General features: G+C 69.4%; 50 protein-coding genes (1 of these 50 running past the window's edge). 25 read left to right on the top strand and 25 right to left on the bottom strand.

The window, feature by feature from the left end; translation table 11 throughout:
- Window positions 1-1,504: GMC family oxidoreductase (locus RUR49_RS01000; RefSeq protein WP_409144467.1), on the top strand; the 1,504-nt coding region annotated here is incomplete at its 5' end.
- Between the two features lie 238 nt (window positions 1,505-1,742).
- Here RUR49_RS01000 and RUR49_RS01005 read toward each other — a convergent pair.
- On the bottom strand, window positions 1,743-3,239 hold the full coding sequence (locus RUR49_RS01005; RefSeq protein ID WP_409144468.1) for a CoA-acylating methylmalonate-semialdehyde dehydrogenase: 1,497 nt from the start codon (window positions 3,237-3,239) through the stop codon (window positions 1,743-1,745).
- 161 nt (window positions 3,240-3,400) lie between these two features.
- Here RUR49_RS01005 and RUR49_RS01010 point away from each other — a divergent pair, with 161 nt between their 5' ends.
- The 6 genes from RUR49_RS01010 to RUR49_RS01035 all read left to right on the top strand — a co-directional run bounded on the left by RUR49_RS01010 (window position 3,401) and on the right by RUR49_RS01035 (window position 8,522).
- Window positions 3,401-4,297, top strand: a complete 897-nt coding sequence (locus tag RUR49_RS01010; protein WP_409144469.1) for a LysR family transcriptional regulator — start codon at window positions 3,401-3,403, stop codon at window positions 4,295-4,297.
- A 187-nt stretch (window positions 4,298-4,484) separates the two neighbouring features.
- Window positions 4,485-4,919, top strand: coding sequence for a c-type cytochrome (locus tag RUR49_RS01015; protein ID WP_409144470.1), 435 nt, complete (start codon window positions 4,485-4,487; stop codon window positions 4,917-4,919).
- A complete protein-coding gene (locus tag RUR49_RS01020; protein ID WP_409144631.1) occupies window positions 4,916-5,836 on the top strand; it encodes a c-type cytochrome in 921 nt (306 codons plus the stop codon). The genes RUR49_RS01015 and RUR49_RS01020 overlap by 4 nt, the downstream gene beginning before the upstream one ends.
- A 47-nt stretch (window positions 5,837-5,883) precedes the next feature.
- Window positions 5,884-6,402, top strand: a complete 519-nt coding sequence (locus tag RUR49_RS01025; protein ID WP_409144471.1) for a CAP domain-containing protein — start codon at window positions 5,884-5,886, stop codon at window positions 6,400-6,402.
- A 33-nt stretch (window positions 6,403-6,435) separates the two neighbouring features.
- Window positions 6,436-8,079 (top strand): AMP-binding protein, encoded by a 1,644-nt coding sequence (locus tag RUR49_RS01030; RefSeq protein WP_409144472.1) that lies wholly within the window; start codon window positions 6,436-6,438, stop codon window positions 8,077-8,079.
- Window positions 8,076-8,522, top strand: coding sequence for a hypothetical protein (locus tag RUR49_RS01035; RefSeq protein ID WP_409144473.1), 447 nt, complete (start codon window positions 8,076-8,078; stop codon window positions 8,520-8,522). The genes RUR49_RS01030 and RUR49_RS01035 overlap by 4 nt, the downstream gene beginning before the upstream one ends.
- Before the next feature lie 3 nt (window positions 8,523-8,525).
- Here the strand turns inward: RUR49_RS01035 and RUR49_RS01040 are convergent, their stop codons facing one another.
- From RUR49_RS01040 to RUR49_RS01075, 8 genes are all read right to left on the bottom strand, one after another.
- Window positions 8,526-9,374 (bottom strand): hypothetical protein, encoded by an 849-nt coding sequence (locus RUR49_RS01040; protein ID WP_409144474.1) that lies wholly within the window; start codon window positions 9,372-9,374, stop codon window positions 8,526-8,528.
- Window positions 9,375-9,476: 102 nt separating this feature from the next.
- A complete protein-coding gene (locus tag RUR49_RS01045) occupies window positions 9,477-10,721 on the bottom strand; it encodes a phenylacetate--CoA ligase family protein (protein WP_409144475.1) in 1,245 nt (414 codons plus the stop codon).
- Complete coding sequence (locus RUR49_RS01050; RefSeq protein WP_409144632.1) at window positions 10,718-11,542, bottom strand: ABC transporter ATP-binding protein; 825 nt, start codon at window positions 11,540-11,542, stop codon at window positions 10,718-10,720. The genes RUR49_RS01045 and RUR49_RS01050 overlap by 4 nt, the downstream gene beginning before the upstream one ends.
- A gap of 50 nt (window positions 11,543-11,592) precedes the next feature.
- Window positions 11,593-12,909, bottom strand: a complete 1,317-nt coding sequence (locus RUR49_RS01055; protein WP_409144476.1) for an ABC transporter substrate-binding protein — start codon at window positions 12,907-12,909, stop codon at window positions 11,593-11,595.
- A 91-nt stretch (window positions 12,910-13,000) separates the two neighbouring features.
- Window positions 13,001-14,077, bottom strand: coding sequence for a branched-chain amino acid ABC transporter permease (locus RUR49_RS01060; protein WP_409144477.1), 1,077 nt, complete (start codon window positions 14,075-14,077; stop codon window positions 13,001-13,003).
- Between the two features lie 13 nt (window positions 14,078-14,090).
- Window positions 14,091-15,047 (bottom strand): branched-chain amino acid ABC transporter permease, encoded by a 957-nt coding sequence (locus tag RUR49_RS01065; RefSeq protein WP_409144478.1) that lies wholly within the window; start codon window positions 15,045-15,047, stop codon window positions 14,091-14,093.
- A gap of 22 nt (window positions 15,048-15,069) precedes the next feature.
- On the bottom strand, window positions 15,070-15,885 hold the full coding sequence (locus RUR49_RS01070) for an ABC transporter ATP-binding protein (RefSeq protein WP_409144479.1): 816 nt from the start codon (window positions 15,883-15,885) through the stop codon (window positions 15,070-15,072).
- Window positions 15,882-17,870: an AMP-dependent synthetase/ligase gene (locus RUR49_RS01075; protein WP_409144480.1), complete on the bottom strand. Its 1,989-nt coding sequence runs from the start codon at window positions 17,868-17,870 to the stop codon at window positions 15,882-15,884. The genes RUR49_RS01070 and RUR49_RS01075 overlap by 4 nt, the downstream gene beginning before the upstream one ends.
- 271 nt (window positions 17,871-18,141) lie before the next feature.
- On the opposite strand from RUR49_RS01075, the gene RUR49_RS01080 reads away from it, so the two are divergent.
- The 10 genes from RUR49_RS01080 (at window position 18,142) to RUR49_RS01125 (ending at window position 30,169) form a co-directional block, all read left to right on the top strand.
- Window positions 18,142-19,317 carry a DUF3734 domain-containing protein gene (locus RUR49_RS01080; RefSeq protein WP_409144481.1) on the top strand — a complete coding sequence of 392 codons (1,176 nt, stop codon included), beginning with the start codon at window positions 18,142-18,144 and terminating at the stop codon, window positions 19,315-19,317.
- A 49-nt stretch (window positions 19,318-19,366) separates the two neighbouring features.
- On the top strand, window positions 19,367-20,104 hold the full coding sequence (locus RUR49_RS01085; protein ID WP_409144633.1) for an acetoacetate decarboxylase: 738 nt from the start codon (window positions 19,367-19,369) through the stop codon (window positions 20,102-20,104).
- A 72-nt stretch (window positions 20,105-20,176) separates the two neighbouring features.
- Complete coding sequence (gene ruvC, locus RUR49_RS01090; RefSeq protein WP_409144482.1) at window positions 20,177-20,701, top strand: crossover junction endodeoxyribonuclease RuvC; 525 nt, start codon at window positions 20,177-20,179, stop codon at window positions 20,699-20,701.
- A gap of 10 nt (window positions 20,702-20,711) precedes the next feature.
- A complete protein-coding gene (gene ruvA / locus RUR49_RS01095; protein WP_409144483.1) occupies window positions 20,712-21,329 on the top strand; it encodes a Holliday junction branch migration protein RuvA in 618 nt (205 codons plus the stop codon).
- Window positions 21,330-21,638: 309 nt separating this feature from the next.
- On the top strand, window positions 21,639-23,414 hold the full coding sequence (locus RUR49_RS01100; protein WP_409144484.1) for an N-acetylglutaminylglutamine amidotransferase: 1,776 nt from the start codon (window positions 21,639-21,641) through the stop codon (window positions 23,412-23,414).
- Between the two features lie 65 nt (window positions 23,415-23,479).
- A complete protein-coding gene (ngg, locus tag RUR49_RS01105) occupies window positions 23,480-25,255 on the top strand; it encodes an N-acetylglutaminylglutamine synthetase (RefSeq protein ID WP_409144485.1) in 1,776 nt (591 codons plus the stop codon).
- 7 nt (window positions 25,256-25,262) lie between these two features.
- Window positions 25,263-26,426 carry an osmoprotectant NAGGN system M42 family peptidase gene (locus tag RUR49_RS01110; RefSeq protein WP_409144486.1) on the top strand — a complete coding sequence of 388 codons (1,164 nt, stop codon included), beginning with the start codon at window positions 25,263-25,265 and terminating at the stop codon, window positions 26,424-26,426.
- 101 nt (window positions 26,427-26,527) lie between these two features.
- Complete coding sequence (locus RUR49_RS01115; RefSeq protein WP_409144634.1) at window positions 26,528-27,679, top strand: PspA/IM30 family protein; 1,152 nt, start codon at window positions 26,528-26,530, stop codon at window positions 27,677-27,679.
- An 88-nt stretch (window positions 27,680-27,767) separates the two neighbouring features.
- On the top strand, window positions 27,768-28,412 hold the full coding sequence (locus tag RUR49_RS01120) for an OB-fold-containig protein (protein ID WP_409144487.1): 645 nt from the start codon (window positions 27,768-27,770) through the stop codon (window positions 28,410-28,412).
- 71 nt (window positions 28,413-28,483) lie between these two features.
- Window positions 28,484-30,169, top strand: coding sequence for a flotillin family protein (locus tag RUR49_RS01125; RefSeq protein WP_409144488.1), 1,686 nt, complete (start codon window positions 28,484-28,486; stop codon window positions 30,167-30,169).
- A 71-nt stretch (window positions 30,170-30,240) separates the two neighbouring features.
- Here the strand turns inward: RUR49_RS01125 and RUR49_RS01130 are convergent, their stop codons facing one another.
- The 4 genes from RUR49_RS01130 to RUR49_RS01145 all read right to left on the bottom strand — a co-directional run bounded on the left by RUR49_RS01130 (window position 30,241) and on the right by RUR49_RS01145 (window position 36,579).
- On the bottom strand, window positions 30,241-31,647 hold the full coding sequence (locus tag RUR49_RS01130; protein WP_409144635.1) for a PepSY-associated TM helix domain-containing protein: 1,407 nt from the start codon (window positions 31,645-31,647) through the stop codon (window positions 30,241-30,243).
- 234 nt (window positions 31,648-31,881) lie between these two features.
- Window positions 31,882-32,277 carry a DUF2946 family protein gene (locus tag RUR49_RS01135; RefSeq protein ID WP_409144489.1) on the bottom strand — a complete coding sequence of 132 codons (396 nt, stop codon included), beginning with the start codon at window positions 32,275-32,277 and terminating at the stop codon, window positions 31,882-31,884.
- 22 nt (window positions 32,278-32,299) lie between these two features.
- The gene (gene gyrB / locus RUR49_RS01140; RefSeq protein ID WP_409144490.1) at window positions 32,300-34,729 is read right to left on the bottom strand and encodes a DNA topoisomerase (ATP-hydrolyzing) subunit B; all 2,430 of its coding nucleotides are present in this window, start codon (window positions 34,727-34,729) and stop codon (window positions 32,300-32,302) included.
- 260 nt (window positions 34,730-34,989) lie between these two features.
- Window positions 34,990-36,579: a hypothetical protein gene (locus RUR49_RS01145; RefSeq protein ID WP_409144491.1), complete on the bottom strand. Its 1,590-nt coding sequence runs from the start codon at window positions 36,577-36,579 to the stop codon at window positions 34,990-34,992.
- Window positions 36,580-36,787: 208 nt separating this feature from the next.
- Here RUR49_RS01145 and RUR49_RS01150 point away from each other — a divergent pair, with 208 nt between their 5' ends.
- Window positions 36,788-38,596 (top strand): SRPBCC family protein, encoded by a 1,809-nt coding sequence (locus RUR49_RS01150; RefSeq protein ID WP_409144492.1) that lies wholly within the window; start codon window positions 36,788-36,790, stop codon window positions 38,594-38,596.
- A 23-nt stretch (window positions 38,597-38,619) separates the two neighbouring features.
- On the opposite strand, the gene RUR49_RS01155 is transcribed toward RUR49_RS01150, so the two are convergent.
- From RUR49_RS01155 to RUR49_RS01210, 12 genes are all read right to left on the bottom strand, one after another.
- On the bottom strand, window positions 38,620-39,570 hold the full coding sequence (locus tag RUR49_RS01155) for a hypothetical protein (RefSeq protein WP_409144493.1): 951 nt from the start codon (window positions 39,568-39,570) through the stop codon (window positions 38,620-38,622).
- Between the two features lie 163 nt (window positions 39,571-39,733).
- Entirely contained in the window at window positions 39,734-40,513 is a 780-nt protein-coding gene (locus RUR49_RS01160) for a hypothetical protein (protein WP_409144494.1), read from the bottom strand.
- Window positions 40,514-40,699: 186 nt separating this feature from the next.
- A complete protein-coding gene (locus tag RUR49_RS01165; RefSeq protein WP_409144495.1) occupies window positions 40,700-40,930 on the bottom strand; it encodes a hypothetical protein in 231 nt (76 codons plus the stop codon).
- Window positions 40,931-40,991: 61 nt separating this feature from the next.
- Entirely contained in the window at window positions 40,992-41,444 is a 453-nt protein-coding gene (locus RUR49_RS01170) for a periplasmic heavy metal sensor (protein ID WP_409144496.1), read from the bottom strand.
- Window positions 41,441-41,878 (bottom strand): hypothetical protein, encoded by a 438-nt coding sequence (locus RUR49_RS01175; protein WP_409144497.1) that lies wholly within the window; start codon window positions 41,876-41,878, stop codon window positions 41,441-41,443. Before RUR49_RS01175 ends, RUR49_RS01170 begins: the two co-directional genes overlap by 4 nt.
- The gene (locus RUR49_RS01180; RefSeq protein WP_409144498.1) at window positions 41,875-42,438 is read right to left on the bottom strand and encodes a sigma-70 family RNA polymerase sigma factor; all 564 of its coding nucleotides are present in this window, start codon (window positions 42,436-42,438) and stop codon (window positions 41,875-41,877) included. The genes RUR49_RS01175 and RUR49_RS01180 overlap by 4 nt, the downstream gene beginning before the upstream one ends.
- Window positions 42,439-42,563: 125 nt before the next feature.
- Complete coding sequence (locus RUR49_RS01185) at window positions 42,564-43,394, bottom strand: ABC transporter permease subunit (protein WP_409144499.1); 831 nt, start codon at window positions 43,392-43,394, stop codon at window positions 42,564-42,566.
- Complete coding sequence (locus RUR49_RS01190; RefSeq protein ID WP_409144500.1) at window positions 43,391-44,353, bottom strand: ABC transporter permease subunit; 963 nt, start codon at window positions 44,351-44,353, stop codon at window positions 43,391-43,393. The genes RUR49_RS01185 and RUR49_RS01190 overlap by 4 nt, the downstream gene beginning before the upstream one ends.
- Window positions 44,350-45,519: an ABC transporter ATP-binding protein gene (locus RUR49_RS01195; RefSeq protein ID WP_409144501.1), complete on the bottom strand. Its 1,170-nt coding sequence runs from the start codon at window positions 45,517-45,519 to the stop codon at window positions 44,350-44,352. The genes RUR49_RS01190 and RUR49_RS01195 overlap by 4 nt, the downstream gene beginning before the upstream one ends.
- Before the next feature lie 234 nt (window positions 45,520-45,753).
- Entirely contained in the window at window positions 45,754-46,884 is a 1,131-nt protein-coding gene (locus RUR49_RS01200) for a polyamine ABC transporter substrate-binding protein (protein ID WP_409144502.1), read from the bottom strand.
- Between the two features lie 135 nt (window positions 46,885-47,019).
- Entirely contained in the window at window positions 47,020-48,207 is a 1,188-nt protein-coding gene (locus tag RUR49_RS01205) for an acyl-CoA dehydrogenase family protein (protein ID WP_409144503.1), read from the bottom strand.
- Window positions 48,204-48,854, bottom strand: coding sequence for a TetR family transcriptional regulator C-terminal domain-containing protein (locus RUR49_RS01210; protein WP_409144504.1), 651 nt, complete (start codon window positions 48,852-48,854; stop codon window positions 48,204-48,206). Before RUR49_RS01210 ends, RUR49_RS01205 begins: the two co-directional genes overlap by 4 nt.
- 506 nt (window positions 48,855-49,360) lie before the next feature.
- Between RUR49_RS01210 and RUR49_RS01215 the strand changes: the two genes are divergently transcribed.
- The 7 genes from RUR49_RS01215 to RUR49_RS01245 form a co-directional block, all read left to right on the top strand.
- On the top strand, window positions 49,361-50,704 hold the full coding sequence (locus tag RUR49_RS01215) for an aspartate aminotransferase family protein (protein ID WP_409144505.1): 1,344 nt from the start codon (window positions 49,361-49,363) through the stop codon (window positions 50,702-50,704).
- 364 nt (window positions 50,705-51,068) lie between these two features.
- The gene (locus tag RUR49_RS01220) at window positions 51,069-52,712 is read left to right on the top strand and encodes a phytoene desaturase family protein (RefSeq protein ID WP_409144506.1); all 1,644 of its coding nucleotides are present in this window, start codon (window positions 51,069-51,071) and stop codon (window positions 52,710-52,712) included.
- Entirely contained in the window at window positions 52,693-54,288 is a 1,596-nt protein-coding gene (locus RUR49_RS01225) for a phytoene desaturase family protein (protein ID WP_409144507.1), read from the top strand. Before RUR49_RS01220 ends, RUR49_RS01225 begins: the two co-directional genes overlap by 20 nt.
- 5 nt (window positions 54,289-54,293) lie before the next feature.
- Entirely contained in the window at window positions 54,294-55,502 is a 1,209-nt protein-coding gene (locus RUR49_RS01230) for an aminomethyltransferase family protein (RefSeq protein ID WP_409144508.1), read from the top strand.
- Between the two features lie 14 nt (window positions 55,503-55,516).
- Window positions 55,517-55,828, top strand: a complete 312-nt coding sequence (locus tag RUR49_RS01235) for a YciI family protein (RefSeq protein ID WP_409144509.1) — start codon at window positions 55,517-55,519, stop codon at window positions 55,826-55,828.
- Between the two features lie 48 nt (window positions 55,829-55,876).
- Window positions 55,877-56,509 (top strand): LysE family translocator, encoded by a 633-nt coding sequence (locus tag RUR49_RS01240; protein WP_409144510.1) that lies wholly within the window; start codon window positions 55,877-55,879, stop codon window positions 56,507-56,509.
- A 24-nt stretch (window positions 56,510-56,533) separates the two neighbouring features.
- Window positions 56,534-57,671: the 5' portion of an acetate--CoA ligase family protein gene (locus RUR49_RS01245; RefSeq protein WP_409144511.1), read on the top strand. It continues 1,262 nt past the right edge of the window; the window shows 1,138 of its 2,400 coding nt (coding positions 1-1,138); the start codon lies at window positions 56,534-56,536; its stop codon lies beyond the right edge, outside the window.

Raw genomic sequence — 57,671 nt, forward strand, 5'->3', positions numbered from 1 at the left:
GCGCTTCTGGATTCGCACGCCGATCGGCTACGGCCGCATCTTCTACGACCCCTCGGTCAACTGGATGTACGTCGCCGAGGCGGACCCCGGCCTCGCCGGCCGGGAAAGCTACTGGCCGCGCGGCAAGGTGCTGGGCGGCTCGAGCTCGATCAACGCGATGGTGTTCATCCGCGGCGAGCCGGCCGACTTCGACGACTGGGCGGGCGCCGGCAACCCCGGCTGGGACTGGGCGAGCGTGCTGCCCTACTTCCGCAAGATGGAGCGGAGCGCGTTCCCGGGCCCGCTGCACGGCACCGACGGGCCGCTGTCGGTGTCGGACGCCTCCCGCCACATGCACCCGCTCTGCCAGGTCTATCTGGAGGCCTGCCGGCAGCTCGGCTTCCCCACCGTCGCCGACCTCAACGGCGAACCCGGCGACCGCGCCGGGCTCTATCCGCTGTCGACCCGCGACGGCCGGCGGGAATCGACCGCCACCGCCTACCTGAAGCCCGCCCGCCATCGGCCGAACCTGACCGTGGTCACCGGGGCCCACGCCACCCGCATCCTGTTCGAGGGCCGGCGCGCCGTCGGCGTCGCCTACCGCCGCGGCGGCGGGCCGGAGGAGACGGTGCTGGCGGCGGGCGAGGTGATCCTCTCGGCCGGCTCGGTGAACTCGCCGCAATTGCTGCAGCTCTCCGGCGTCGGCCCGGCCCGCCTGCTCGAGCGCCACGGCATCGCCGTGGTGGCCGGCAACGACGCCGTCGGCGCCAACCTGCAGGACCACCTCGGCGTCGACTTTCTCTACCGCTCGAAGCTGCCGACGCTGAACCAGCAGCTCAATCCCTGGTGGGGCAAGCTTCTCGCCGGCATGCGCTACGTCACGACGCGCGGCGGGCCGCTGGGGCTGTCGGTCAACCAGGGCGGCGGCTTCGTGCGCGGGCGGGCCGATCGCACGCGCACCAACCTGCAGCTCTATTTCTCGCCCGTCAGCTACATCAAGGCGCCGCCGCGCACGCGGCCGCTCTTGAACCCCGACCCCTATCCGGGCTTCCTGCTCGGCTATTCCGCCTGCCGCCCGACGAGCCGCGGCGAGATCATGATCCGGAGCGCCGACCCGTTCGAGGCCCCGGCGATCCGCCCGGGCTACCTCTCGACCAACCACGACATCGAGGAGATGGTCGAGGGTTCGCGCCTGATGCGCCGCCTCGCCGCGACGCCGGCGCTGTCGGCGCTCATCGCCGAGGAGCTGCAGCCGGGCGCGGCCATCGCTTCCGAGGCCGACTTCGCCGACGACGCCCGCAAGCGCGCCGGCACCGTCTTCCACCCCTGCGGCACCTGCATCATGGGCCCCGACCCGGCCCGGTCGGTCGTCGATCCGCGGCTCAGGGTACACGGCCTCGAGGGCCTGCGCGTCATCGACGCCTCGATCTTCCCGAACGTCACGTCGGGCAATACGAACGCGCCGGCGATCATGGTGGGGGAGAAGGGGGCGGATCTGGTGCTCGAGGACGCGCCGGGGCGGTAGGGGGGGCAATTCGGGAAGCGACACGCGCGACGCGTCCTCCCCCTGCCAGGGGGGAGGACAGCCGGCGCAGCCGGCAGGTGGGGGCCCGTCAATCCGGGATGCGACGACTGAGAGGGCGAGCCCGTGATTTCACGGGCCCCACCCTGACCGCTTCGCGGTCTGTCCCTCCCCCTGGCAGGGGAGGGACGGTCAACCGCCGCCGCGCCTTCCCGACTGCCGACTGCCGACTGCCGACTGCCTACTTCATCGTCGGGATCGAGAACTCCGCGCCGTCCTTGATGCCGGACGGCCAGCGCGAGGTGACCGTCTTCGTCTTCGTGTAGAAGCGGATCGCGTCCGGGCCGTGCTGGTTCAGGTCGCCGAAGCCCGAGCGCTTCCAGCCGCCGAAGGTGTAGTAGGCGAGCGGCACCGGGATCGGCACGTTGACGCCGACCATGCCGACGTCGACGCGGGCCGCGAAGTCGCGCGCGGCGTCGCCGTCGCGGGTGAAGATCGCGACGCCGTTGCCGTACTCGTGCTTGGAGGGCAGCGACAGCGCCTCTTCATAGTCCTTGGCGCGCACCACCGACAGCACCGGCCCAAAGATCTCCTCCTGGTAGATGCGCATGTCGGCCGTGACGTTGTCGAACAGCGAGCCGCCAAGATAGAAGCCGTCCTCGTAGCCCTGCAGGCGGAAGTTGCGCCCGTCGACGACGAGCTTGGCGCCTTCCTCGACGCCGAGGTCGATGTAGCCCTTCACCTTGTCGCGGTGGGCCTTCGTCACCATCGGGCCGAAGTCGGCCGACGGATCGGTCGACGGGCCGACCTTCAGGCTCTCGACGCGCGGGACGAGCTTCTCCATCAGCCGGTTGGCGGTGGCCTCGCCGACGGGAACGGCGACCGAGATCGCCATGCAGCGCTCGCCGGCCGAGCCGTAGCCGGCGCCGATCAGGGCGTCGACCGTCTGGTCGAGGTCGGCGTCCGGCATGATGATCATGTGGTTCTTGGCGCCGCCGAAGCACTGGGCGCGCTTCCCCGTCGCCGCGGCACGGGCATAGATGTACTCGGCGATCGGCGAGGAGCCGACGAAGCCGATCGCCTTGATGTCCGGGTCGTCGAGGAGAGCGTCGACCGCGACCTTGTCGCCGTTCACCACCTGGAAGATGCCGGGCGGGCCGCCGGCCTCGATGAAGAGTTCGGCGAGGCGCATCGGGCAGGACGGGTCGCGCTCGGACGGCTTCAGCACGAAGGCGTTGCCGCAGGCGATCGCAGGGGCGGCCTTCCACAGCGGGATCATCGCCGGGAAGTTGAAGGGCGTGATGCCGGCGACGACGCCGAGCGGCTGGCGCAGCGAGTACATGTCGATGCCGGGGCCGGCGCCCTCGGTGTACTCGCCCTTGAGGAGATGCGGGATGCCGGTGGTGAACTCGACCACCTCGAGGCCGCGCTGCAGGTCACCGCGGGCGTCCGGCAGCGTCTTGCCGTGCTCGCGGGCGATGAGGTCGGAGAGCTCGTCGGCGTTCGCCGTGCAGAGCTCGAGGAACTTCATCATCACGCGGGCGCGGCGCTGCGGGTTGGTCGCGGCCCAGGCGGGCTGCGCCTTCTTGGCGTTCTCGACGGCGGCGCGCACTTCCTCGACGGAGGCGAGGGCGACGTGGCCGCGGACTTCGCCGGTCATCGGCTGGAAGACCTCGGCGGTGCGGCCGGAGCGGCCGGCGACGGGCTTGCCGCCGATGAAATGTCCGATCTCGAGCATGGGCTCTCTCCCGAAGAAATGCGTCTCTCGGCACGGATCGGGCCGAGCGTGGCCTTGGTGATGACGCTTTCATCCGCGCACAGCAAGACGCAATGTCGCGCAGCCGTTGTGCGGAAAGTGATGCGCAGCGGATCGGGCAGGCAGGACGAGCGGAGAGGCGAATGGACTGGGACCGGCTGCGCGTCTTCCTCGCCGTCGCCCGCGCCGGCCAGATCCTCGGCGCGGCGCGGCGGCTCTCCCTCAATCACGCGACCGTCGCCCGCCAGCTCGACGCGCTGGAGGCCGGCCTCGGCACCATGCTGGTCGAGCGCGGGCCGTCCGGCTGCACGCTGACGGCGGCCGGCGAGCGGCTCGCCGCCACCGCCGAGCGCATGGAAGCGGAGGCGCTGGCCGCCGAGGCCGAGCTCGCCGAGGGCGGCGGCGGCGTCAGCGGCACCGTGCGGGTCGGCGCGCCGGACGGCCTCGGCAACTACTTCCTCGCCCCGGAACTCGCCCGGCTCGCCAGCCTGCATCCCGGCCTCGTCGTCGAGCTGGTGCCGTTGCCGCGCACCTTCTCGCTGTCGAAGCGCGAGGCCGACGTCGCCATCGGGCTCGAGCGGCCGGCGCGCGGGCGGCTGGTGGCGACGAAGCTCACCGACTACACGCTCGGCGTCTACGCCACCCGCGACTACCTCGCCGCGCACGGCGAGCCGGCCTCGAAGGCGGAGCTCGCCGGCCACGTCTGCGTCTCCGGCGTCGACGACTTCTCCTATTCGGCGGCGCTCGACTACGCCGCCGCCTTCGAGGGCACGGCGGCGGCGCGCTTCCATTGCGCGAGCGTCGTCGGCCAGGTCGAGGCGATCCGCGCCGGCCACGGCTTCGGCATCGTCCACGACTACGTCGCGGCGCGGCTCCCCGAACTCGTGCCGGTGCTGCCGGAGATCACCTTCCGCCGCAGCTACTGGCTCGTCACCCATCCCGACACCAGCCGCAGCGGCCGCGTCGCGACCGTGACGAAGGCGATCGCCCAGCGCGTGCGCGAGGAGCGCCGCCTCTTCGCCGCGCCGGGTCGGGGGTGAGGACGAGACCGGAACGGTCGGGAGATTGTAGCGTTTCCAGTGAACGGACCGGCACCACAGGGCCGCCGTCCGGAAACGCTGTCGTGAACGTTTCCAGTCTGGCCAAGCCGCAACTTGGACCCATGATAAGATGTCGTGTGTCGCCTTTGCTGCGACGCCGGCCGATTGCTCTTCCGGGGACCCCGCCATGAAATTTCTCGTCGCTGCCGTCGCTACGCTCACCCTCCTCGCCTCCGCCGCCTCCGCCGATCCCATCGCCGACCGCCAGAAGCTGATGAAGGGCATCGCCGACGCCACCAAGGTCTCGGCCGAGATGGTGCAGGGCAAGACACCGTGGGACGCCGCCGCCGCAAAGGGCGCGATGGCGACGATCGCCGCCAACGCCGAGATCTTCCCGACGCTGTTCCCCGCCGGCACCGAGACGGGCGGCGACACCGAGGCCTCGCCGAAGATCTGGGAGGTGAAGTCCGACTTCGACGCGATCTCCGCCAAGATGGCCACCGCCGCTCAAGCCGCCGGCACGGCAGCCGATGGCGGCCTCGAAGCCTTCAAGCCGGCCTTCGGCGCGATGGCGGCCAACTGCAAGGCCTGCCACCAGGACTACCGCATCCAGAAGAACTGAGCGGCCGCGTGCTCCGCCTGCTCCTCGTCCTCGTCCTCGCCGCCGGTCTCGGCGGCGGGGCGTTCTGGTGGCTGACAGAGCCGAAGCGGGTCGACGCCGCGTCGCTGCCCGCCCACACGGCTGATCTCGCCAATGGCGAGCGGATGTTCTGGGCCGGCGGCTGCGCGTCGTGCCACGCCCGGCCGGGCGCGCAGGGCGACGACAAGCTCGTGCTCGCCGGCGGCCTCGAACTGCCGACGCCGTTCGGCACCTTCCGCGCGCCGAACATCACGCCGGACCGCGCCACCGGCATCGGCGGCTGGTCGCTCGCCGACTTCGTCACCGCCATGAAGGACGGCACTTCGCCGGACGGGCGGCACTATTATCCGGCCTTCCCCTACGCGTCCTACCAGCGGATGCGGACGGAAGACCTCATCGACCTCAAGGCCTATCTCGACACCTTGCCGGCGGCCGAGAACGTCGTCGCGGGCCCGGACCTCGCCTTCCCCTACAATTTCCGCCGCGGCCTCGGCCTGTGGAAGCTGCTTTATCTCGACGGCGAGCCGTACCGGCCCAGCCCGGCCTATTCCGAGCAGGCGCAGGCGGGCGGTTACCTCGTCGAGGGGCCCGGCCACTGCGGCGAGTGCCACACGCCACGCAGCGTCTTCGGCGGCATGGAGCGCGACCGCTGGCTCGCCGGCGGCCCCTCGCCCGAGGGCAAGGGCACCATCCCGAACATCACGCCGGTCGCTGGCCAGTTCGGCGAGTGGTCCGAAGGCGAGATCGCCTATGCGCTCGAGAGCGGCTTCACGCCCGACTACGACTCGCTCGGCGGCTCGATGGCCTCGGTGGTGACGAACTGGTCGCACGTGCCGGCCGCCGACCGCGAGGCGGTGGCGGCGTACCTGAAGGCGATCCCGCCGATCGCCGGGCCATGAGGGCGCCGCTTGACGGCCGTCTCGCCCGGCCGGATGGTCGGCGCCACATGACGATTCGCACCCCCTTCGCGGCCGTGGCCGCGCTCCTGCTCCTCGCCGGCTGCGCCGAGGAGCGGCTTCCGACGGTCCCGACCTTCTACCAGCACCTCGACAGGCCCTCGGCCGTGCTCGACACGGCAACGGCCGCCGGCATGATCTCGAGCTACCGCGCGCAGCAGGGCCTCGGCCCCGTCGTCGTCGACCGGGTGCTGGAGGAGGTCGCGACGGAACAGGCGCGCGCCATGGCGGCGGGCGACAATGTCCGGGTCTCGCTGACCTCCGCCCGCGACATCCAGGCCCGCCTGGCGAAGGCCGGTTATCGCACAGACGTGGCGGTGGAGAGCGTCTCGGCCGGATACCGCACCATCGCCGAGATGTTTTCGGGACTTCGGGAATCGAAGCCGCAGAACGAGAAGCTGCTGACGCCGGGCGTCACCCGCATCGGTATCGCCATCGGCTACGCGCCGAAAAGCAAGTACCGGCTGTTCTGGAGCGTCGTGCTGGCGGGCGATCCGCAGCAGCCTTAAGGTCGCGCGCCCGAGCCAACCGGAGGGGCGGCGATGCTCGACCGCGCCGAGACCTATGACGACCTCGTCCGCCGCTTCCGCTGGCGGGTGCCGGCGCGCTTCAATATCGCCGAAGCCGCCTGCGAGCGCTGGGCGCGCACCGAGCCCGAGCGTGTCGCGCTGATCGACCTCGACGCCGACCTGACGTCGCGCGAGGTCAGCTACGGCGACCTGTCGCGCCGCTCGAACCGCCTCGCCCATGCCCTCGCCGCGCACGGCATCGCGGCCGGCGACCGGGTGGCGATCCTGCTGCCGCAGGGGCCGACGACGCTCGTCGCCCACTTCGCCCTCTACAAGCTCGCCGCCGTCGCCCTGCCACTGGCGCTGGTGTTCGGACCGGAGGCGCTCGCCTTCCGGCTGACCGACGCCGGCGCGCGCGCGGTGATCACCACCGCCGCCGGCGCCGAGCGCATCGCCGCGCTTACCGTCCGCCCGCCGGCGCTCGACCTCGTCATCGCCGTCGACGGCGACGCGCCGGGCGCGCTCCGCCTCGAGGCGCTGCTGGAGGCGGCGAGCGACGCGCCGATCCTCAGCCAGACCGCCGCCGACGACCCGGCGATGATGATCTACACCTCCGGCACCACCGGGCCGCCGAAGGGCGCGCTGCACGCCCACCGCGTGCTGATCGGCCACCTGCCCGGCGTCGAGATGCACCACGAGTTCCTGCCCCAATCCGGCGACCGGCTGTGGACGCCGGCCGACTGGGCGTGGGCGGGCGGGCTTCTCAACGTCGTGCTGCCGGGCCTGATGCTCGGCGTGCCGGTGGTCAGCCACGCGGCGATCAAGTTCGATCCGGAGCGCGCCTGGCGGCTGATGGCGGAGCACGGCGTGCGCAACGTCTTCCTGCCGCCGACGGCCCTCAAGCTGATGCGCGCCGCGCCGCCGCCCGCGGTGCGGCCGAGCCTCCGGACGGTCGGCTCCGGCGGCGAGGCGCTCGGCAGCGAGACCTACGAGTGGGGCCGGTCCGCGCTCGGCGTCACCATCAACGAGTTCTACGGCCAGACCGAGTGCAACCTGGTGCTCGGCGCCTGCGCGGCGATCGGGGTGAGCCGGGCCGGCGCGATCGGCAAGCCGGTGCCGGGGCACACGGTGGCGATCATCGACGACGCCGGCCGGCCGCAGCCCGCGGGCACGCTCGGCCAGATAGCGGTCGCCCGCCCCGACCCGGTGATGTTCCTCGGCTACTGGAACAAGCCGGAGGCGACCGCGGCGAAGTTCGTCGGCGACTTCATGGTGACCGGCGACCAGGGGATGATGGACGAGGACGGCTACGTCCATTTCGTCGGCCGCGACGACGACGTCATCACCTCGGCCGGCTACCGCATCGGCCCGGCCGAGATCGAGGACTGCCTCGTCGGCCATCCGGCCGTCTCGCTCGCCGCCGCCGTCGGCAAGCCCGACCCGATCCGCACCGAGATCGTCAAGGCCTACGTGGCGCTGAAGCCGGGCTTTCCGCCGTCCGACGCGCTCGCCGCCGAGATCCGCGACTTCGTCCGCACGCGACTGTCGGCGCACGAATATCCGCGCGAGGTCGCCTTCGTCGCCGACATCCCGCTCACCTCCACCGGCAAGGTCATCCGCCGCCTGTTCCGCGAAGCGGCGCGGGCGGAGGTGGAGGGAGACCCCGGGGAAGCATGAGCGCGATCCGCAACATGGAACTCGGCGCGGGTGGCCGGTTGATGAAACCGGGCTTCCACGACGGATGGCTGACGTCGATCGCCGTGTCCGAGGACAAGACCGCCGCGATCGGACTGCGCAGGTTTTCCGGAGAGCGGTACCTGCTGCATCTGTTCGCCGTGAAGAGGCTCCTCGCCAACGAGTTCAAGGAGGGCAACATCATCCTCGACATGGTCCTCGCAAACGGGATCGAGCCGCGCGACATGTCCTCCTTCCGGAACATCGCCGGCGAGCCGCACCCCTCGGTGGTGGAGCCCGTTCGGGGGCGCATGGAGGCGGCAATCGCCCAGAACCTGCGCGACGTCGTCGAAGGCCGGTCGGTGTTCGTGCAGATCGAGGCGTCCTACGGCTGCGAGTTGGCCTGCCTGTGCGGGAGCGCCGAGATGGTCGCCATCGGCGATTAGCGCCTAGTCCGCGCCGATCACCTCATTTCCCCTCGGGCGCATCGTCCAGCCGCGGGCGAGGCGACGGCGGGCTTCCCAGTAGGGGCGAACGAGTTCGTGGGCGAGGAAGTCCGACGCGGCGGGAGGTGCGCCGGGCCGCACGGACGCAGCGTCGTGGCCGGCTCCGGACCACGTGGCGTACAAGGCGGCGTCGAGAGGGTTTTCCAGCGGGATGCGGCGGCGCTGCTCGTCGCCGAGATCGGCCGCCGTCAGGGGTCGCCAGTCGACAGTGCGCGCCCAGGCGGCCTCGTCGTTGACGCGCTTGGCCCGCGCCGGCACGCCGAGCGCCGGGGCGACGGCGGCGATCAGGTCGTCGCAGCGGCGGTAGTCGCCGACGAACCAGAAGCCGGAAAGCGCCTCGCAGAGACGTCGCCACTTCTCGGCCACCGGCATGAGGAGAAGCCGCGCGGGCGACACTTCCAGCCAGCGCGACAGCAGGAAGTGCGCCATCGGATCGCGCTGCAGGGCCCGGTAGTAGAGGGCGAAGGAAAAGGGCCGCGCGCCGGAGGCGAGGTACCGCATCATCTTGAAGTTGTAGTAGGAGACCTGGAAACTCAGCGGATCGCGCAGGAGGACGCTGCGGCGGATGTCGCGGCCTTCAAAGCGCGCCTCGATCGAGCGGGCGAGGTGGTGGCCGGAGAGCGCCCGGATGCCGTCCGGCGGCGGCATCTTCGAGACGCCGCCGCGGCCGGGATGGCGCGGCAAGAAGAAGGCGCCCGCCGGCATGTGCGCCGCGAGATGCACCTCGATCGTGCGACCCGCACACTTCGGCACGTGCAGGAGGATGTGGAGCGGGGACGGCGAATCCGACATGGGCCGAGGCTAGCGGAGGTGGGCGGCGGTGGCCATCCGGGGCGAGCCCTTCGCACCCCGGCAGCTCTTCCCTCCGCGAGGTATCGCCGGGAGAAGGGACGCTCACCCCACCGGGCGGGTGTCGTCGATGACCTTGCCGTCGTTGGCGAGCGTGCCGGCGGGGACGGGTTCGGCGGTGCCGGAGAGCTTGGTGACGTCGCGGAGCGTCGCCGCCACGGCCTCGGCGAGGGTCGCGCCGGCCTCGCCGTCGACGGCCGCCTCGAAGCGCAGCGTCATGGTGTCCTGCTCGTCGGCGCGCCCGACGACGAGGCGGGCGCGGCGGACCTCCGGGTGACGCTTGACCACCTGGTCGACCTGCGCCGGGTCGACGAACATGCCCTTCACCTTGGTGCGCTGGTCGGCGCGGCCCATCCAGCCTTCGAGGCGCAAGTTGGTGCGCCCGCACGGGCTCGGCCCCGGCAGCAGCGCCGACAGGTCGCCGGTGCCGAAGCGGACGAGCGGGTAGGCCGGCGACATCCGTGTCACCACCACCTCGCCGACCTCCCCCGGGGCGACCGGATCGCCGGTGCCGGGGCGGACGATCTCGAGGATGATGTCCTCGTTGACGACGAGGCCCGACCGGCCGCTCGTCTCGAAGGCGAGGATGCCGAGTTCGGCGGTGGCGTAGGCCTGGAAGGCCGCGATGCCACGGCGGGCGAACTCGGCGGAAAGGCTCTTCGGCAGCGCCGCCCCGGAGACGACGGCGCGGACGATCGAGGACATGTCGCGGCCGAGCTCCTCGCCCTTGTCGAGCAGCACTTTCAGGAAATCCGGGGTGCCGCAGTAGGCGACGGGCTTCAGGGCGGCGATGGCGTCGAGCTGCGCCTCGGTGTTGCCGACGCCGGCGGGGATGACGGCGCAGCCGAGCGCGCGGGCCGCCTCGTCGAGAATGAAGCCGCCCGGCGTCAGGTGATAGGCGAAGGCATTGTGGACGATGTCGCCCTTGCGGATGCCGGCGGCATAGAGCGCGCGGGCGCCGCCCCACGGATCGGGTCCCGGCCCCTGCGGCTCGAAGATCGGACCGGGCGACAGGAACAGGCGCCCCCACAGCCCAGGATCGGGCACGGCGAGGCCGCCGAAGGGCGGGTGCGCCCGCTGGCGCTCGACCAGGGTCGACTTGCGCGTCACCGGCAGGCGGGCGAGCGCCGCGCGGTCGCGGATGGAGGCGAGGTCATGGCCGGCGAGGATCTCGGCCCAGCCGGGCGCCGCCACGACGGCCTCGGCGAGCTGCGCCGGCAGCTGCGCGAACAGATCCGCCTCGCGGACGGCTGGGTCCTGCGTCTCGCGGTCGTCGAAGGGGCGGCTCATGACAGCCACCGCTTGCGCCGCTTGTAGTGCTTGACGTCGCGGAAGGACTTCCGCCCCTCGCCGCCGACGCCGAGATAGAACTCGCGGACGTCCTCGTTGGCCGACAGCGCGCTCGCCGGGCCGTCCATGACGACGCGGCCGTTCTCCAGGATGTAGCCGTGGGTGGCGTAGCGCAGCGCGACGTTGGTGTTCTGCTCGGCGAGCAGGAAGGAGACGCCTTCATCGGCGTTCAGCCGGTGGACGATCTCGAAGATCTCCTCGACGAGCTGCGGCGCGAGACCCATCGACGGCTCGTCGAGCAGGATCATCTTCGGCCGCGACATCAGCGCCCGGCCGATGGCGCACATCTGCTGCTCGCCGCCCGACGTGTAGCCGGCCTGCGAGGCGCGGCGGACCTTCAGGCGCGGGAAGTAGGTGTAGACGAGCTCGAGGTCGCGTTTGATCGCGGCGCCGCCGTCGCGGCGGGTGTAGGCGCCGGTGAGGAGATTCTCCTCGATGGACAGGTGGCCGAAACAGTGGCGGCCCTCCATCACCTGGATGCAGCCGCGCCGGACGAGGGCGTTCGGCGACAACGCCTCCACCGCCTCGCCGCGGAAGACAATCGAGCCCTTCGTCACGGCGCCGCGCTCGGCGCCGAGAAGGTTGGAGATCGCCTTCAGCGTCGTCGTCTTGCCGGCGCCGTTGGCGCCAAGGAGCGCCACGACGCCGCCTTCGGGAACGGTGAGCGAGACGCCCTTCAGCACCAGGATGACGTGGTCGTAGATCACCTCGATGTTGTTCACCGAGAGGATCGGCACCGCGGCGGCCGCGGCGGCGGGGATGCTTGCCGCGGCGGGGGCTTGCCCCGCCGCTGCCGTTGCGGACGTCTCGCTCACGAGCACGGCTCGGCGCGGGCCGGCCAGGGCTGGTTCTTCGAGACATAGTCCGCCGCAGAGGCCTCGAGCAGCGGCTCGACAACGTCGGTCATCGGCGGGAACCAGTCGCTCACCCGCTGCCAGGTGGTGCCGTCCCACTGCTGCACATAGACGTCGTGGTGGCCGGAGTGATTGGCACAGGAGAGCTTGATCGGCGTCATGAAGCCGTCGAGGCCGATCTCCTTCAGCCGCTCGGCGGAGATCTCCAGCGTCTCCATGCCCTTGCGGACATCCTCGGCGGTGACGTCGGCCTTCCCGGTAATGGTCTGGGCGTTGCGGATCGCCTCCGCCATCAGCACCGAGTTGTAGACGCCGCGATTGTAGAGGTTCTCACCGAACTTCGAGGCATCGACCTTCGACGTCCCCTTGTCGACGACGTGGGTCTTGATGTCCTGCAGCGCCGGATAGTCGGGGCCGACGCCGTTGAAGTTGAGCGTCTTGTAGCCGACGGCGCCGGCACCGGCCGGGCGCGCGTCGTCCTCGCCGCCCGCCCACCAGACGCCGATGAACTTGTCCATCGGGTAGCGGATCTTCGCAGCCTCCTTGACGGCGGTGGGGTTCATGGCGCCCCAGCCCCACATCACCATGTAGTCCGGCTTGTCGCGGCGCACGTTCAGCCACTGCGAGGACTGGTTCTGCATCTCCTGCGCCGGCACCGGGTACTGCAGGAGTTCGAAGCCGTACTTGGTGGCGAGGTCCTGGAGAAGCGGGATCGGCTCGCGGCCATAGCCGGCGTCGAGGAAGATGTAGCCGATCTTCTTGCCCTTGAGGTTGTCGAGCCCGCCCTCCTGCTCGCCGATGTACTTGATGACGGCGGAGGCGCCGTCCCAGTAGGTCATCGGCGGGTTGAACACCCACGGGAAGGTCTCGCCCTCGGCGGCGGCCGACAGGCCGTAGGCCATCGACAGCACCGGGATGTGGTCGACGTTCGCCTTCGGGATGACGGCGAGCGTGATTCCGGTGGACCAGGGGTTCATGAACAAGGGCTTCTTGCCCTTCACCGCCTCGTAGCACTCCACGCCCTTCTGCGTGTCGTAGCCGGTCTCGCACTCCTCGATGACGATCTTGACGCCGCCGATGCCGCCGTCGCGCTCGTTCAGCATCTGCAGGTAGTCGTTCATGCCGTTGGCGATCGGGATGCCGGAATTGGCGAACGGCCCGGTGCGATAGGTGAGAAGCGGGATGTAGAGCCCCTCGGCGAAGGCCGGCGCCGCGGCGAACGCCGCCATCGCGCCGGCGAGCACCGTGGCCGTCAGGGTGCGCTTCAGTGTCATGCTCGTGCCTCCCTCGTCGGTTTGCCGGGGCGGATGCCGCCGGCCGTCTCCTCCGCGCGGGGTCTCCGCCCCGTCGCAATCTCCGGCCGCCCTAGTAGGGGAACGGCCACGTCCTCAGCTTCTGCTTGCCCACCTGCCAGAGCCGCGCGAGGCCGTGCGGCTCGAGGATCAGGAAGACGATGATCAGTGCCCCGATGATCATGTAGGTGAGATGCTGCACGGCATCGGCTGCCACGTCGATGCCGAAGGTGCGCGGGGCGGCGCGGATCAGCACCGGCAGGATGAAGATGAAGGCGGCGCCGAAGAACGAGCCGACGAGGCTGCCGAGGCCGCCGATGATCGTCATGAACAGGATCAGGAACGACAGGTTGATCGAGAACGACGACGGCTCCGCCGCGCCGAGCCAGAAGAACACCATCATCGCACCGGCGACGCCGAGATAGAACGACGACACCGCGAACGCCGTGAGCTTTGCCCGGAGCGGGCGTACGCCGATCAGCTCGGCGGCGATGTCCATGTCGCGGATCATCATCCACGAGCGGCCGATGCGGCCGTGAACGAGGTTGGAGGCAATCCACGTCAGCAGCGCGACGAGGCCGAGGACGGCGAAGTAGCGCGCCTCCGGCGTGGCCGACGGCCCGGTGAGGACGAGGCCGAAGCCCGTGCGGCCGGGCACCTCGATCGCCCCCGACGCGTTGGAATTGTAGAGCCAGGGGATGCGGATGAAGCACCACTCGAGGAAGAACTGCGCGGCGAGCGTCGCCACCGCCAGATAGAACCCCTTGATGCGCAGCGACGGCAGCCCGAAGACGATGCCGATCGCCGCCGAGACGAGGCCCGAGGCGAGCACCAGGATCAGGATGTTGGTGTCCGGGAAGTAGGTCGTCAGCTTGTAGCAGGCATAGGCCCCCGCCCCCATGAAGCCGCCGGCGCCGAGCGACAGCTGGCCGGCATAGCCGGTGAGGATGTTCAGCCCGATCGTCGCCAGCGCCATGATCAGGAACGGGATCATGATGGTGTTGAGGAAGAAGTCGTCGCCGAGCAGCGGCACCAGCACGACGGCCACGAGCACGATCACGCCGAGCCCGATCCGGTCCTGCAGGATCGGGAACACCGCCATGTCGGCGCGGTAGCTCGTCTTGAACTGGCCGGCCTCGCGATAGAACACTGATGCGTTCTCCTCAGACCCGTTCGATGATGCGCTCGCCGAACAGCCCCTGCGGGCGGAACAGCAGGAAGACGAGGGCGATGACGTAGGCGAGCCAGCTCTCGATGCCGCCGCCGATAAGCGGGCCCCAGTAGATCTCGCCGAGCTTCTCGCCGATGCCGATGATCAGGCCGCCGACGATGGCGCCGGGGATCGAGGTGAAGCCGCCGAGGATCAGCACCGGCAGCGCCTTGAGCGCGATGATCTGCAGGGCGAACGACACGTCGGAGCGGGCGCCCCACATGATGCCGGTGGCGAGCGCGACGACGCCGGCGGTGAACCAGACGATCACCCAGATCTGCTCGAGCGAGATGCCGACCGACAGCGCCGCCTGGTGGTCGTCGGCGACCGCCCGCAGCGCCCGGCCGATGCGCGTCTTGTGGAAGAAGATGCCGATGCCGACCACCATGACGATGGCAATCGCCGCTGCGGCAATGTCGATCTCCTGGAAGAAGACGACGCCGCCGAACACCTCCCACTCGCGCATGCCGGTCGGCAGCCCGAGCGCCTCGGTGATCATCACCTTCGGCTCGCCGCCGAAGACGAACTCGCCGAGGCCGATGAGGAAATAGGTGAGCCCGATCGTCGCCATGAACAGGATGATGTCGGGTTGGTTGACCAGCGGCCTGAGCACCAGCCGCTCCACCGCGACCGCGAGCACGAACATCACGACGAGCGTCAGCGCCAGCGCCACCCAAGCCGGCATTCCGAGCGCATAGAGCCCGACCAGCGTCAGCGCCGCGAACACCACCATGATGCCTTGCGCGAAGTTGAAGATGCCGGACGCCTTGAAGATCAGCACGAAGCCGAGCGCGATCAGGGCATAGAGGACGCCGCCGACGAAGCCGTCCCAAAGCACCTGCAGCAGGAAGTCGGGCGCCGACACCATGTCGACGAAGGGCTGCACCAGCACGGCCCAGAGAACGTCCATCAGCCCTGCCCCCCGCGCGCCATCAGTGCGGCACTCCGAGATAGGCGTCGATGACGTCCTGGTTCTTCTGCACCTCTTCCGGCGGGCCGTCGGCGATCTTGACGCCGTAGTCGAGCACGACGACGCGGTCGGAGAGGTCCATGACGACGCCCATGTCGTGCTCGATCAGGGCGATCGTCGTGCCCCACAGCCGGTTCACGTCGAGGATGTAGCGGGACATGTCCTCCTTCTCCTCGAGGTTCATGCCGGCCATCGGCTCGTCGAGGAGTAGGAGTTCCGGCTCCATGGCGAGGGCGCGGGCGAGCTCGACGCGCTTCTGCAGTCCGTAGGGCAGCTTGCCGACCGGCGTCTTGCGGATCGCCTCGATCTCCAGGAAGTCGATGATCTCCTCCACCGCCCGCCGGTTCTCGATCTCCTCGCTGAGCGCCGGTCCGTAGCGCAGGCACTGCCAGAGGAAGCCGCGCTTCATCTTGAGCGTCCGGCCGGCCATGATGTTGTCGAGGGTCGTCATGCCCTTGAACAGGGCGACGTTCTGGAAGGTGCGGGCGATGCCCTGGCTCGCGGCATCATAGGGGCGCATGCGCCGGCGCACCGTGCCCTTGTAGGTGATGGTGCCCTGCTGGGGGTGGTAGAAGCCGTTGATGACGTTGAGCATCGACGTCTTGCCGGCGCCGTTCGGGCCGATGATGGCGCGGATCTCGCCCTTGCGGACGTCGAACGACACGTCGTTGATCGCTCGCACGCCGCCGAACGACAGCGTCACCCCCTCGAGCGCCAGCAGCGGCGGGGCGCCCGCGTCCGTCGCGGCGGCGCGGATGGTGGTGACGGCCGCCGTCACTCGGCCGCCTCGCTAAGCGCCGGCGCCGGGCCGGCGTGGGGGGTCATGTCGCGGATCGACACCGTCGCCTCGATGGCGCCGCGGCGACCATCCTCGAAGGTCACCTCGGTGCGCACGTGGCGCTCGGTCGAACCGTCATAGAGTGCCTCGATCAAGGGGGCGTAGCGGTCGGCGATGAAGCCGCGGCGGACCTTCTGGGTGCGCGTCAGCTCGCCGTCGTCGGCATCGAGTTCCTTGTGGAGGACGAGGAAGCGGCGGATCTGCGCGCCCGCCATCGCCGGCTCGGCGGCGAGGTCGCGGTTCACCTGGTCGACGGCCTGTTCCAGGAGGTCGATGACGCGCGGGTGGGCGGCGAGCTCCTGATAGCTCGCATAGGAGATGTCGGCGCGCTCGGCCCAGTCGCCGACGGCGGTGAGGTCGATGTTGAGCATGACGGTGACGAAGCCGCGCCCGTCGCCGAAGGCCACCGCCTCGCGGATGGTCGGGAAGAACTTCAGCTTGTTCTCGATATATTTCGGCGCAAACAGCGTGGCGTCGGCGAGGCGGCCGACGTCGCGGGCGCGGTCGATGATCTTGAGGTGGCCGTCCGGCGTGAAGAAGCCGGCGTCGCCGGTCTTGACGAAGCCGTCCGGCGTCATCGTCTCGGCGGTGCGGTCCTCGTCGCGGAAGTAGCCGAGGAACATGCCGGGGCTCTTGAACTGCACCTCGCCGTCGTCGGCGATGCGAAGCGCGACGTTGGGCGCCGGCGGCCCGACGGTGTCGGAGCGGATGTCGCCGTCGGCCTGGCAAGTGACGTAGAGGAAGGCTTCCGTCTGGCCGTAGAGCTGCTTGAGGTTGAGCCCGAGGCCACGCCAGAAGGCGAACAGGTCCGGCCCGATCGCCTCGCCGGCGGTGTAGGCGACGCGGATGCGGCTGAAGCCGAGCACGTTCTTCAGCGGCCCGTAGACGAGGAACTCACCGAGCGCATAGGCGAGACGGCCCGTGAGCGGCACCGGCCGGCCGTCGAGGATCGCCGCGCCGTGGCGGCGGGCGACAGCGAGGAAATGGCGCACCATCGCCCGCTTCAGCCGCGAGGCGTCCTCCATGCGGATGGTGACGCGGGTGAGCAGCCCCTCGAAGACGCGCGGCGGCGCGAAGTAGAAGCTCGGCCCGATCTCGCGCAGGTCCTGCGTCACCGTCTCCGCGCTCTCCGGACAGGCGATGCAGAAGCCGGCGACCAGCGCCTGGGCGTAGTTGAGATAGTGATCGCCGACCCAGGCGAGCGGCAGGTAGGCGAGCACCTCGTCGCGGTCGGTGAGCTTGTCGAAGGCGACCGTGTCGCGCGCCGCGGCCACGCAGCCGCCGGCCGACAGCATGACGCCCTTCGAGCGCCCGGTGGTACCGGAGGTGTAGAGAATGACGGAGACGTCGTCCGGCGAGCCGGCGCGGACACGCGCGGCCCAGTGGTCCGCGAGCCCGGGGTCGGCCGTCATCGCGGCGCGACCCTCGTCCTGGATCTCGGTGAAGGCGTGCAGGCGGTCGCGCCCGTAGTCGCTGAGGCCGCGCGGTTCGTCATAGACGAGGAACTTGAGCTTCGGCGTTTCCCCGGCGACCTGGATCAGCTTGTCGACCTGCTCCTGGTCCTGGCAGACGGCGGCGACCACCTCGGCGTGGGACAGCACGTAGGCGATCTCGTCGGCGACGGAATCGGCATAAACTGGCACCGGCACGGCGCCGAGCGACTGCACGGCGAGCATCGACCAGTAGAGCCGCGGCCGGTTCGCCCCGACGATCGCGACAGCGTCGCCCGGCCCGATGCCGCGGCGCTCGAAGCCGAGCGCGGCGGCGCGCACCTCGGCGAGTACCTCTGCCCACGTCCACGTCTGCCAGATGCCGAGATGCTTCTCGCGCATCGCCGGCCGGCCGCCACGCTCCGCGGCGTGACGCAGCAAGAGCTTGGGAAAAGTGTCCTCGCGTGCAGGCGCGGCCTCGACCGCTCCAGCCATCGGCGTTCCCGTTTCCTCTGGGGCGCCAGCCTCTGACGGGCCGGTCGCGCAGGTGGCGGAGCCACCCCTTTGTCCGGAGCTAAGCCGACGCTCCCCGTCGAATCAAGCCCGACCGCACCACCTTGAACCAATTGACGAGCCTGCCGCACCGCACGTCTTGATGTTGCATTGCGAAGGCCGTAAGCGGGACGGCAGGGGTGCGGGGGCGTGCTCGGGGTCGCGTGCCTACGCCGTGATCCGGCGCCGGGCACCATAGGCAAGGGGACGTCACTTGCTCGACCAGGCTGCACCGGGGAGCGTCGAGGCGGAGGACTTCTCCGCCGTCCGCGACACGGTCCGGCGCTCTTACGAGAACGTCGTGCTGGTGCTGCAGGGCGGCGGCGCGCTCGGATCGTTCCAGCCGGGCGTCGTCGAGCGCCTCGACGCCGTCGGCGTCGACGTCAACTGGGTCGCCGGCATCTCGATCGGCGCCATCAACAGCGCCATCGTCGCCGGCAATCCGCCGGGGCGGCGCGTCGAGAAGCTGCGCGGCTTCTGGGAAAAGGTGACGGGCCGCATCGCGTGGCCGTGGCTGCCGCCCGGCGAGGAGATGCGCGCCGCCTTCAACCAGCTGTCGTCCTTTTCCGCCATGGCCTTCGGCCAGCCGGGCTTCTTCGAGCCGCGCGTGCCCCCGCCGCAGTGGATGCCGCCGGGCGGAGCGGAGGCGACGAGCTACTACGACACCGCGCCGCTGAAGGCGACGCTCGAGGAGTTCGTCGACTTCGACTATCTCAACCGCGGCGCGGTCAGGCTGTCGGTCGGCGCGGTCAACCTGCGCAGCGGCAACTTCACCTATTTCGATTCGACCGAGCGCCGCATCCGCCCCGAGCACATCATGGCCTCGGGGGCGCTGCCGCCGGGCTTCCCGGCGATCGAGATCGAGGGCGAGCTTTACTGGGACGGCGGCCTCGTCTCAAACACGCCGCTCGCCTACGTGCTGAGCCGTATCGACGGCGAGAACACGCTGATCCTGCAGGTCGACCTGTTCAGCGCCTCCGGCGACCGGCCGCGCACCCTGACGGAGGTGCGCGAGCGCCAGAAGGACATCCAGTTCTCGAGCCGCACGCGCCTCAACACCGACGTCTTCAAGCGCATCCAGGAGATGCGGCGCACGGTCTCGCAGCTGCTCGACCAGTTGCCGCCGGAGCTGCGCGACCTGCCGGAGGCGAGGAAGCTCGCAGACTGCCGCCGGGCGGCGCTCGTCAACATCATCCAGCTGATCTACCGCCGCAAGCCGACCGATCGCGACTACAAGGACTACGAGTTCTCGCGCAACACGATGCTGGAGAACTGGCAGGCCGGCCGCGACGTCATCGTGCGGACGATGCGCCATCCCGACTGGTTCGAGCTGCCCGATCCGGAAGCCGGCGTCGTCACCCACGACGTCTGGCGCGACGCCAAGGACTGAGCGGCCTTCTGGACACCCGACCCTCCCGACCACCGGAGCAACGCCCGTGATCAGCGAAGACGAAGTCCGCCGCCGCGCCTTCGCGATGCCCCTCACCTCGCCGGCCTTCCCGCCGGGGCCCTACCGCTTCGTCAACCGCGAGTTCTTCATCATCACCTACCGCACCGACCCGGCGGCGCTCGCCGCGGTGGTGCCGGCGCCGCTCGAGATCGCCGAGCCGATCGTCAAGTACGAGTTCATCCGCATGCCGGATTCGAGCGGCTTCGGCGACTACACCGAGTCCGGGCAGGTGATCCCGGTCACCTACCAGGGCCAGAAGGGTGGCTACGTCCACGCCATGTATCTCGACGACGGCCCGCCGATCCTCGGCGGCCGCGAGCTCTGGGGCTTCCCGAAGAAGCTCGCGAGCCCGCGGCTGGCCGTCGAGAAGGAGACGCTGGTCGGCACCCTCGACTGCGGCTCGGTGCGGGTCGTCACGGCGACGATGGGCTACAAGTGCGTCGAGCTCGACCGGGACCCGGTGATGGCGTCGCTGACGGCGCCGAACTTCCTCCTGAAGATCATCCCCCACGTCGACGGCACGGCGCGCGTCTGCGAGCTCGTCCGCTATTACATGCAGGACATCACCTTCAAGGGCGCTTGGACGGGGCCGGCCGACATCGAGCTGTTCCGCCACGCGCTCGCGCCCGTCGCGCAGCTCCCCGTGCTGGAGGTGCTCGGCGCCAGCCACATCCTCTGCGACCTGACGCTCGGCCTCGGCGAGGTGGTGCACGACTATCTCGCCTGAGGCGCGGGCTTCGCGGAGCGCGCACGCGGACGCGCATTGGCCGCCCCCCGGGAACGCGCTATCCCGGTTGCCATGACCCTGCAGGCTCCGATTCGCATCCTCGGCATCGACCCGGGCCTCCGCCGCACCGGCTGGGGGGCGATCGAGGTGTCCGGCAACTCGATCCGCTTCGTCGCCTCCGGATCGGTGGTGTCGGATGCGGGCGATGAGCTCGCCCACCGGCTGCACGCGCTGTTCGTCGGGCTGACGACGGTGCTCGAAGAGCTCAGCCCGCACGAGGCCGCCGTCGAGCAGACCTTCGTCAATCGCGACGGCGCGGCGACGCTGAAGCTCGGCCAGGCGCGCGGCATCGCCATGCTGGTGCCGGCGCGCGCCGGGCTCGCGGTCGCCGAATACGCGCCGAATGCCGTCAAGAAGTCGGTCGTCGGCGCCGGTCACGCCGACAAGAAGCAGATCCGCATGATGGTGAAGGTGCTGCTGCCGAAGGCGGAATTCGACAGCGACGACGCCGCCGACGCGCTCGCGATCGCCCTCTGCCACGCCCACCACCGCACCGCGCCGGCCGCGCGGCTCGCCCGCGCCGCTACCGGCGCCTGAGGCAGCAGAGATGATCGGCAAGCTCCGGGGACTGGTGGATACCATCGCCGAGGACCACGTGGTCCTCGACGTCGGCGGCGTCGGCTACGAGGTGTTCTGCCCGGCGCGCGTGCTCGGCCACCTGCCGCGGCCCGGCGAGCCGGTGGCGCTCGTCATCGAGACGGTGGTGCGCGAGGACGCGATCCGCCTCTACGGCTTCACCTCGCCCGGCGAGCGGGCGTGGTTCCGCCTGCTCACCTCCGTTCAGGGCGTCGGCGCCAAGGTGGCGCTGGCGATCCTCGGCGTGCTCGCCCCCGATGATCTCGCCACTGCCATCGCGCTCGGCGACAAGGTGGCGCTGTCGCGGGCCCCGGGCGTCGGCAAGCGGCTCGCCGAGCGGCTTGTCGTGGAGCTGAAGCAGGCGGCCGGTGAACTCGCCCTGCCGGCGGCGCTCGCCGGATCGGGCGGCGTCCAGGTCGCCGCGGGCGCATCCGACCCCGCGCTCGCGGACGCCGTCTCGGCGCTGGTCAACCTGGGCTATGGCGAGGCGCAGGCGCGCGGCGCCGTGCTCGCCGCCCGTGCCGCCGGCCACGCCGATGCCGGAGCCGCGACGCTGATCCGCCAGGCGCTGAAGGAGCTCGCGCGGTAGTCAGTCGAGGGGAGAGTGGGTCGGCCGTCGGAGCGCTCTAGCGAGAGTCGAAGTCGCGGCCACCCCCTCCCTGCCCTCCCCCGCAAGGGGGGAGGGTTCGCGTTCTTGCCTCGGCTGCGCGCCCGAAAAAAATCTCTGCACCGACGGAACCTTTTCGCGGCTCGGCCGTTTCACCGTCCCACGACACCACACCGACGACCGTCATGACCCGCCGATCGACCAACGATCCCGCGGGCTCAGACGTCGTCGCGCGTCGGCCGCGGCTCCTTCTGTGCCGGTGTCGGCGCAGACGAGGAGGACCAACCCGGCATGTGCGGGATTTGCGGCGAGATCACCTTCGACCAGAGGGCCGCCTCGGCGGCGTCCGTGCAGCGAATGGCCGACGCGCTCGCGCCACGCGGTCCGGATGGCGAGGGCATCGTCGCCCGCGGGCGCGTCGCGCTCGGCCATCGCCGCCTCTCGATCATCGACCTGTCGAGCCGCGCCGAGCAGCCGATGGTCGATCCCGAGCTCGGCCTGACCATCGCCTTCAACGGCTGCATCTACAATTACGAGGCGCTGCGCGAGGAGCTGTCCGGCCTCGGCTACCGGTTCTTCTCCGGCGGCGACACCGAGGTGATCCTCAAGGCCTACCACGCCTGGGGCGAGGGCTGCGTCGAACGCCTGATCGGCATGTTCGCCTTCGTCATCCACGAGCGCGAGACGGGGCGCGTCGTGATGGCGCGCGACCGCTTCGGCATCAAGCCGCTCTATCTGGCCGAGAGCCCCGGCCGGCTGCGCTTCGCCTCCTCGCTGCCGGCGCTGCTGGCGGCCGGCGATACCGACACCTCGATCGACCGGGTGGCGCTGCACCGCTATATGAGCTTCCACGCGGTCGTGCCGGCGCCGGAGACGATCCTCAAGGGCGTGCGCAAGCTGCCGCCGGCCACCGTCCGGGTCATCGAGGCCGACGGGCAGAGCCGCGAGCGGCGCTACTGGACGCTGTCGTTCGACCGCAGCGCCGGTGACATCCGGCTGCCCGCCGCGGAGTGGGAGGAGCGCATCCTCGCCTCGCTGCGCACGGCGGTGGAGCGCCGCATGGTCGCCGACGTGCCCGTCGGCGTGCTGCTCTCCGGCGGCGTCGATTCGAGCCTGATCGTGGCTCTGCTCGCGGAGGCCGGCCAGACCGGGCTCGAGACCTTCTCGATCGGCTTCGAGAGCGCCAACGGCGAGAAGGGCGACGAGTTCGTCTATTCCGACCTGGTCGCCGAGCGCTTCGGCACGCGCCACCACCAGATCTTCGTGCCGTCGGTGGATCTCGTCGCGGAGCTGCCGGGGGCGGTGGCGGCGATGTCGGAGCCAATGGTCTCCTACGACTGCATCGGCTTCTACCTGCTGTCGCGCGAGGTCGCGAAGCACATCAAGGTGGTGCAGTCCGGCCAGGGCGCCGACGAGATCTTCGCCGGCTACCACTGGTATCCGCCGCTCGCCGCCGCCAACGACCCGGTCGGCGAATACGCGCGGCTGTTCATCGACCGCGACCACGCGACGCTCGCCACCCAGCTCTCGCCCGACTACCTCGCCGACCGCGACGAGAGCCGCGCTTTCGTCGAGGCGCATTTCGCGGAGACCGGCGCCACGGACCCGCTCGACAAGGCGCTCAGGCTCGATTCCACCGTCATGCTGGTCGACGACCCGGTGAAGCGGGTGGATTCGATGACGATGGCGGCCGGCCTCGAGGCGCGCGTGCCCTTCCTCGACCACGAGCTCGCCGAACTCGCCGCCCGCATGCCGGGCGAGCACAAGCTTTCCGACGGCGGCAAGGGCGTGCTGAAGGCGATCGCCCGCAAGATGCTGCCGCGCGAGGTGGTTGACCGCCCGAAGGGCTACTTCCCGGTGCCGATCCTGAAGTACCTCGCCGGCCCGACGCTCGACCTCGTCCGCGACGTGCTCTCCGCCGCACCGGCCCGCGAACGCGGCATCTTCCGCCGCGACTACCTCGACAAGCTGCTGGCGAACCCGTCCGACCACATCACGCCGCTGCGCGGTTCCGAGCTGTGGCAGGCGGCGCTGCTCGAGATGTGGCTGCAGACGCACCGCGTCTGACGCGGGCTGCGAACCCGCTGCCACCACCAGCGTTGACAAGAGACGGCGCATCCGAGGGGGACCCCATGATGCACAGCAAGCTTTCCGCCGCCGCGGCCATTGCCAGCGCAGCCGAAATCCAGAGCGACGGCGCCACTGCACCGGCGATCACGCCGTCGGTTCCCGAGGGTGTCTGCCTCGACTGCGGCTGGGGGCGGCTGCTGTTCTCGCAGACCTTTGCCGACGCCAACGCGCTGGCCGAGGCGATGCGGGCGGAGGGTCCGGGCCGGCGCGACATCGCCTTCTATGTCCGCGATCCACACGTGCTGCTGGCGGCGGCACCGCACGAACTGTTCCTCGACCCCTCGCACGCCTTCCGCCTGAGGCTCGCCGACCTGAAGCGGACGGACCGGCGGCCGGGCGGCTTCACCGTTCGCCGCATCGCCTCGGCGGCCGATGCCGACGGCGTCAACCGCATCTATGCGGCGCGTGGCATGGTGCCGATCCGGCCGGACTTCTTCTGGGGCCGACCGAACGGTGGCGCCATCCTCCACCTCGTCGCCGAGGACGACGTGTCGGGCGCGATCGTCGGCACCGTCACCGGCATCGACCACGCCCGCATCTTCGACGATCCTGACCACGCCGCGTCGCTCTGGTGCCTCGCCGTCGACCCGCAGGCGCCGCACCCCGGCATCGGCGAGGCGCTCGTGCGCCATCTCTGCGCGCTGATGCGTGAGCGCGGCGCCGTCCACCTCGATCTTTCGGTGATGCACGACAACGAGGCGGCGATCGGCCTCTATGAGCAGCTCGGCTTCGAGCGGCTGCCGGTGTTCGCGGTGAAGCGCAAGAACCCGATCAACGAGAAGCTGTTCGCCGGCCCGCCGCCGGAGGCGTCGCTCAATCCCTACGCCCGCATCATCGTCGAGGAGGCGCGCCGGCGCGGCATCGGCGTCGATCTGATCGACGCCGAGGGCGGGCTGTTCCGCCTGATCTATGGCGGTCGCTCGATCGCCTGCCGGGAGTCTCTCTCCGACCTGACGTCGGCCGTGGCGCTGTCGATCTGCGACGACAAGGCGGTGACGCGGCGCATCGTCGAGCGTGCCGGCGTGCGTGTGCCGGAGGAGATCGAGGCGGGGGACGCGAGCCTCTTGCCGGCGTTCCTGGAACGCCATGGCTCGGTGGTGGTGAAGCCGGCCCGCGGCGAGCAGGGCCGCGGCGTCGCCGTCGGCCTGACGACGCTCGACGAGGTCGAGGCGGCCGTCGAGCGCGCCCGCGGCGTCTGCGACCGCGTGCTGGTGGAATCGTGCTTCCACGGCGACGACCTGCGCCTCGTCGTCATCGACTACCGGCTCGTGGCGGCGGCGATCCGGCGGCCGGCGGCGGTCGTCGGCGACGGCCGCTCCACCGTCCGCGAGCTGATCGCCCGGCAGAGCCGCCGCCGCGAGGCCGCGACAGGGGGCGAGTCCTCGATCCCGCTCGACGCGGAGACCGAGCGCTGCGTCGCCGCCGCCGGGCTGACGCTCGAGGACATCCCCGACGTCAACCGCGAGGTGACGGTGCGCAAGGCGGCGAACCTGCACACCGGCGGCACCATTCACGACGTCACCGACCACGTGCACCCGACGCTCGTCGACGCGGCGGTTCAGGTGGCCCGCGCCATCGGCATCCCGGTGGTCGGCGTCGACTTCATCGTGCGCTCGCCGCACGAGCCGGACTACGTGTTCATCGAGGCGAACGAGCGGCCGGGCCTCGCCAACCACGAGCCGCAGCCGACAGCGGAGCGCTTCGTCGACCTGTTGTTCCCGCAATCGATGCCGGCGGCGGCGCGCGATCTCGGCCGCGACGCGCCGACGGCGTGGTGAGCGGCCGATGCCCCGTCTCGCTATCGACACCGACTACCTCACCGCGACGCTGAAGGCGTTGCTCGCGATCCCGAGCCCGAGCGGCTACACGGACACGATCGTGCGATCCTGCGGCGCCGAACTGCGCCGCCTCGGCGTCGAGACCGAGACGACGCGGCGCGGTGCCATCCGCGCCAAGCTGCCGGGGCAATCCGCGCAGCCGGCGCGCGCCGTGATCGCCCACCTCGACACCCTCGGTGCCCAGGTGAAGCAGCTGAAGGACAACGGCCGGCTGGAGCTCGTGCCGATCGGCCACTGGTCGGCCCGCTTCGCGGAAGGCGCGCGCGTCACCATCTTCACCGAGCGCGGCGGCTATCGCGGCACCATCCTGCCGCTGAAGGCCTCCGGCCATACCTACGGCGACGAGGTCGACACCGCCCCGATCGGCTGGCAGCACGTGGAACTGCGCGTCGACGCCATCGCCCGCGACCGTGGCGATCTCCGCCACCTCGGCTTCGATGTCGGCGACATCGTCGCCGTCGACCCGCAGCCGGAGTTTCTCGACAACGGCTACATCGTCTCCCGCCATCTCGACGACAAGGCGGGCGTCGCCATCCTGCTTGCGGCGCTCGAAGCACTGATCCGCGAGGGCTCGCCGCTGCCGGTCGACACCTTCTGGCTGTTCTCGGTCGCCGAGGAAGTGGGCGTCGGCGCGGCGTCGGTGCTGACGCAGAACATCGCCTCGATGCTGACGGTCGACAACGGCACCTCGGCGCCCGGCCAGTCGAGCTCCGAGTTCGGCGTGACGATCGCCATGGCCGACCAGACCGGGCCCTTCGACTGGCACCTGACGAAGCGGATGGTGGAGCTCTGCCGCGAGCACGACATCCGCTACCAGAAGGACGTCTTCCGCTACTACCGCTCCGACTGCGCCTCGGCGATCGAGGCGGGTGAGGACGTCCGCACGGCGCTGGTCACCTTCGGCGTCGACGCCTCGCACGGCTACGAGCGCATCCACCTGCACGCGCTGCGCTCGATCGCCGAGCTCGTCACCGCCTATGCGACGAGCGACGTCGAGTTCTGGCGCGACGCCGAGCCCGTCGCCCCCCTCCTCGGCTTCCCCAAGCAGCCGATGAAGCCGGCCGAGCAGCCGGAGGCCGCCGCCGTCGGAGAGCCCGGGGAGCCCGTCTAGGACCTCCCGGACGGGCCGACGGCCGCCATGCCGCGCGGCGGCGGCCTATCGGATCATCACGACCTCTTGAAAGGACTAATGGAGTCCTTTATGGTCTGGTGATGGTCGACCGCAGCCGAGCCTCGCACTCCGATACCCTCCGCTACGCGCTCGCGCCGGACGAGGTGGCGCGGGCGGCGATCGAGGCCACCTTCGTCGAGTACGGCCGCATGATGGAGATGCTCGAGGCGATGACGGAGGGCAGCGACGCGGGGGCCAACCTCGTCGCCCTGCACGCCCTCGCCTACGAGCGGCTGCGGACCGCCACCCGCCTGCCGTCGCAGATGGTGGTGCTCGGCCTCAGGGACTTCGCGGCAAGGCGCAGCGGCGCGGCGCCGGAGGGCCTGCCGCTCGACGACAAGCTGTTCGCCGTCAAGGGCGCGGCGCAGGTTTCGATCGCCACCGTCGAGGGGCGCGCCAGCGTGCCCTACGTCGTCATCGGCTACCGTCCCGGCTGGCGCGGCGGGCCACCGGCCCGGCTGGTCCGCGACGGCGACGGCTTCCACGTCCACATCGGCGTCACCCCGCGGGGTGCGAAGCAACAGGAGACCGAGATGATCCACGAAGGCATTCTCGCCCGCATGGGCCGCCTGATCGCCGGCTTCGCCCACGCCGCCGTCGACCGGGCCGAGGCGCTCGACACCGTCGCGGTGGTCGAGCAGGCGGTGCGCGAGATCGACAAGGCCGCCGACGAGGTGCGCGCCGAGGTCGGCAAGGCGCAGGCCGAGCGCTACCGCATCGAGAGCCGCCGCGAGGCCTTCCGCGCCGAGAGCGGCAAGCTCGAGACGCAGATCGACACCGCCGTGGCCCAGGGCCGCGACGATCTCGCCAAGGCGGCGATCGGCCGGCAGCTCGACCTCGAGGTGCAGGTCGCCGCGCTCGACAAGGCACTCGCCGACGTCGACGAGCGGCTCGACGAGAGCCGCCAGGCGCTGCAGGCGGTGGTCGCCGCCCGCAAGGACGCCGAGGCGCGCCTCGCTGAACTGAAGAAGAGCGAGGCGAAGGCCGGCGCTCCGTCGGCTGGAACCGGCGGGATGGCCGAGCGCCCGGAGGACCGGGTGGCCCGCAAGGCCGCGTCGATCGCCCGCATGACCGGCGTGCCGGCCGGCGACCTGCCCGCCGGCGCCGCCGAGCTCGAGGAACTGGAGCGCCTGCACCGCGAGCAGACCATCGAGGCGCGGTTGCGCGCCCGCACCGGACCATCCAAGACTTAAGCGACGCCGGATCGCGCCGGTCGTACCGGCGGATCCGGCGCCAGACTGCCGGCGCTGCACAGGCGGCGCCGGTCGCCCGCCCGAGAGGATGCGAGACACGACGATGGAGTGGCTGCTCGCCCCCGAGGTCCGGCCGTTTGCGATCGCACTCGCGATCCTGCTAGGGCTCCTGCTGATCGAGGTGGTGTCGATGTTCGGCGGGCTTTCCGCCGGCTCCGTCCTCGACAAGGCGCTCGAGGGTGACGGGGACGGCGACGGCTGGCTCGCCGGCGCGCTCGGCTGGCTGAACGTCGGCCGCGTGCCGGTGATGGTGCTGCTGCTGCTGTTCCTCGGCGGCTTCGCCGCCGCCGGCTTCCTGGTGCAGAGCATCGCTGGCACGCTGGCGGCGCCGCTGCCGGCCCTCGTCGCCGCCGGCGTCGCGCTGGTCGTGGCGCTGCCCGTCACCCGCCAGGGCAGCCAGCTGGTCGCCCGGGTGGTGCCGCAGGACGAGACCTATGCCGTCGAGAACGCCGACCTCGTCGGCCGCGTCGCCGAGGTGACGCTCGGGCCGCTCGACGAGGGCAAGCCCGGCCGCATCAAGGTGCTGGACGCCCACGGCAACTGGCACTTCCTCGCCGCCCGCGCCGCGCCCGGGACGGGCCCCTTCGCCACTGGAACGTCGGTGCTGCTCGTCGACCGCGACGCTGCCTCGTTCCTCGTCATCGCCCCCACCGCCGATCTCTCGCCCACCTGATCCACGCGGTTCCGCCGCCGCCTCTCCCCACCGGCCCCTGCCGCATCCCTGACTTCAGCGAGGACAGGCACATGATCTGGGAAGTCCTGGTACCGGCCCTCATCGGGCTCGCCGCCATCGTCGCCATCGGCTTTGTGCTGGCGTCGCTCTACACCCGCTCCTCGCGCGACCGCGCCTATGTGCGCACCGGCCTCGGCGGCCAGAAGGTGGTGCTCGACGGTGGCTCTGTGGTGATGCCGGTGTTCCACTCGACCGCCTGGGTCAACCTCAAGACGCTGCGGCTGGAGGTGCGGCGCGGCGAGAACGAGGCGCTGATCACCAAGGACCGCATGCGCGTCGACATCGGCGCCGAGTTCTACGTGCGGGTGAAGCCCGACTCGTCCTCGATCGCGCTCGCCGCCCAGACGCTCGGCGACCGCACCAACGACGCCGACGAGCTGCGCGAGCTGATCGAGGCGAAGTTCGTCGACGCGCTGCGCTCGGTCGCCGCGACGATGCCTTTGAACGACCTGCAGGAAAAGCGCGTCGAGTTCGTCAAGGCGGTGCAGGACGCGGTTGCCGCCGACCTGCAGTCGAACGGCCTCGAGCTCGAGACGGTGTCCCTCACCCGCCTCGGCCAGACCGACATCAAGTACTTCAACGCCAACAACTTCTTCGACGCCGAAGGCCTCGCCACGCTCACCAAGATCACCGAATCGCGCAAGAAGGAGCGCAACGAGATCGTCCGCGATACCGAGGTGGCGATCGCCCAGAAGGATCTCGAGGCGCAGCAGCGCAAGCTCGAGATCGATCGCTCCTCGAAGGAGGCCGAGCTCAACCAGCAGCGCGACGTCGCCAACAAGACCGCCGACACCCGCGCCGAGACGGCGCTGAAGGAGAACGAGGCGCGGCGCGCCGAGGAGGAGGCGCGCATCGGCGCCGAGCAGTCGATCGCCGAGCGCGAGGCGAAGGCGCGCGAGGCCCGCGAGAGCGCCGAGATCGCCGCCCAGCGCGCCGTCAAGCAGCGCCGCACCGAGGCCGACCGCGACATCCAGATCGTCGCGCAGGAGAGCGCCATCGCGGTCGCCAACAAGAGCCGCGAGGAATCGGTCGCCACCGCCGAGGCGGAGGACGCCCGCGCCAAGGCGGTCGCCGCCGGCGAGAAGGTGACGACCGCCCAGGCCGTCGAGGTCGCCGAGCGCCAGCGCCAGATCGCCGTCATCGCCGCCCAGACGGACGCCGAGAAGGAGGCGACGGCCGTCAGGGTGCAGGCCGACGCGCAGAAGCAGGCGGCGCTCGATCAGGCGGAGGCGACCAAGACGCTCGCCGCTGCCGAGGCGGATGCCGCCAAGCTGCGCGCCGCCGGCGTGCGCGAGCTCGGCATGGCCGAGGCCGACCGCGAGTCGGCCCTCAACGAGGCGCGCAACAAGCTGTCGGCGGCGATCATCGAGTACGAGCTGACGCGCGAGCGCATCGCGGTGATCCCGGCAGCGCTGGCCGAGACGGTGAAGCCGCTCGCCAACATCTCCGACGTCCGCATCTTCGACACCGGCGGCCTCGGCGGCGGGGCGGCGACGAACGGGGGCGGCGGCGACCAGAGCTTCGGCGACGGCCTCGTCGGCCAGCTCCTGAAATACCGGGCGAGCGCCCCGGTGGTCGACCGCATCCTCGCCGAAGCCGGCTTCACCGGCGCCAACCCGGCGGAGGCCCTGACGGCGGCGTTGTCGGGGACACCGAAGCCAGCGGCGAGGCCCGAGGCGGGCGCATCCGGGGTTTGAGACCGTCGGCCTGCCGAAGTTCCCCCTCAGCGCCGGCAGGTTGACCGGCCGGCGCCGAGGGTGGCCGCGCATCACATGGCGGGGCGCGTCTCCGGGCGGGTGCGGCGTGCGCCGCCGCCCGAGCGCCAGCCGCGCGTGACCATCAGGTCGATGAGCAGCATGACGATCAGCGAGGCACCGACGAGCGGGTAGAGGACACCGACGACCGCCATGATGGCGATGATGCCCCACATCCGGCTGCGATCGGAGGGCAGCGGCGGCACACCGAGCGACCCCTTCGGACGCCGCTTCCACCACATCACGCCCGCCGACACCGCCATCAGCACGGTGGCAACGCAGACGATCAAGAGCACGATCTGGTTCACCCAGCCGAACTGCTGGCCGAGGTGTAGGTTGATGCCGACTTCCATCGCCTTGGCGATCGGACCGTAGTCCGCATAGTGGAAGTCGAGCAGCGGCTCACCGGAGTACTGGTCGAGGTGGACGACGCGCTGCAGGTCGATGTCATCCGGATAGACGCTCGCCGAATAGACGCCCGTCGGGCCGGAGGGCAGGCTGACGACGTAGCCGCGCACCACGCCGAGGCGGTCGAAGGTCGCGACCGCGGCGTCGATGCCGACAGGGGCGCGGGGCTGTGCCGGCGCCGTGGATAGCGGCACCTGGGCCTGTTGCAGTGACCAGCTCGTCTCGCCGGCGTGGGCAAGGTGCCCGTCCGACATCGGCACATCGACATAGAGGCCGGCCGGGTAGCCGTAGTTGGTGCCGTTCGCCCACTCGTTGGCGTACTTGCCCCAGAACACCGACCACGGCATGCCGCTGATCGCCAGGAAGGCGATGAACAGGCCCGTGAACGCACCGGTGACGGCGTGCAGGTCGCGCCAGAACACACGCTTTCGGGCATCGCCGCGGATGGTGACGACGCCGCCGGATTGTCGCCGCGGCCACCACAGGAACAGGCCGGTGCCGACGAGCAGGATCGACCAGCCACCGACGATCTCGATGACGCCGTTGGCGATCGGTCCGAACTCGGCGAGGCTGTGCAGGCGCCTGATCGTCCACATGATCGTGCCGCGATCCGGCAGCGAGCCGAGCACCCGGCCGTCATAGGGATCGACGTAGACGGCGAGGCGCTGGCCGGTCTCCGCCTTCACCGTGACCTCGGCCGACGACGTCGGGGTCGGCGGCGGCATGAACTTCGCCGCGGTGCCGGGATAGGCCGTCAGCGCCGCTTCAATGAGGCGGCTCGCTTCGATCTCCGTGCCCGGCCGTGCGTCCACCTGCTTCAGCTGGTGGTGCCAGGCGCGGTCGATCTCGTCGCGGTAGAGATAGAGCCCGCCGGTGACGGCGAGCAGGATCATGAAGGGCAGCACCAGCAGGCCGGCATAGAAGTGCCAGCGCCAGACGGCGCGGTAGGCGTCGATGCCGTGGGTCGCGGCGTCGGCCGCGGCCGGAGCGGTCTTCGGGTCGGTGGGGGTCATCTTGTCCATCACGAGACGGTCGATGCGGCTCGGGAGCGGCGCGGCACGAAGCGGCGCGCCACCGGGTTGCGGCCGGCATCGACGTGGTTTCGAACGCCCGAGGAACCGGCCGGCCCGATGCGGCCGCAGGCGCCGAGGCGCCGGCGCGGCCGCCGGGTCGATCACGGGTTTCTCGGAGGGAGGTGGTGAATGTCGAAAGGCGAGGCTCGGCGCCTGGTCAGGCGTGCAGAGACCTCAGTGCACCGGTGGCGGAGCGCGTGCCTGGCGCGGCGTCCGGCCAAGGTCGGCTGCAACGGGTGCTTCGGCAACGGAGACCGCCAACACGGTGGCGATGCGCTGCGGCGCGTACAACGACGCCAGATCGGGCGGGCAGCCGGCGCCGGCACAGGCCGCCATGCAGCCGAGGATGCAGCAGGCGGGACCGTGCGCGGAGGCGGGTTCGCCCTCCCCCGGGTGCGCACCGGTCGTGCAGATGACACCGCCGAAGGCGTCGAGCTGGACGGGGGTCGCCGGCGCGCCCGTGGCGGCGGTCGCGAGCGCGCTCTGGAAGGCGAATAGCCAGACGGCGGCGAGTGCCAGCCAGGGGCGCCCTGCCAGCCGGCGGCGGCGTCTGATCGCGAACCCCCTCACGACGCCCCCTCCCCCGAAGATCTCACACGTCGAGGTTCGCCACCGACAGGGCGTTGTCCTGGATGAACTCGCGGCGGGGCTCGACTTCGTCGCCCATCAGCTTGGAGAAGATGTCGTCGGCATCGTCGCCGTCCTTCACCCGCACCTGCAGGAGCGAGCGGGCGTTGGGGTCGAGGGTGGTCTCCCAGAGCTGCTCGGCGTTCATCTCGCCGAGGCCCTTGTAGCGCTGCAGGCTGACGCCGCGGCGGCCGGTGGCGAAGATCGCCGCGAGCAGCGCGCGCGGGCCGCGGACCACCGTCTCGACGTCCTTGCGCTTCAGGGTCGCCGCCTTGCCGTAGACCTCCTGCAGGTGGCTCGCATGGGCATCGAGCTTGCGGGCGTCGGCGGAGCCGAGCAGGGCGGCGTCGATGCGCGTCACTTCCTTGACGCCGCGCACGGTGCGCTCGAAGCGCAGGCCGCCGTCGGCCTCGGCGAGGCCCACCCAGCCCTTCTCGAACTCGTCGGCGAGGATGTCGAGGCGGCGGGCGATGTAGGCGGCGGCCCCCTCGGCCTTCGACCGGTCGGCGACGATCTCCGGGTTGAGCGCGCCGGCGATCGCGGCCTGCTCGACGGTGTCGCGGCTGTAGCGCGAGTGCAGCGCCTCGAGGCCGCCGGCGATCTTGCGGGCCTCGTCGATGACGGCCTTGAGGTCGCGGCCGGTGCGGACCTCGCCGTTGGCGAGCGTCAGCGAGGCCTCGTCGAGGCCGGCGTCGATGAGGAAATCCTCGAGCGCCCGCTCGTCCTTCAGGTACTGCTCGGAGCCCGAGCGGCGGATCTTGTAGAGCGGCGGCTGCGCGATGAAGAGGTGGCCGGCGTCGATCAGCGACGGCATCTGCCGGTAGAAGAAGGTGAGGAGCAGGGTGCGGATGTGGGCGCCGTCGACGTCGGCGTCCGTCATGATGATGATCTTGTGGTAGCGCAGCTTCTCGAGGTTGAACTCCTCGACGCCGATGCCGGTGCCGAGCGCGGTGATCAGCGTGCCGATCATCTCCGACGACAGCATCTTGTCGAAGCGGGCACGCTCGACGTTGAGGATCTTGCCACGGAGCGGCAGGATCGCCTGGTTGGCGCGGTTGCGGCCGCTCTTGGCCGACCCGCCGGCGGAGTCACCCTCGACGATGAAGAGCTCCGACTTCGCCGGGTCGCGCTCCTGGCAGTCGGCGAGCTTGCCGGGCAGCGAGGCGACGTCGAGCGCGCCCTTGCGGCGGGTGAGCTCGCGTGCCTTGCGGGCGGCCTCGCGGGCGGCGGCGGCCTCGACCACCTTGCCGATGACGGTCTTCGCCTCGGCCGGGTGCTCCTCGAACCAGGTGCCCAGCGCATCGTTGACGACCGCCTCGACGACGGGGCGCACCTCGGAGGAGACGAGCTTGTCCTTCGTCTGCGAGGAGAACTTCGGATCGGGCACCTTCACCGAGAGAACGCAGGTGAGGCCCTCGCGGCAGTCGTCGCCGGTGAGGGTGACCTTTTCCTTCTTCGAGGTACCGCTCTTCTCGGCGTAGCTCGTCACCTGGCGAGTCAGCGCACCGCGCAGGCCGGCGAGATGGGTGCCGCCGTCGCGCTGCGGGATGTTGTTGGTGAAGCAGAGCGTGTGTTCGTGGTAGCTGTCGTTCCACCACAGCGCCACCTCCACCTCGATGTTGTCGCGCTCGGCCTTCATGTAGATCGGCGTCGGCAACAGCGGGTGCTTGGTGCGGTCGAGCCAGCGCACGAAGGCGGCGACGCCGCCCTCGTAGAACAGCTCCTCCTTGCGCGGCTCGACGCCGCGGCGGTCCTCGAGGAGGATGCGCACGCCGGAGTTCAGGAAGGCGAGCTCGCGCAGGCGCCGCTCGAGGGTGGCGAAATCGAACTCGACGACGCCGGCGAAGGTCTCGCGGCTCGGCAGGAACGTCACCTCGGTGCCGGTGAGGCCCTCGGAATCCCCGATGGCAGCGAGCGGCGCGTCGGCGACGCCGTGGGTGAAGCTCATGGCGAACAGGCTGCCGGCGCGGCGGATACGCAGCGTCAGCCACTGCGACAGCGCGTTCACCACCGAGACGCCGACGCCGTGCAGGCCGCCGGAGACCTTGTAGGAATTCTGGTCGAACTTACCGCCGGCGTGCAGCTGGGTCATGATGACCTCGGCCGCCGAAATGCCCTCGCCGGTGTGGATGTCGGTCGGGATGCCGCGGCCGTTGTCTGTGACGGTGCAGGAGCCGTCGGCGTTCAGCGTCACCGTCACGCGGTCGGCATAGCCGGCGAGCGCCTCGTCGATGGCGTTGTCGACCACCTCGTAGACCATGTGATGCAGGCCGGAGCCGTCATCGGTGTCGCCGATGTACATGCCCGGCCGCTTGCGCACCGCGTCGAGGCCCTTCAGGACCCTGATCGACTGGGCGCCGTACTCTTCCGCCCCATTGGACGTCACATCTGTCATTCGGTCTGAGGTCCGCCGTAGTTCCCGCGCGCGTGGTTCCCGCGCGCGCCCGTTATAGACGGTCGGGCGGGGGGTTCAACTCGGCCCGTCCAACTGCAGAAAGCACCTGTTCTGCCAGAGACTTACGCATCCGGAGGCAGGCCCGCGGACAAGCCGATTCGGGCCGCCTGCGCACAACTCGCCGTCGGGCTCATGACAAGCGTCGGCAAAGCGTCTCCGGAGGGGTCACGAACACGCTCCCTGCCGGCGCGCCAGACCGCTCATTTGGCGCGCTTGCCGGAGAACTCGCCATACAGCGTCGCGCGCTCGCTCGTCTTGCGGGAGCGGCGGTTGTCCTTGACGTTGCCCCACATCTTGTCGCCGGAGAAGTTGATGTGGGCCTCGAAATTGTCGGGACCGCCCCACTTCGCGTTGGAGAACTTCCAGTAGGCGTAGCCGCCGTCGAGCCGCGCGCCACCGGCCGGGGTGAACGGCCCCTCGAGATAGTTGCGGCTGAGGCAGTCCTGCGTCTGGAAGACCTGGAGCTTCCAGTTCGACAGGCCGGCCCAAGCGTACCAGCCCTTCATGTAGTTGGCGAACTGCACGGTGGCGTTCGCTTCGGCATAGGGTGACCAGCAGGTCGGCCACTGGTAGCTGCCGGTCATCTTCACCGGCGCCTGATAGACGTCCCAGCAGGGCAGTTCGAGCTTGCCCTCGAAGGCATCGCTGTCGGGGCCGTACTTCTTCGGCTCGGTGGAGCTCACCCAGGCGTAACCGTAGGGGCTGAGGAAGCGGGCGCTGAAGCGCACCTCCAACGGCTTGTCGAAGAGGTTCGGCTGTTCCTCTACCGCGATCGGCTTGAAGCCCGCGGCGTTCTTCACCGCCGGGCAGAGCGCCTCGCGGAAGGGCGCCAGGATGCGCCGGCAGGCGATCGTCGCCGCCTGCTCGCCGCCAAGCGCGGTGCAGACGTCACGCGACTTGGCGCGCCCGGTGACGGCGCAGACGGTTTCTGCGGCGGTGCCGACCGCGGCGGTCACCTTGGCCGGATCGCGCCGGACGGTGGCGAGCTTGCCCGTGTCGATCGTCCCGCCGAAGATCGTGCCGACGCGCTTCTCCAGCGGAAACCAGGCGGCGACCCGGCCATCGGGCTTGTGCTTCGGATTGATCTCGATCCAGGCGTCGACGAGGCGCTGCGAGGTCGGCCAGTGCTTGCACGCCTTGACCGACAGCTTGACCTTGCGCTTGTCGGGCGCGGCCGCGGGCTCTGCGGTATCCACCGCGACCGAGCCGGCCGATCCGAGCGCGGCGGTCTCGGCCTCCGGCAGGTCGACGACGCGGCGGTCACGGGCATAGCCGTAGTTGAACGAGACCGTCAGCGTGCGCCGGCTGCCGTTGCGGCCAAACGAGACGAACTCGCCGCGGTCGTCGACGACCGCCTTCAGTTTGCCGTCGGCGAGCTCCGCCGTGGCGCGGCCCTCGGGGAAGACCGTCGTCAGGCGCTCGACCGCCCCGCCGGCGAAGCCCGGCCCCGGCAGCCAGGCGGTGGCGTAGCTCTTGGCGTCGAGGGGGATGGTGGCGAGCGTCGCCGAGGTGCCGCGGGTGTAGGCGCCGACCCGCACGGGCACCCGCGCCGCCGGTGAGGCGACCTCGGCCGCAGCGCTCGCGCGCGAGGACCGGTCGTCGACGTCCGGCAGCTGATGCGGATCGACGCTGACGCCGAGCGAGCGGAAATGCGCCGCCACGGCGGGCGGCAGCACGGGGGCCTGCGCGGCGCCGTCGGCGACGGCAGGTGGCGAACCGAGGGCGAGCGGAAGCGCGAGCATGGCCGCTGCGGCCACCCAACCGGCGATGCGTCTGTCGAGACGGTTCACGACCGCCCTCTTCTGATGAGGTTCGAAGCCCTGGCCGGGCAGGTGGCGAATTCCCGCCGCCCGCCTCCATGGCGCGGGTTCTGCGTAAAGATTGCGTTTCCAGCAAGGCGGTTGATGCACGACGCACGGGGCGACCGACTTGCCGAACATTCATTCGATAGAGTAATATGAGGCTTCAGATAGCTGAACGAACATGCAGGAGCGCCCGATGCTCGACCGCCCCACCCGCTCCCGCCTGCCCCAGGACCTGCGCCGCGAGCAGCTCGTGGACGCGGCGATCGCGGCGATCGCCGAGCACGGCCTGTCGAATGTCACACTGGACAAGGTCGCCCGGCTCGCCGGGCTGACCGCCGGCATGGTCAACTTCCACTTCCAGTCGAAGCAGGACCTCCTGCACGAGACGCTCCGACGCATCGCCGACGAGTACCAGGCGGCCTGCGAGGCGGGCGTCGCGGCGGCCGCCGGCGACCCGGCGGCGGGGCTCATGGCGCTGGTGACGGCGAGCTTCGACCGCCGCATCGCCAGCCCGGAGAAGCTGGCGGTCTGGTACGCGTTCTGGGGCGAGAGCCGCTCGCGCGCGGACTACCTGGCGATCTGCGGGTCGTCCGACCGCGCCGTCTACGAGGCGACCTTCGGCATGCTGGCCGAGCTCGCCTCACGCGAAGGCTCGCGCATCGACGTGCGGGCGGCGGCACTGGGCCTCTGCGGCCTGATCGACTCGCTGTCGCAGGAGGCTCTGATCCAGGGCGCCGACTTCGATCACGCCGATGCGGTCGATACCTGCCGCCGCTACCTGCAGAACCTGATGCCGAATAGTTTCGCCGTTCCCGAGGGGGAGGCCGCTCCGGCGAGCCCGGCTGCGACGACGCAGACCGCAGGCTCGCCGGAGCACCGCTCCGACCTCGACGAGGCGCTGCCGCTGACGCTGCCGTCGTGGACCTATCGCGACGCGGATTTCACGGCCCGCGAGGTCGAGACCATCCACATGCCGGCCTGGCAGATGCTCGGCCACGTCAGCGAGCTGAAGGCGCCGGGCGACTACGTGACGCTCGACATCCTCGGCAAGCGCGTCTTCGCGGTCCGCGGCGACGACGGCGAGATCCGCGCCTTCCACAATGTCTGCCGCCACCGGGCTCACGCCGTCGTCGACGGTCACGCCGGCAGTTGCGCCGGCATCATCCGCTGCCCCTATCACGCCTGGACCTACGACACCCGCGGCGTGCTGAAGGGCATCGCCGCCTCGCGCACCTTCCCGAAGCTCGACAAGGACAATCTCGGACTGTTCCCGGTGGAGTGCGAGGTGTTCCTCGGCTTCGTCTTCGTCCGCCTCGCACCCGGCGGGCCGTCGGTGGCCGAGCGCTACGCACCCTACCGGGCCGAGCTCGAGGCGCACCGGCTGGAAGAGCTCGAGCCGATCGCCCCATACTGGCAGGGCGAGATCGCCGCCGACTGGAAGAACGTCTGGGACAACTATCTCGAGGACTATCACTTCCCGACGGGCCACCCGGGCCTGTCGGGCCTGATGCAGAAGGACTACGAGCGTCAGCCCGACGGCGCGACGCGCACCATCCGCCTCGCCCACGAGATGCGCGACAATCCGGTCGGCGGCTGGGCGACGCGCGCCTATGCGAGCCTGCTGCCGCAGGTGTCGGACCACCTGCCGGAGGACCTGCGCAAGCGCTGGTCCTATCTGTTCCTCTATCCGGCGGTGTCGCTCGAGCTCTATCCGGACCTCGTCGACTTCTTCCACATCGTGCCGCTCGGCCCCGGCCGATCGATGCTGCGCTGGCGCGCCTACGGGCGGCCGGATGCGCGCCCGGCGGCGAAGGCGGTGCGGTGGCTCAACCAGCGCATCAACTACCAGGTCCACCACGAGGACGGGGCGCTGACGGAATCCGTGCAGCGCAATCTCGAGGCCGGCGCCTACCAGCGCGGCGTGCTGTCGGACATGGAAGTCAACGTCCAGGCCCTGCACGACTGGGTGCGGGCTGACCTGCCGGAGGCCGATCGATCGTGAACGGCCTCAGTTTTTGTTGGCGGCTAGTTGTTCGGAGGCGGAAGTAATTTACGCAACTCTCGCAGCCTTGCAACAATTGCGGGATTAATTGCGTAGGCCTCAAGTCTATACAGTAGGCTTGTATTCATAATTCTAGAATCTATCGGAATGTTAGCGTAGCGTATTGCTTGAATTAGCATATCAAGCATGGCCTCCAATTGATCACCAAAATAAAAGCTTTCCGCTATCAGATTATATATTAACTCAGCATGCTCCATGAACTGCGCACGATCGCCGATAAAATCAAGTATCTTTCGCAGTATCCGAAATGGAACTCGCAATTCGTCACTAAATATATGATGCGATGAAACAATATCCGAAAGGAATTCGTATAGACTGTCGTCGTAAGCAGCTGAAAAATGAGACAGGTCGATGACAGCACAGAGTACATCTCTTGCCCCTGAAGGGGCACTGTCACCGCTGACCTGGCTATACAGCCACTTTTTCGCCACCTCCAGAACACGCTCATCGTTCGGCGCGATTCTAAGAAGCGAAAACCAAAGATTTGACCAGTTTGAGTAACTATAGTAGCGCGACTGCGACAAGGCGGCGATTAACTGCTCCCTGTCCCAATGCGATTTTATCGGTTCTATCTTAAGCTTCTTTTTCTTGTCACGACTCTGATTAATCACATCCCAGAATGACTTTTCTTTCTGAAGTATCATTAACCCAGAATCAACCCAAAACTCTTTCTGCTTCTCTGAGCGAAAGAATGATACTCCAACTGCCTTTATTAAATCATACTGCTTGGCACGACTCTCCTCCACCAGTCGACCTATCTGCATACGAAGGAGAGGGCTTCCACCGTCGTGATTTAAATGCTCTTCATAATACGAAAAAACGCTTTCAATATTTCCTGCAAATATCCTCCCACAGTTTTCACGAAACGCAATTATTCCAGGCTGATCTACGTCTACGGAAAGCTCAGAACTCATCGAAATTAACTCGAACTCCTCAGCGTCATAGAATGGCGAGAAGGATCTTATCAGAAGAAACTCATCCATACTCTGAACATACGGAACATTAGATCTTGAATAGCTGAAAATAGGGACAAGAAGAGACGGGGCTCCGCCGGACAAATCCATAACTGACGATAGCCTAAACACCAAAGAACCCCCCTCTTCGCATTATATTTTCCACCTTCTCGTATATTGCGTAGTAGTAATAATCCTTCTTCAGAGGATACAATGGATATGTATCAAGGACAACTTCTGGTCTATCTTCAAAGAATTCAATTACCCTGTCATCTGCCAGGTATGACTCTGGAATTATTGCGGCTATAAGATTCTCTTTGTTAAGTAAAACATCTTCTGCGGTTTGCACTTCAATCGAAAATCGCCGATCGTCGAGCTTACTGTCCTTAAATTCTATCAATTTATGCAGAGCTTTTATCTCTTCATCAAGCATCTCTACATCAAACTTCGACTCGAATTCTGTTCTACCCCGTCCCTTTAGGTGAAAATACGACCTCTTGTCGCCAAAAAATGTTCCAATTATTTTCTCTGCAGCCTCTCCGTCCCCGGATACCTCAAACTCACCGATATCCATCATGCTGATGAAATGGGGGTACTTTCCATCCTTGAATGCTCCACTGTCAAATGGAAACGCCCTCTTTATCCTTACCGCTTTATACTGCACAACAAAGCAAATTGGAAGCTCCCAGTACTCCGCTTCGCTGTCCAATTTTCTCTTGAACGCGGGCCTTCCGACAAAAAAGTATGACAAATTTTCGCTCTTGAACACTTTGCATTTACTTGTTTTTATTGCATTAGCTTTCATGAATTTTTTCAGAAAATATGCTTCGGTCGAATGCACTAATGGCAGTGCGTCTGCTTTCTGAATCTGATTGCGTTGTAAAAAATCAAAAAGACTGCCCACGGCAAGTGCTCCTCACCCTAGCGCGATATATGCTTCCAAAACGAAACTTAGCGCAAGTAGAAACCTAACACGATCCCCCTCTGGCAGGGTCAGCGCCAAATGCTCATCCCCCGACGCTCTGGCGCAACAAAAAAGGGGCGCAGCCGATGGCCGCGCCCCTCTGCCTTCACACGGTGAACGAACTGATTACTTGCTCGCCTCGACTGCGGCGAGCGCGTCGACGCAGGCCTGGCTGATCTTGTCCTTGTTCTCGAGCAGGCAGGCCATCATGCCCGAGCGCGGCGTGCCGGCGCAGACCGACATCGCGTCGGCGCGGCAGGCCTTCTGGGCGGCCTGGACGGCGGCCTGGCTCTGCGCGAACGCCGGCGCGGCGGCGAAGGCGGTGGCGGCAAGGGCGAGCGCAATAATCGTCTTCATCTTGATTCTCCGGGGGGAACATCCCTCCAGCTCTACGGTGTAGAGGGCTGCGACCCTTCTCTCAACGGGCCTGAAATTTCTGCATGAGGGCGCGGCGGCGCTCCGCCGGGATCGCCTCGACGGTCTGGAGCACGGCATCGACGACGAGGTCGAAGGAGCGGCTGCGCCAGGTGCGCACGTCGTAGAGGGCGGCCCGGATGGCGGCGGGATCGAGCTCCGGGGCCTGCAGGAGTTCGATGACGCGAGCCCGCGCCGCCTGCACGCCGGCCTCGTTGTGGGCGAGATCCGCCTGGCGCTCGGCGAAGGCGCGCTCGGCGATCACCCGGTCCTCGGGATCGAGGAAGGAGGCCGCCCGCGGCAGGATGCGCATCGGGCTGGTGGCGTCGACGAGCGGCAGGTCGAGGCGCCAGGTGAGCGTCACCGCATAGCTCGCGAGCAGCACGTTGGCCGACAGCGAGGCGATCAGGAGTGGCCAGAGCCAGCGGGACCGACGTCGCGGTGCAGTCGGCGTCATTGGCGGACCCAAGGGCTCACGGGAGCGCCGTCGATCAGCAGCGCCGTCAGGTATTCCGCGCCGGACATCGGCGGCGTGATCGGTTGCGCGAGGCCGAGGCCGATGCCGATCACGGCAGCGGAGGCGAGGCTCGTCGCCGGCATGAACCACGTCCGCCAGCGGCGGCGGGCGGTGCGCTGCGCCGCCTCCGCCGCGAGTGTGGTGGCGATCCGGCCAACCAGGGCATCGCTGCGCGCCGGCGCCACCACCGGACGGGCCGACGCGATGGCGCGATCGAGACGGCCGGCGTCCAGGAGGAGGGCAGCCGCCGACGGCGACACCGACGCCAGTGCTTCGGCGCGCTGACGCGTCTCCTCCGGCCAGCGGGCGATGTCGGCGCCCCAGGCGGCGGCCAGCGACCCGAACTCCTCGACCGTCATCTCTTCACCCGTCATGGTCGTCTCCGCGTCGCGGCATTCGCCGCCACCCGCTCGCGGATGGCGATGCGGGCGCGGGTGAGGAGGGACTCGAACGCCTTCTCGCCGAGATTGAGCGCTGCCGCCGCCTCCCGGCCGCTCATCTCTTCGAAGTGGAACAGCACGAGGGCAGCGCGCTGGCGCTCCGGCAGGTCGGCCAGGGCGGCATCCACGGCGGCACGCTCCTCGGCGGCGGCGAGATCGTCGTCGGCGCGCGGCGCCGGGTCGGCGATCTCCAAATCGGGGTCGAGGGGCTCGGTCCGGCGGCCGCGAAGGCGGTCGATCGACAGGTTGACGACGATCTGGCCGAGCCAGCTCGTGAACCGGCCGCGCGCGACGTCGAAGCTCGCCGCCTGGCGCCACACCCGCAGGAAGGCGTCCTGGGCGACGTCGTCGGCATCGGCCCGGTTGCGCGTGATTCCCTCGGCCATGCGCACGGTCCGCGGCATGTGACGTTGCATCAAGACTCTCAGCGCACGACTGTCCCCACCGGCGATCCGCTCCATCAGGTCCTCGTCGCTCTCCTCCTGAACGCCCATCGAAACACTGCACCCCAGCCGGCGTTCCGGGGCGCGGATCGCCGCCCGGAGGACCGAGCATCAACTCAAATACGATTCCGGTCACCAAATCCTTCTCGGCCGCCGCGACCGGGGCCGGACCGGTTTCAGTTCGCCCGGCTGCCCGCGACGAGCCGACGGTGCTGGACGCGGTTGGAAATGACGGTGCCGAGAACCACGACTGTCGTCACCACGACGATGATGATGGTCGCGAGGGCGTTTATGTCGGGCGTCAGGCCAAGGCGGACCTTGGAGAAGATCAGCATCGGCAGGGTCGTCGCACCGGGCCCGGAGGTGAAGGTGGCGATGACGAGATCGTCGAGTGACAGCGTGAAGGCGAGCAGCCAGCCTGACACCATCGCCGGCGCGAGCAGCGGCAGGGTGATGTCGAACAGCACACGCGCCGGCCGCGAGCCGAGGTCCATCGCCGCCTCCTCGAGCGAGACGTCGACCATGGCGAGGCGCGACTGGATGACGACGGCGACGTAGGCCATCGAGAAGGTGATGTGGGCGATGGTGATCGTCATCATGCCGCGCCCGGCCGGCCAGCCGAAGCTGCCTTCGAGAGCGACGAACAGCAGGAGCAGCGACAGCCCGGTGATCACCTCCGGCATGACGAGGGGCGCCGTCACCATGCCGGAGAACAGGAGCCGTCCCCGGAAGCGGCCGAAGCGGGCGAGCGCGATGCCGGCCATGGTGCCGAGCACGGTGGCAACGGTGGCCGAGACGGCGGCGATCTGCAGCGAGAGCAGCGCCGCGTCGATCACCATCTTGTTGGCGAAGAGCTCGCCGTACCACTTCGTCGAGAAGCCGCCCCAGACGGTGGCGAGCCGCGAGGCGTTGAAGGAATAGGCCATCATCAGGAGGATGGGGCCGTAGAGGAAGACGAAGCCCGCCACCAGCCAGACGGTGAGGAAGGTGGAGCGGCCGTGCCTCACTTGCCCTCCTCCGCCTGGCGCATCTGGTAGTGCTGGAACATCAGGATCGGCACGACGAGCAGGATGAGCAGCACGACGGCGACGGCGGACGCCACCGGCCAGTCGCGGTTCGAATAGAACTCGTCGAACAGCACGCGGCCGATCATCGGGCTCGACGGATTGCCGAGCAGCGCCGGGATGACGTACTCGCCGGTCGCCGGAATGAAGACGAGCAGGCCGCCGGCGATGATGCCGGGAACGGACAGCGGCAGCGTCACGTCGACGAACACCTGCCAGCGGCGGGAGCCGAGGTCCATCGCCGCCTCCCACAGGCTCGGATCCATCTTCTCGAGCGTCACGTAGAGCGGCAGCACCATGAACGGCAGGTAGGAATAGACGATGCCGAGATAGACGGCGAAGTCGGTGTTCATCATCTCGATCGGCTGGTCGATGACGCCGAAGAAGATGAGCACGTTGTTGATCAGGCCCTGCTTGTTGAGGATGCCCATCCACGCATAGATGCGCAGGAGGAACGACGTCCAGAACGGCAGGATCACCAGCAACAGCAGGATGTTACGGGTGGTCGGGGCCGAGCGGGCGATGCCGTAGGCGATCGGGTAGCCGACGAGGAGGCAGAGCGCCGTCGAGATCGCGGCGATCTTCAGCGCGTTGAGGTAGCCGTTGAGATAGAGCGTGTCGTCGATCAGGTAGGCGTAATTCTGGAAGTAGAGCTGGATCGACAGCGCCCCGTCCTCGGTCCACTGCCACAGCGAGGTATAGGGCGGCAGCGCGATCTCGGAGAGCGCGAGGCTGATCTTCACGACAATGAGGAACGGCGCCAGGAAGAAGACGAGCAGCCAGAGATAGGGCACGGCGAGCAGGATCGCCTGCCAGGAGCGCGAGGCGAAATCGGCGAGGCGAGCGCCGAGGGGCCGGCGCGGCGGCGCGTGCGCGACCGAGGGCTCGGCGACGGCGCTCATTCGGTCAGCACCAGCGCGGCGCGGGGGCTCCACGACAGCCAGACCTTGTCGTCCCAGTCGACCTTCCGCTCCTCGTCGCGGGCGCGGCGGACGTTCTGGTGACTGACGAGCACGATGCGCCCCGAGGCGAGGCGGACGCGGAACAGCGAGCGGTCGCCGAAATAGCCGAGGTCGAGCACCTGCCCCTCGGCGCAGTTGTGGTTGGGATCGGTCGGCGTATCTCGGCTGATGGTGATCTTCTCCGGCCGCACCGCAACGGCGACGGGCGTGCCGACGGTGACCGGCGTCGGGTGGTCGACCTCGAGCTCGCCCTCGACGCCCTCCGCCTTCACCGTCACGACGCTGCCGGCGATGGCGGTGACGATGCCCTCGAACAGGTTGATCGAGCCGACGAAGTCGGCGGTGAAGCGGCAGTTGGGGAACTCGTAGACGTCGGTCGGCGTGCCGACCTGCATCACCGAGCCGCGGTCCATCACGGCGATGCGCGTGGACAACGCCATCGCCTCCTCTTGGTCGTGGGTGACGACGACGAAGGTGACACCGACCTTCGCCTGGATGTTCATCAACTCGAACTGCGTCTGCTCGCGCAGCTTCTTGTCCAGCGCCCCGAGCGGCTCGTCGAGGAGAAGCAGCTTCGGGTTCTTGGCGAGCGAGCGGGCGAGCGCGACGCGCTGGCGCTGGCCGCCGGAGAGCTGGTGCGGCTTGCGGCGGGCGAAGCTCTCGAGCTTGACGAGGGCGAGCATCTCGCTGACCCGGTTGGCGCGCTCGCCCTTCGTCATCTTCTCGTGCTTGAGGCCGTAGCCGACATTGTCGGCGACGCTCATGTGCGGGAACAGCGCGTAGGACTGGAACATCATGTTGACGGGCCGCTCATAGGGCGGCGTCGCCGTCATGTCCTGGCCGTCGATGAGGATGCGGCCGGAGGTCGGCGTCTCGAAGCCGGCGAGCATCCGGAGCAACGTCGTCTTGCCGCAGCCGGAGCCGCCGAGCAGGCAGAACAGCTCCTGCCGGTAGATCTTCAGCGAAACCTCGTTGACGGCGATGAAGTCGCCGAACTTCTTGACGACGCGCTCCACCTCGACGAACGGCCGCGCCTTCGGATCGAGCCACGGCTTGTTGACGTAGTCGGGGAAGCCGGGGGGCGGTGCGGGGGCGGGCGCAGTCATCGGGCGAGGCCCTCGCGGCGGCCGCCAACTTCGTCCTCCCCCTGCCAGGGGGGAGGACAGCCGCGCCAAAGGCGCGGCAGGTGGGGGCCTGTCAATCCCAACTGGAGCCTGTGTTTGGATTGACGGGCCCCACCCTGACCGCCTCCGGCGGTCTGTCCCTCCCCCTGGCAGGGGAGGGACGAAGAAAACCGCTGTCGCATCCCCATTGCCCCCCGCTGCGATCGCCGGCCGGCGTCACTGCCCGGTCTTGATCCGGCTCCAGGCGCGGGTGCGGGCGCGGTCGGCGGCGGGGGGCAGTTCCTCGCGGGAGAACAGCCGCGCCATCGTCTCGGCGTCCGGATAGATCGCCGTGTCCTCGACGATCTCCTTCTCGACGAGCTCGGTCGCCGCCTTGTTAGCGTTGGCGTAGTAGGTGAAGTTCGTCGCGTCGGCGATCACCTGCGGGCGCAGCATGTAGTCGACGAAGATCAGTGCGTTCTCCGGATGCGGCGCGTCGGCCGGGATCATCCAGACGTCGAACCACGACGGCACGCCGGACTTCGGGATGAAGTAGGCGAGCTCGATGTCGACGCCGGCCTCCGCCGCCCGCGTCGAGGCGGTGGCGTAGTCGCCCGACCAGGTCATCGCCACGCAGAGTTCCTTGTTCGGCAAGGCATTGAGATAGTTCGCCGAATCGAAGGTCTTGATGTACTGGCGGATCGGCTTGAACAACTCGACGACGGCATCGTAGTCGGCCTGGCTCGTCGAGTTCGGGTCCTTGCCGAGATAGGCGAGCGCCATCGGGATGACGTCGGTGGGCGATTCCAGCACCGAGATGCCGCAGTCGGCGAGCTTCGATGCGTATTCCGGCTTGAACAGGATATCGAGGGTATCGAGCGGCACGTCCTCGCCGAGGCGCTCCTTCACCATCGCCATGTTGTAGGTGAGCCCGACGGTGCCCCACATGTACGGCACTCCGTACTCGTTGCCGGGGTCGGCGTCGGCCAGCACCTTCATGATCTCCGGATCGAGGTTGCCGTAGCCGGTGAGTTTGTCCTTCGCGATCTTCTGGAACACGCCGGATTTGATCAGGCGCTGCATGAAGTTAGAGCCGTGCAGCACGACGTCATAGCCGGAGCGGCCGGCCATCATCTTGGCGTCGACGGTCTCGGAGGCATCATAGGTGTCGTAGACGACCTTGATGCCGGTCTCCTTCTCGAAGTCGGCGATGGTGGTCTCGCCGATATAGTCGACCCAGTTGTAGACGTTGACGACCTTCTCGGCGTCCTGGGCGAAGGCGGCGGAAAGCCCGGGCATGGCCAGGGCGAGGGTACAGGCGGCGGAGAGGCGCACCATGGCGCGCCGGGTGAAGGCGGTGGGCTTCATCGTCGGTTCTCCCCTCTCGAGAGCCGTCCCGACCGTTTCGGCCGGAAGGCCGTCCGGCATCCCCTGGCGACCGTCTCCGGGCCGCGCGCAGACACCTCGTTCCGTCTCGTCGGCACTCCCGTCCTCGTGCGAGCCTCAGCCTCCCGCCCCGATCGTCCCAGCGAGCCCGCGCTTGAGGAGCCCGCCGGCGATGATGAGGCGCTGAATCTCGCTCGTTCCCTCCCAGATGCGGTCGACCCGCAGTTCCCGCAGGAAGCGCTCGGCGACGTTCTCGCGCATGTAGCCGCGTCCCGCGAAGATCTGCACGGCGCGGTCGGCGACGCGGCCGGCCGCTTCCGAGGCCACCAGCTTCGCAATGGAACAGCGCGCGTGCAACGACTTCAGGTCGAGGCCGCGATCGTGCGCCGCCGCCGCCTCCCACGTCACCATGCGGGACGTGTGCAGGTCGACGACGCTGTCGGCGAGCATCGCCTGCACCAGCTGGCGCTCGGCGATCGGCACGCCGCCGATGATGCGGCCCTTGGCGAAGGCGGTCGCCTCCTCGATCAGCCGCTCCATCGCCCCGCAGCAGCGCGCGGCGATCATCAGGCGCTCGCGGCGGAACCAGGCGTAGGTGAAGGCCATCCCCGCCCCCTCGCGACCACCGATGAGGTTCGCCACCGGCACCCGCACGCCCTCGAAGCGCAGGATCGGATGGTGGTGGCGATAGGTGTGGGTGTAGGCCGGGGTGCGCACGGTGGTTATCCCCGGCGCGCGGGCGTCGACGAAGAAGAGCCCGTGGGCGCCGTCGGCCGGCCCGCCCGCGAACTTCGCCTGCACCAGCAGAACGTCGGCGAGGTTGGCGCTGGTGACGTGCCACTTCTCGCCGTCGAGCACGTAGTGGTCGCCGTCTCGCCGCGCGGTGGCGACGATGTCGTCGACGTCGGAGCCGGCGCCCTCTTCGGTGATGGCGTAGGCGAAGTAGCACTCGCCGCGCATCATCGGCTTGATGAGGGCCTCGATCTGCGCCGGACTGCACGCCTCGAACATCCAGCCTTGCGCTTCCGGATAGCACCAGCCGAGGCCGTTGGTGACGCGCCCGACCGGTTCGATCGCGGCCACCTGGTCGAGGATCGGCAGGGCCAGCCCGCCGTGCTCGGCCGGCACGTCGAAGCGCGGCAGGCCGAGCTCCTGCGCCATTGCCTTGTGGCGCTTCAGGGCCTCGGCGGGGATCTCGCCGTCGTTCAGCTCCGCCTCGACCTCGAAGGGGATCAGTTCGGTATCGACGAAACGGCGGACGGCCGCCTGGCGTTCGAGGGCCACCTCGGAGAGGGCGAAGCTCACGGCGTCCCCTCCGCTGCGATCGGTCCGTCGACCGTGAAGCGGCGGGGGAAGACGCTGACGAGGTGGTAGCGGGCGGAGGCGAGCGCCTGTTCCCGCTTCAGGTCCTTCGGCGCCATCATCAGGTGCAGCCAGAGGCCCTCCAGCATGCAGACGATGACGCGGGCGAGCGCGGCGTGATCCTGGCCGGGGGCGGCGAGGTCGCGGCAGAGCTCGATGACGGTCGCCTGATAGTCCTCGTCGTTGGCGCTGCAGAGTTCGCGGTAGGTCGGCCGCGACTTCGCCTCGCCCCAGAAGGCACACCAGGCGCCGAGCTTGCGCGGCGTACAGATACGCTTGTCGAAGTCGGCCGAGACGAGCGCCCAGAGCCGCGCGGCGGGATCGGCGCCGGCCGCCTTCAGTGCCGCCTTCCAGTGGCCGCGATACTCGTCAGAGAGCGTGCGCAGCGTCTCGACGAGCAGCTTCTCCTTCGTATCGAAGTGGAAGTTGACGATGCCGCGCGACATGCCGGCGGCGGTGGCGACGTCGGCGAGCGTCGTCCCCTCGAAGCCGCGCTTGGCGAGCTGGTCGATCGTCGCCTCGATGAGCTCCTGCCGGCGGATCGCCTTGGTGTTCTGGCGCTGCGCGCGCGCCGGCGCCGTCACGCCCATGCGGCGGCTCCGCTGAGGACGAGCGAGCCTCGGTGGCTCGACTGAACGCGGCGCTTCGGCGGCGCGACCATGCGGGGACGTTCCTTGCGCGAGCCCGCGGCGGCCCGGGCGGCGACCAACGCGACGGCGGTGGCCGACGCTATCGAGCAATGCCGCCGCATCGCGGTCAAGAGGCGGCAGGACCGCCCACTCCTCCGGTTGTGGAGACACGACGGCAACGCCATCGGCGAACACTCGGTTCCGGGCCGCGCGGCGGGCTCCGATGGACATGGAAAGGGCCTCCCTGACCCGGCGAAGGATACGCCGATTTTCGCCGCCGACAACCCTTCTTGAACGTATGTTCAGCCAGTCACTGACTGAACGTTCGTTCATTAAGCTGGACAGGAGACGGCCGCCGTGACATGCTGCGCCTCACAATTCGGATCGTGGCGACTGCCGATCTCGAAGCCGTGGCGAAGCGATTTGCCGGGCACGGGAGCGCTCGCCCGCAAAGAAGGAGAGCCGCCATGGGACGCCAGCTCACACAGAGCAACGCCCACTTCCGGAAGGCCCTGACCAAGCTGCCGCTCGGGGTCGCCTCGAACTTCCGCTACTGGGGCGAGGACAAGACGATCTATGTCCGGAAGGGCCGCGGCGGCCGCATCACCGACATCGACGGAAACACCTATGTCGACTACCGGCTCGGCTACGGCCCGGCGATCCTCGGCTATGCCGACCAACGCATCGACGACGCCGTGCGGGCGAGCCTCGAGATCGGCGGCGTCTTCGCGCTGTCGACGGAGGCGGAGTACCGCGTCGCGGAGCGCATCTCGCGCATGGTGCCGGCGGCCGAGCTGGTGCGCTTCTCGAACTCCGGCACCGAGGCCGTGATGGCGGCGCTCCGCCTCGCCCGCGCCTACACCAAGCGCAGCGGCTACGTGCTGCTCGAGGGCGGCTACCACGGCCTGTTCGACGCGGCGCTGTGGACGCTCGGCATGGATGGCTGGGACCCGACGAAGACCGACGCCGAGCCGGCGGTGATCCCCTATTCGCAGGGCGTGCCGGAAGTTCTGCGCCAGCTCCTGCACGTCGCGCCGATGAACGACGCCAACCACCTCGAGGACCTGTTCAAGCGCAAGGGCCACGAGATCGCGGCGATGCTGATGGAGCCGATCCAGGGCAACTGCTGCGGCATCACCGCCGACGTCGAGTACGTTCGCGCCGTCCGGGAGCTCTGCGACCGCTACGGCGTCGTCCTCATCATCGACGAAGTGAAGTCGGGCTTCCGGGTGGCGCGCGGCGGCATCCAGGAGGTGATGGGGGTGAAGGCCGACCTCTGCACCTTCGCCAAGGCGATGGCGAACGGTTACCCGATTTCGGCGATCGGCGGGCGCGAGGAGATCATGCGGTTGTACGGCAACGGCGTCGCCCACGGCGGCACCTATACCGGCCACTGCGTGTCGCTCGCTGCCGCCGAGAAGACGCTCGAGATCATCGAGGAGACGCCGGCGCTGGAGACGATCGCCGCCTACGGCAAGAAGATGCAGGAGGGCATGAGCCGGGTGCTGAAGGCGCGCGGCATCGCCCACTCGTTCGCCGGCCACCCGTCGATGGGCGGGCTGTTCTTCGCATCGAAGCCGCCGGCGACCTACCGCGACTGGAAGTCGTCGGACTACACCTTCTACGATGCGATGGCCCAGCACCTGCACGACGAGGGCGTGCTCTGCGAGCCGGACTCCCGCGAGCCGTGGTTCGTCTGCGAGGCCCACGACGACGGCTGCCTGAAGGACACGTTGAAGGGCTTCGAGATCGCGGTCGACCGCACGATCGCCGAGCTCGCGAAAAAGGATGGCAAGGCGGCGGTGAGCTGAGCCTCTCGGCGAGCACGACGCAAACCCTGCCCTTTCACGTCGAGGAAGGGCACCACGCAAACCCTCCCCTTCACTTCGCGGCGAGCACCACGCAAACCCTCCCCCCTTGCGGGGGAGGTGGCCGGCGAAGCCGGTCGGAGGGGGGGCCGCCGCGGCAGCGGCGCGAAAAGACTCTCTCGCGATTGCTGCGACGGCCTAGGCTCATTGGGGCATTCGAATGTGTGGCGCCCCCCCTCCCTGCCCTCCCCCGCGAGGGGGGAGGGTTGCGCCGAGTTCTGATTGTCCCCCACTGCCCACTGCCCACTGCCCACTGCCCACTGCCCACTGCCGACTGCCGCTCTCCCCCTCCCCGGACCCGCCCGCCATGACCCCACCGCCCTCCACCGCCGGAAAAGTCTGGGACGCCATCGTCGTGGGTGCGGGGCATAACGGGCTGGTCAACGCCTGTTACCTCGCCCGCGCCGGGCTCGATGTGCTCGTCGTCGAGCGCAACGACTGGGTCGGCGGCGCCGCCACGAGCCGCTCGCTGTACCCCGGCTTCCTCTATTCGAACTGCTCGTACGTCTGCAGCCTGCTGCGCCCCGAGATCATGCGCGACCTGGAACTCCCGAAGCACGGGCTGCAGGTGGTGCCCTACGAGGGCGGGGTGATCCTGAAGCAGGACGGCGGCTACCTCGGCACCTTCCGCGATCACGATGCCCACCGTCGCGAGATCGGCCGCCACAGCCTGCGCGACGCCGAGGCCTATGACCGTTATTCGGCCGAGGTGATCCGCCAGTGCCGGTTCATCCGGCCGTTCCTGCTGCGCACGCCGCCGGACCCGACGTCGCTGAAGCCGCGCGACGTGCAGGAACTGCTTTATCTCGGCCGCAAGTTCTACGACCTCACCGAGACCGAGATGGCCGACACCATCCGCTTCTGGACGATGTCGATCGCCGAGTTCCTCGACGAGTTCTTCGAGACCGATGTGGTCAAGGCCGGCTTCTGCATCTCCGGCATCATCGGCACGGCGCTCGGGCCGCTGTCGCCCGGCACCGCCTACGTGCTGCTGCACCACTACATGGGCGACGTCGACGGCGCGATCGGCGCCTGGGGCTTCGCCCGCGGCGGCATGGGGGCGATCTCGGAGTCGCTCGCCTCGTCGTTCCGCGCCTCCGGCGGCACGGTGCGGACGGGGGCCTCGGTCGACAAGGTGCTGGTCGAGAACGGCCGGGCAGCTGGCGTCGTCCTCGACGGCGGCGAGGAGATCCGCGGCCGGCTCGTCGTCTCGAACCTCGACGTCAAGCGCACCTTCCTGAAGCTCCTTGAGGAGCCGCAGCTGCCGGCGGACTTCGTCAGGAAGGTGAAGAACTTCAAGATCCGCGGCTCGTCCGGCAAGGTCAACATCGCGCTCGATGGCCTGCCGGACTTCCCGGCGCTGCCGCCGAGCGCGCCTTTCCTGCGCGGCGACATGCACTTCACCGACTCGGTCGAGCGGATGGAGGGCGCCTATGACGACTGGAAGGCCGGCCGCTGGTCCGCCGACCCCTTCCTCGACATGATGATCCCGACCACCATCGACCCGACGATGGCGCCGCCCGGCAAGCACTTCATGAGCTGCTTCGTGCAGTACTGCCCGCCGAAGGTGGAGGGCCACGACTGGAGCGACGCCGAGCGCGACGGCTTCGCCAAGACCGTCGTCGACCAGATCGCCGAGTACTCGCCGAACTTCAAGGACCTGATCCTCCACATGGAGGTGCGGACGCCGCGCGAGATCGAGGCGGAGACGGGGCTCACCGAGGGCAACATCTTCCAGGGCGAGCTCACCTTCGACCAGCTCCTCTTCAACCGTCCGGTGCCGGGCTACGCCCAGTACCGGGCGCCGATCGGCGGGCTCTACATGTGCGGCTCGGCCACCCACCCCGGCGGCGGCGTCATGGGGGCGCCCGGCCGCAACGCCGCGGCGGAAGTGCTGCGCGACCTCAAGAAGCCCGCCAAGGACATGTCCGATGCCTACCCCGTCCTTTGACGCGATCGTCGTCGGTGGCGGCCACAACGGGCTGGCCGCCGCGGCCCTCCTCGGCCAGGCCGGCCGGCGGGTGCTGCTCTTGGAAGCGTCCGACGCGGTCGGCGGCGCCGCCCGCACGGTGGCGCTCGCGCCGGGCTTCCGCGTGCCGGAGATCGCCCATCTGGCCAACCGCCTGCACCCCGAGATCGTCCGCAAGCTCGACCTCGAGCGCCACGGGCTCGCCTTCGCCGCCACCAACCTCTCGACGACGTCGCTGTCGGCGGACGGCCGGCCGCTGACGCTCGCCGGCGCCTTCGGCGAGCGGCTGGAGGGTGACATCGCCGACGCCGAGCGGGCCGCCTGGGCGGCGCTGCGCGGCAAGCTGCTGCGCTTTGCCGGCGTGCTAGCGCCGTTCCTGTCGCAGGTGCCGCCGCGGCTGAAGAACGGCGGCGTCGCCGACATGATGACGCTCGGCAAGCTCGGCCTCGGCATCCGCCGGCTCGGCCGCGACGACATGCGCGAGTTCCTGCGCATGGTGCTGATGAACATCGCCGACGTGCTCGACGAGGAGGTCGGCGACGACCGCCTGCGCGCCGCGGTCGCCTTCGACGCCGTGCTCGGCACCAGCCTCGGGCCGCGCTCGCCGAACTCGCTGATGACGCTGTTCTACCGCCTCGCCGGCCAGGCAAACGGCATGCAGGCCGCCACCGCCCTGCCGCGCGGCGGCATGGGTGCCGTCGTCGCAGCCCTCACCGCCGCCGCCAAGGCCGCCGGCGTGGCGATCCGCACCGACGCGACAGTGGCCTCGATCCTCGTCGAGGACGACCGCGCCGCGGGCGTCGTGCTCGCCTCGGGCGAGGAGATCCGATCGACGGTGGTCGCCTCGGCGATGAACCCGGCGACGACGCTGCTGTCGCTGGTCGGCGCCCGCCACCTCGACACCGGCCTCGTTCGCCGCCTGTCGCACGTCCGCTCGAAGGGCACGGTGGCAAAGCTCAACCTCGCCCTCGACGGCCTGCCGCCGTTCACCGACCTCGGACCGGGCGGTCTAACGGGGCGCTTGCTCACGGCCCCCTCGTTGCAGGCGATCGAGACAGCCTTCGACGCCGCCAAGTACGGCCGCTTCTCCGACGAGCCGGCGCTGGAGATCACCGTGCCCTCAGCGACCGACCCGGCGCTGGCGCCAGCGGGCCAACACGTCGTCTCGATCAACGCGATCTACGCGCCGTTCCGGCTGAAGCCGGACTCGGAGGCCGGCCGCGACGGCTTCGAGGCGCGCATCCTCGCCGTGCTCGAGCGCCACGCGCCGGGCATCGGCAGCCGCATCGTCGCGAAGGACTTCCTGACGCCCGCCGACATCGAGCGGCGCCATCGCATCCCCGGCGGCCACTGGCACCACGGCGAGCTGTCGATCGACCAGATGTTCATGCTGCGCCCGGTGCTGGGCCTCGCCCAGTACGCGACGCCCGTCGCCGGCCTCTATCTCTGCGGCGCCGGCAGCCATCCCGGCGGCGGCGTCTCCGGGGCGCCGGCGCTCAACGCCGTCTCCCGCATCCTCGCCGACGCCAAGAGCGCCGGCAGCAAGTCCCGGAGGTGAGAGAGATGCGCCGCGCCCTCCCCCGCGAGCACTTCGAGAAGCCGCTCTGGCACACGCCGTTCCATCCGCGCATCGCCCAGCTGATGACGCACGAGCAGTGGTACGGCTGGGGCGGCTACCTGTCGGCGCAGGTGATCCGCGACGAGGAGATGGAGTACTTCGCCATCCGCAACGCCGCGAGCCTGTTCGACGTCTCGCCGATGGTGAAGTACCGCATCGCCGGACCGGACGCCGCCGCCTATTGCGACAGGCTGACCGTGCGCGACGTCTTCAAGCTGAAGCCCGGCCGCGTCCAGTACACCGCCTGGTGCGATGACGACGGCAAGGTGCTCGACGACGGCACGCTGTTCCGCTTCGCCCCCGACGAATTCCGCCTCTGCTGCCAGGAGCGCCATCTGCCGTGGCTGCTCGACAGCGCCATCGGCTACGACGTCGAGGTGGCCGAGGTGACGGAGGACATCGCGGCGCTGTCGCTGCAGGGGCCGACCTCCTATGCCGTGCTGCGCGATGCGGGCTTTGCCGGCATCGAAACGCTGAAGCCCTTCGACATCCGCGACTTCCAGACCAAAGCCGGCCCGGTGACGGTGTCGCGCACAGGCTTCACCGGCGACCTCGGCTACGAGCTGTTCGTGCCGCCGGACCAGGCGCTCGCCCTGTGGGACCTGCTCTGGAACGCCGGGCAACTCCACCGCATCACCGCGATCGGCTTCGCGGCGCTCGATCTCGCCCGCCTCGAGGCCGGCTTCATCATGGCGGGCTCGGACTTCGTGCCGGCCGAGCACGCCATCCGCGCCGACCGCCGGCGCTCGCCCTTCGAGATCGGCCTCGGCTGGCTCGTCGCCCTCGACACGCCGCGCCACTTCAACGGCAAGCGGGCGCTCGCCGCCGAGAAGGCGAAGAACGCCTTCCGCCACTGCCTCGTCGCCCTCGACATCGACGGCAACGTGCCGGCGGAGCACGCCCTCGTCTATCACCGGGGCAAACGAGAGGTCGGCCACATTACCGCGGCGGCGTGGTCGCCGACTGTGAAGCGGAACATAGCGCTCGCCTCGATGACGCGGCCCTATGGCGACACGGTCGTGAACGACCTCTGGGTGGAAATCTACGCGCTGCGCGAGCTCGTCTACTCGAAGAGCCTCGTCAGGGCGCGTATCGTCGAGCGGCCGTTCTTCAACCCGAAGCGGCGGTCCGCGACGCCACCCGGCGTCTTCTGAACGGGAGAAGTCCGATGCCGCAGTGGGTGGTGATCGCGCGCGACGGCCGCGACGCGGCGGCGCTGGAGCGGCGCATGAAGGCGCGGCCGGCGCACTTCGAGCGCCTGCCGGGGATGGTGGACCGCGGCGAGCTGCGCGTCGGCGGCGCCATGCTGGGCGACGACGGCGGCATGATCGGCTCCGTCGCGCTGGTCGAGTTCCCCGACCGCGCGGCGCTCGACGCCTGGCTCGCCGAGGAGCCGTACATGACCGGCGACGTCTGGCGCGACGTCGAGATCATCCCCTTCCGCATCGCCGTGCCCGACACGATGGCGCCGCGCGGCTGACGGGCGGGCATCGCCCCGGCATTTCCCGAACGGCAGGACGGACAACCCATGCCCTCGACGGACCTCCTCCTCGCCTTCTTCGTGACGACGGCGGTGTTCGCCTACATCCCCGGCCCGGCGATGCTCTACGCCACCGCCCAGACGATGGCGCGCGGCCGCGTCTCGGGCCTGATGGCGGCGCTCGGCATCCACCTCGGCTGCTACGTCCACGTCATCGCCGCCGCGGCGGGGCTGTCGGTGATCTTCCACGCCGTACCGGTGCTCTATCTCGCGGTGAAGATCCTCGGCGCCCTCTACCTGATCTGGCTCGGCATCTCGCTCTTCCGCTCGAAGGCCGCGGGCGGCGAGCACGGCACGCTGGTGGTGGCGAAGTCAGGGCGGCGGGCCTTCCTCGAGAGCATCACCGTCGAGGTGCTCAACCCGAAGACGGCGCTGTTCTTCCTCGCCTTCCTGCCGCAGTTCGTCGACCCCGCCGCCGGCCTGCCGGTGTGGGCGCAGTTCCTCGTGCTCGGCACGGTAGTGAACCTGATGTTCACGTCGGCCGACCTCGTCTGCGTGCTCCTTGCCGGCGCCCTGATGGCGCGGCTGCGCCGCTCCGGCGGCGCCCAGCGCCTGCTGCAGCGGGCCGGCGGCGCGGTGCTCGTCGGCCTCGGCCTGCACCTCGCCTTCCAGAAGACCTGACCCGCGCCCCGAGCACGCCCCGCCATGACCGCCCAGACCGCCTTCCCCGCCGCTCCCGCCGCCGCTCCCGCCGCCGCTGCCGCGCGCGTCGCGACCGCCGCGCCCCGCCCCGCCCACCGGCTCGACCCGCTGCTCCGCCCGCGCTCGCTCGCGATCGTCGGAGCGAGCGCCCGGCCGGGCTCGGTCGGCAACACGATGGTGCGGCAGGTGCTCGCCGGCGGCTATGGCGGCCGCCTCTGGTGCGTCAACCCGAAGGGCGAGCCGATCGAGGGCGTCGCGTGCGTGCCCTCGGTCGCCGACCTGCCCGAGCCAGTCGAGCACGTGGCGCTGGCGCTCGCCGACGAGCGCATCGAGGAGACGCTCGCCCTCGCCATCCGCCAGGGCATCCGCGCCGCGACGCTGATCTCGCCCTTGGCGATCCCCGGCGACCGCGATCCGCCGCTGAAGGAGCGGGTGCGGGCGATGGCGCGCGAGGCCGGCGTGACGCTCTGCGGCGGCAACGGCATGGGCTTCTACAATTTTCGCGACGGGCTGTGGCTCTGCGGCTTCCCGACCCGCACCGACCACCGGCCGGGCGGCGCCGTGCTGCTGACCCACTCCGGCTCGCTGTTCACCGCGCTGGTCGATGCCGAGGCGCGCCTCGACTACGGCCTCGCCGTCTCCTCCGGCCAGGAGCTGACGACGACGCTCGCCGACTACATGGACTTCGCGCTGGAGACACCGGAGACGCGCGTCATCGGCCTGTTCATGGAGACCGCCCGCGACCCCGTCGGCTTCGAGGCGGCACTCGCGAAGGCGAACGCCCGGGGCGTGCCGGTGGTGGCGCTGAAGGTCGGGCGGACGGCGGCGAGCGTGCGGCTCGCCGAAAGCCACTCCGGCGCGATCGCCGGCGACCACGCCGCCTACTCCGCCCTCTTCCGCCGCAACGGCGTCGCCGAGGTGCGGGCAATCGACGAACTCGCCGCCGCCTTGATGGTGCTCGGCCACGCCCGCGACATCGGCCCGGGCGGCCTCTCCACCACCCACGATTCCGGCGGCGAACGCGGGCTGATGGTCGACCTCGCCGACGATCACCGCGTCGCCTTCGCCCGCCTGTCGCCGGCGACCGAGCGGGCGATGGCCGCCGTGCTCGACCACGGCCTCGAGCCGGTCAACCCGCTCG

The organism is Pseudoxanthobacter sp. M-2, assembly GCF_046156265.1.
GTDB lineage: Bacteria > Pseudomonadota > Alphaproteobacteria > Rhizobiales > Segnochrobactraceae > CAMDHY01.

What these genes read in the sequence shown, in the direction of transcription:
- RUR49_RS01005 (WP_409144468.1), bottom strand. Translation starts at nt 3,239, where the DNA reads ATGCTCGAGATCGGACATTTCATCGGCGGCAAGCCCGTCGCCGGCCGC.
- RUR49_RS01010 (WP_409144469.1), top strand. Translation starts at nt 3,401, where the DNA reads ATGGACTGGGACCGGCTGCGCGTCTTCCTCGCCGTCGCCCGCGCCGGC.
- RUR49_RS01015 (WP_409144470.1), top strand. Translation starts at nt 4,485, where the DNA reads ATGAAATTTCTCGTCGCTGCCGTCGCTACGCTCACCCTCCTCGCCTCC.
- RUR49_RS01025 (WP_409144471.1), top strand. Translation starts at nt 5,884, where the DNA reads ATGACGATTCGCACCCCCTTCGCGGCCGTGGCCGCGCTCCTGCTCCTC.
- RUR49_RS01030 (WP_409144472.1), top strand. Translation starts at nt 6,436, where the DNA reads ATGCTCGACCGCGCCGAGACCTATGACGACCTCGTCCGCCGCTTCCGC.
- RUR49_RS01035 (WP_409144473.1), top strand. Translation starts at nt 8,076, where the DNA reads ATGAGCGCGATCCGCAACATGGAACTCGGCGCGGGTGGCCGGTTGATG.
- RUR49_RS01040 (WP_409144474.1), bottom strand. Translation starts at nt 9,374, where the DNA reads ATGTCGGATTCGCCGTCCCCGCTCCACATCCTCCTGCACGTGCCGAAG.
- RUR49_RS01045 (WP_409144475.1), bottom strand. Translation starts at nt 10,721, where the DNA reads ATGAGCCGCCCCTTCGACGACCGCGAGACGCAGGACCCAGCCGTCCGC.
- RUR49_RS01055 (WP_409144476.1), bottom strand. Translation starts at nt 12,909, where the DNA reads ATGACACTGAAGCGCACCCTGACGGCCACGGTGCTCGCCGGCGCGATG.
- RUR49_RS01065 (WP_409144478.1), bottom strand. Translation starts at nt 15,047, where the DNA reads ATGGACGTTCTCTGGGCCGTGCTGGTGCAGCCCTTCGTCGACATGGTG.
- RUR49_RS01075 (WP_409144480.1), bottom strand. Translation starts at nt 17,870, where the DNA reads ATGGCTGGAGCGGTCGAGGCCGCGCCTGCACGCGAGGACACTTTTCCC.
- ruvC (WP_409144482.1), top strand. Translation starts at nt 20,177, where the DNA reads ATGACCCTGCAGGCTCCGATTCGCATCCTCGGCATCGACCCGGGCCTC.
- ruvA (WP_409144483.1), top strand. Translation starts at nt 20,712, where the DNA reads ATGATCGGCAAGCTCCGGGGACTGGTGGATACCATCGCCGAGGACCAC.
- RUR49_RS01100 (WP_409144484.1), top strand. Translation starts at nt 21,639, where the DNA reads ATGTGCGGGATTTGCGGCGAGATCACCTTCGACCAGAGGGCCGCCTCG.
- ngg (WP_409144485.1), top strand. Translation starts at nt 23,480, where the DNA reads ATGATGCACAGCAAGCTTTCCGCCGCCGCGGCCATTGCCAGCGCAGCC.
- RUR49_RS01110 (WP_409144486.1), top strand. Translation starts at nt 25,263, where the DNA reads ATGCCCCGTCTCGCTATCGACACCGACTACCTCACCGCGACGCTGAAG.
- RUR49_RS01115 (WP_409144634.1), top strand. Translation starts at nt 26,528, where the DNA reads ATGGTCGACCGCAGCCGAGCCTCGCACTCCGATACCCTCCGCTACGCG.
- RUR49_RS01120 (WP_409144487.1), top strand. Translation starts at nt 27,768, where the DNA reads ATGCGAGACACGACGATGGAGTGGCTGCTCGCCCCCGAGGTCCGGCCG.
- RUR49_RS01125 (WP_409144488.1), top strand. Translation starts at nt 28,484, where the DNA reads ATGATCTGGGAAGTCCTGGTACCGGCCCTCATCGGGCTCGCCGCCATC.
- RUR49_RS01130 (WP_409144635.1), bottom strand. Translation starts at nt 31,647, where the DNA reads ATGACCCCCACCGACCCGAAGACCGCTCCGGCCGCGGCCGACGCCGCG.
- gyrB (WP_409144490.1), bottom strand. Translation starts at nt 34,729, where the DNA reads ATGACAGATGTGACGTCCAATGGGGCGGAAGAGTACGGCGCCCAGTCG.
- RUR49_RS01150 (WP_409144492.1), top strand. Translation starts at nt 36,788, where the DNA reads ATGCTCGACCGCCCCACCCGCTCCCGCCTGCCCCAGGACCTGCGCCGC.
- RUR49_RS01155 (WP_409144493.1), bottom strand. Translation starts at nt 39,570, where the DNA reads ATGAGTTCTGAGCTTTCCGTAGACGTAGATCAGCCTGGAATAATTGCG.
- RUR49_RS01165 (WP_409144495.1), bottom strand. Translation starts at nt 40,930, where the DNA reads ATGAAGACGATTATTGCGCTCGCCCTTGCCGCCACCGCCTTCGCCGCC.
- RUR49_RS01170 (WP_409144496.1), bottom strand. Translation starts at nt 41,444, where the DNA reads ATGACGCCGACTGCACCGCGACGTCGGTCCCGCTGGCTCTGGCCACTC.
- RUR49_RS01175 (WP_409144497.1), bottom strand. Translation starts at nt 41,878, where the DNA reads ATGACGGGTGAAGAGATGACGGTCGAGGAGTTCGGGTCGCTGGCCGCC.
- RUR49_RS01180 (WP_409144498.1), bottom strand. Translation starts at nt 42,438, where the DNA reads ATGGGCGTTCAGGAGGAGAGCGACGAGGACCTGATGGAGCGGATCGCC.
- RUR49_RS01190 (WP_409144500.1), bottom strand. Translation starts at nt 44,353, where the DNA reads ATGAGCGCCGTCGCCGAGCCCTCGGTCGCGCACGCGCCGCCGCGCCGG.
- RUR49_RS01195 (WP_409144501.1), bottom strand. Translation starts at nt 45,519, where the DNA reads ATGACTGCGCCCGCCCCCGCACCGCCCCCCGGCTTCCCCGACTACGTC.
- RUR49_RS01200 (WP_409144502.1), bottom strand. Translation starts at nt 46,884, where the DNA reads ATGAAGCCCACCGCCTTCACCCGGCGCGCCATGGTGCGCCTCTCCGCC.
- RUR49_RS01210 (WP_409144504.1), bottom strand. Translation starts at nt 48,854, where the DNA reads ATGGGCGTGACGGCGCCGGCGCGCGCGCAGCGCCAGAACACCAAGGCG.
- RUR49_RS01215 (WP_409144505.1), top strand. Translation starts at nt 49,361, where the DNA reads ATGGGACGCCAGCTCACACAGAGCAACGCCCACTTCCGGAAGGCCCTG.
- RUR49_RS01220 (WP_409144506.1), top strand. Translation starts at nt 51,069, where the DNA reads ATGACCCCACCGCCCTCCACCGCCGGAAAAGTCTGGGACGCCATCGTC.
- RUR49_RS01225 (WP_409144507.1), top strand. Translation starts at nt 52,693, where the DNA reads ATGCCTACCCCGTCCTTTGACGCGATCGTCGTCGGTGGCGGCCACAAC.
- RUR49_RS01230 (WP_409144508.1), top strand. Translation starts at nt 54,294, where the DNA reads ATGCGCCGCGCCCTCCCCCGCGAGCACTTCGAGAAGCCGCTCTGGCAC.
- RUR49_RS01235 (WP_409144509.1), top strand. Translation starts at nt 55,517, where the DNA reads ATGCCGCAGTGGGTGGTGATCGCGCGCGACGGCCGCGACGCGGCGGCG.
- RUR49_RS01240 (WP_409144510.1), top strand. Translation starts at nt 55,877, where the DNA reads ATGCCCTCGACGGACCTCCTCCTCGCCTTCTTCGTGACGACGGCGGTG.